The following is a 55,889-nucleotide window of genomic DNA, read 5'->3' on the forward strand; positions in this document are numbered from 1 at the left end:
ACAGCAAATGAAAGGACACGGCCATGGCTTCCAAAAACAGCTCCAGCATCAAGAACGAAGACACCTACGACGCCCTGCGCGACAAGGGCTACAGCAAGGAAAAGTCGGCGAGAATTGCCAATGCGCAGGCAAACGACCACCAGGCGCCGTCGCGCAAGGGTGGCAAGGCCGCACCTTATGAAGCCTGGACCAGGGATGCGCTTTATGAACGGGCGCAGGAGCTCGACATCAGCGGCAGGTCTTCAATGAACAAATCCGATCTGATCGAGGCCTTGCGCGGCTGACAGGCAGCCGTGAAGACGCCGCTGCAACAATTCATGTTGAGTTGTCTGGAACCAAATGAGCGCAAGGCCGTTTACAAGCCAGACCGCGCAATTTGGTTCAGCGCGGTGTCCAAGTGTCCGAATTCCGGGCTTGATCCCATTCACGCGATGCGTGTCTCCCGTCATCAGGGCTTCACGCAATTGAAAACAGGAGCGACAAGATGGCAACTGCGAAGACTGCCACGGCATCGACCGCCAATCCTGCCAATGACACCGTTAGCGCTCGTGAGATCGAGGAAAACATCGAACGCATTCGCGGCGATATTGCCTCTCTCGCCGGCTCCTTGAAGAAGTACGGCGCGGGCAAGACGGATGAATACAAGACCAGGGCCGCCGAAGCAGGGCAGGATCTGACCAAATTGTCCCAGGACGCCCTGAGCGATCTGTCTGCTGAGCTGCAGAATTACGAACGCGCCTTCGTTGCTGAAGTGCGCCGTCGTCCGCTGCAGTCGATCGGCATTGCTGCCGGTGTCGGCTTCCTGATTGCAGCGCTGGTGCGCCGCTGATGCTCCTGCGCGCCCTACCGCTGGCCTTCGGGGCTGTTTCGCGAGACTTCAATGGCATGGTTCACCGTGCCAAGCGCAATGCCGTTTTGGGCGGCATTGCGGCAGTCTGTTTCGCGACAGCCTATGTGGCCGGCGTGGTGGCAGCCGGCGCCTTTCTGGCGCCGGTGTTCGGCCCTGCGATGGCGGCTTTGCTGATTGCCGTCTTCATGGCCGTAACGGGACTGGTCTTCGTGGCGGTGCTCAGCTTCCTGAAGCACAAGGACCGAAGACGCAAGGCGCATAGTCAGGCCGCGCAGCGCCTGGGCCTGGCTGCTGCCATTTCCGTTCTGCCACAGCTCACAAAATCAAAAGGCCTGATGATCACCGCCGCTTTGGGCGGTCTGGCCTTTCTGGCAGCGCAGGCACGAGGTGACGAAGAGCGCGGCTAACCCATTGCCGCGCCTTCTTGCCGGCCACCGGAGCAAACAGTGATGACAGCGCAGCCAGACCGACCCGCAGTAACAGGACTTGTTCCCCCCGTAACAGTGGGCGAGGCTGTCAGATCGGACCCGGTTGTCCGCTACTCGGCGGCCATCCTGTGTGGCATCGTGGTGATTGCTTCCCTTGATCTTGCCCAAGTGTTTTTCGCACCGGTTTTCCTGTCGGTGGTTGTCGGCACGATCTTCGGACTTCCCATGGAAAGATTGTCTCGCGTGGGCGTGCCGAGCTGGCTCTCCGCAGGGGGGATGGTGCTCGTCTTTATTGCGCTGATCCTGACCGCCGGGGCGGCTTTCGTCGTGCCGCTGTCGGACTGGCTCGACAGGCTTCCGCTCATCTGGTCACGGCTGCAGGCGCAGCTGGTCAGCTGGCAGGGGTTCTTTTCCTCTGTCGCGAGCCTGCAGGAAGACCTTCGCAGTGCCATGGGCCAGAAGGGCGGCATGCAGGTGAGTGTCGACGACAATTCCGCTGTAGAAAGCGTTTTCTATTTCGCACCGGCCTTCATGGCCCAGGTGGTCCTGTTCCTGGCAAGTCTCTATTTCTTTCTGCTGACACGCCCGCATCTGCGCAGGGCGGCGCTCCAGTTGTCTCCCGACAGTGAAGGCAGGCGCTGCATCGTGACAGCGTTTCGGACGATCGAAGCGCGCCTTTCTACCTATCTCATCTCCATCAGCGTTATCAACGCGGGGCTCGGCGTGGCCGTGGCGCTGACCATGTGGCTGCTCGATGTTCCCTCGCCGCTGTTGTGGGGAATGCTGGCCGGCGTCTTGAACTACGTCGTCTATCTGGGGCCGGCGATCATGGTCCTGGTGATGAGCGGCATCGGACTTGCGACGGGATACACGGCGGTGGAGATCCTGACGCCGCCGCTGGCCTATCTGGTTCTCAACCTGATCGAAGCGCAGTTCGTCACACCAACCGTTCTCGGCCGGACGATGACGCTGAACCCCTTTGCGGTTTTCCTGGCAATTGCCTTCTGGATCTGGCTGTGGGGACCGATCGGCGGATTCATAGCCGTGCCGTTGCTGCTGGTTGTGGTCAGTGTGCTGGAGATCATCAACAACACAGCTCAGTCCGAAGAGCCCGGGCGTTCCGAACCTGAGCCCGAGGCCGGCGCATCTCACTGACAATTGCAATCCTGCGAACCCGCGGACATGACAAAGGCCACCCGTGCCGGCGTTCCAATGCCCGCGGGTTCAACGTTGTCGCGAGTTTCTTCTTTCAGGAGCGGATGGAAGGTGGCACCCAGGCTGCAATTGTCCGACGCCGTGGGTGAGGGTGGCACCTGTTCCAGGTTCCATCAGGTGATACGGACAATTTGTCAGTTGCCAAAATGCTTGCCGGGTGGGGCCCTTCCAGCGGGGTCGTGTGTCGTTCGCCACGGATCAAGGCAAAATAAAAGCCGCCTGAAAAAGGCGGCTTTTCAACGATTTTGCGTCATGAACTCTTTACTCGGTATTGAATGCCAGCATGCCGTGGGAAATCGGCCAGCCGGTACAGGTGGTTACGCGCGTGCCAGATACGCAGCGCATCGGGCGGCCATGCACGTCGGCAAGCTCAACCTTCAGGTCGCCTTTGGGAGCGGCCTTCTGTTCAACTTCTACCGGTGCGGGCATGTTGCTGTTGTGAGCGGTTTCCGCGTCGGCTTCGTTGGTGAAAAGGGGTTCTGCCACAATCAGGCTGGAAGCCAGAAGGGCGGCAACGGCGATTGCCGTAGGGGCGTTGGTCGGAATTCGTTTGCGATGCGTGAACATGGTGTCTACCTCCGCCTAGTAAACTCCCGAGTTAAGAAAAGGTTTCACGCCTCTTTTCGATAAAGGAGGAGGTTGAGATCGAAGTGGAAAATTAACTGCAGCGATAACTTATGTTAATGCGGAGCGATTGATTTCGTGTCATCGTGCGGACAGTCAACAAGTCTGACGATGAGAACCCTCGTGACAATGGAACCCACTATTGCCGTGCTGGCAACGCGCGGCGCTGCCTTGGTTGTCGAAGACAACCCGATCATCGCGCTCGATACGCAGATGATGCTGGAAGAGCTCGGGTTCTCGCCGGTACAGACGCTCGCAAATCTTGCGGAAGCGGCGGAAACACTGGCAGCTCAGCTGTTCAGCTTTGCCATTCTGGATGTGAAGATCGGCGACGATACCAGCCTGGCTTTCGCCAGCCAGCTGCTGGAAAAGGGGACGAAGTTCATCTTCGCCAGCGGTTACAGCGATCTCGACCCGCTGCCCGCGGCGTTCGAGGGGCAGGTGGTCCTGAGCAAGCCCTACACAAAAGCCCAGATCGGCGCCCTGATCTGACGCGCTCGTTATCGCTGGAAGATGCCTTTCAAGCAAACGTGAAGATGTCGGCCGCCGCTCAGATGAGCGGGCGGCACTCATCGGCCATGCTCTCGTATGAGGCAAGTTTTTCCAGAGCATCCCTGTCCAGGATCCGGATGCGGTCCTTGGCCCAGCTGATCAGCCCCTTTTCCTGAAGCTTGCGGAGCGTGCGGCTGGTGTGAACCGGTGTGATGCCAAGCGCATCAGACAGGTGGCTTTGGGAAAACGGTGCATCCAGCGCCTGATTGCTCGCATAGCCGATGGTTTCCGCGCGGTCGTATAGATGCAGGATGAGATAGGCGAGCCGTTCCAGGGCAGAACGTTGACCCAGGCTGATGATGTGCCCGTCCAGGATCTGTTCCTCGCGGGCTGCGATCCAGGTCATTGAAAAGGCGAGGCTCGGGTAGTCCTTGAAGATCGACCAGACCCTGTCGCGCTGAAAGACGCACAAGGTGGTGTCGGTAAGGGCAGTGACCGTGTGCTGCATCTCGTTCAGGACGGCAAGCTGAAGGCCGACAAGATCGCCCGGAAGGGCAAAGTTCAGTACCTGCCGTCGGCCGTCCGCCAAAGCCTTGTGACGAAACGCCCACCCATCCAGAATGGTGTAGAGATGCGGGCTCTTGTTCTCTTCCTGAACAATGGTCGCTCCGGCTTCGACCATCAGTTCACCGGTCTTGAAATCCGAAATGAAGTCCAGTTCCTTGTCTTCCAGCGAGCGGAATACGGATTTCCGTCTCAGGGGGCAGGTTTGGCAATTGGTTTGAAACGGGACTGTTTCGGTCATTCAAATGGCATCTCCATTGGCAATCCATCAAAACGCCTAGAACTGCTGCTGGTTCCCATTTGAGGCAGAAGGACAGGGGAAAGCAAGTCCGTCCGATGCCGGACGCGAATGCTTCGTGCAAAAGAAAGATCTGCAACGGCTGACAATTGATTGCGGAAATGCAAAAGCCGGGCGTTCCGGCGGGCTACATGCCGAAAGGGACGAAGCCGTACGGACCTTGCAACTGTCCGCACGGCGGGTCTTGTGACTGTCTAGGGCCGCAGGATGGTGTAGCCGTCTTCGTCCAGCTCCATCAGAGTGACGGCACCAGCGGGAACAACTTCGACACCTTCCAGAAACTCGATGTCCTTGCCTTCCTTCCTGGCCATGGCCTGGCGGGTGTTGTCGCAAGCCTCGAAGGCGACATTCGGCATGCTTTCCACGAAGGATTTCATGCGGTCCGAAACGGGAGACGTATCCGCCCGGAACATGTGCAGGCCCGCATTGAAGGCAACAATCTTGATATCGGCCTCCTCGCCGATTTCAGAGTAGTGGCGCGCCACATTGGACGCGACGTTCAAGACGGTGTTCATCTTCTGCGGATCATTGTCGCTGATCTGCAGGGCAAGTTTGTGAATGCCGTCGCCTGCCAATACGGCAGAGCCAAGCATCAGCAGGGCCGAAGTGGCCACTGCCAGTCTTGAAAACATTCCCATCGTTTCCTCCTCCTAACGCCGCAGGATATCCTGCGGCGGCCTTGCGCGGGCGGCCTTTCTTTCACGGGCCGCTGCCGCAAAACGATGTCAGTCGACGCCTCCCATGCCGGAGGCCTCGTCGTCGTCGACGGATCCCGGGGTCACGTCGAGAATACGGGCGCGCATGGTGATCTCGACCGCGCTGTCCTTGCAGTCGCTCATGCAGGGTTCGGCCTTGGCAGCATAATGCGGCTCTTCGGCGCGATCGTCAGCGATGAAGTTTTCCTCGTTGGGAAGACGGATCTCCAGGAAGTTGTCTTTCGACAATTCGAAGTCCTCGTCCTCGACGATGTCGTTCAGGTAAAGGAGATAGGCCGTCAACGCGTAAACGTCGTCATCCGACAGGGAACGGGCGTTGCCGTAGGGCATGGCGCGGCGGACATAGTCGTAGACCGTGGACAGATACGGCCAGTAGGAGCCGATGGTCTTTTCCGGGCGTTCCTCGGTCAGGGTGTCCTGGCCACCGGCCAGAACCGGCCAGCGGCCGACACCTTCGCCGAAGTCACCATGACAGACGGCGCAGTTGTCCGTGAACAGCACTTCGCCATCGGCCACCGTACCGGAGCCCTCCGGCAAGCCGCTGCCGTCTGGGCGAACGTCGATGTCCCACGCGGCGACCTCGTCGTCCGTCGCCACACGGCCAAGACCGAAGATGCCACCTTCACGGACTTCGGACACTGGTACGGCTGGAGCCTCCGCTGCCGTGTCGGCGTTGGCGGTTTCTGTTTCAGTGGCCAAAGGTTCTGCGGCGCCCTGCTGGTCGGCGGGAGCAGCAGCACTGGAGAAGGTGGCCAGATAGGCAATCACGTTGTCCAGGTCTTCCTGCTTCTTCAGACCGGCAAAGGCCATCTTGGTGCCTTTGACCATGTCCTTGGGCTTGGTCAGATAGGTCGTCAGTGTTGCCTCGTCCCAGACGAGCCCGCCACCACCGGCCTCGATCATCGCCTTGGAATACTTGTAGTCCTCAAGCGATCCTGCGGTACGGCCGAAAATCTCGTTCAGTTCCGGACCGACCTTGTTCTTTGCGCCTTCCCCGACCGCGTGGCAGGCAGTGCATTTCTTGAAGACCTTCTCGCCTTTTCCTGCATCTCCCGCCTGGGCCGTCGCGGCAAGCAGGGGCAGGGTGGCGAGCACGGTTCCTAGGCTGAGGGCTTTAAGAAACTTCGACATTTTCCACCATTCCGTCTGCTTTGACATACCAGGTCTGGATGCCGTTGTTGTGGTAGATCGAGTTTTCGCCGCGGGCGGCACGCAGCTCGTTCTTGGTCGGCTGGAAGAAGCCGTGCTCGTCCATCGCGCGGGACTGGATCAGCATGTCCGAGCCGTCCCAGTCGATGTCCAGGTAGAAGCGATGCATGGCTTTCGACAGGCTCGGGCCGTCGAGGCGGGCGGTTTTCCAGTTCCGGCCGCCATCAAGCGACACATCCACCCGCTTGATCCGTCCGTTGCCGGACCAGGCGACACCGGAGATGACCATCGGTCCCTTGCCGTGGCTGATCGGGGCCTGCGGGCTCGGTGAGGTGATGACGGACTTGGGATCCATCACCCAGGTGAAGCGGCGGGCCTTGCCGTTCTCAAGAAGGTCCGTGTATTTGGATGTTTCCTCGCGCTGGTGCCAGGGTTCGTCGCCGACTTCGATCCGGCGTAGCCATTTCACCCACATGTTGCCTTCCCAGCCGGGCACGACCAGACGCAGCGGATAACCCTGTTCGGGACGCAGAGCCTCGCCGTTCATCTTGAAGGCGACCAGGCAGTCGTCGAGGGCCTTTTCCATCGGGATGGACCGGGTCATGGCCGAGGCATCGGCGCCTTCCGGCATCACCCATTTGGCATTGGTCTTCAGGCCTGCCTCTTCCAGGATCAGTTTCAGCGGCACGCCGGTGTACATCACGCAGTGAACCATGCCGTGGGTGTACTGACAGCCGTTGAGCTGGGAGCCACGCCACTCCATGCCGGAGTTGGCGGCACATTCCAGGAAGTAGACCCGGTTCTCACGCGGGAAGCGCTTCAGGTCTTCCATGGTGAAGACGAGGGGGCTGTCGACCAGACCGTTGATCATCAACCGATGATCTGCAGGATTGATGTCGGCAATGCCGCCGTGGTGGCGCTCGAAACACAGGCCGTTGGGCGTGATGATGCCGTCCAGCTCGTGCAGCGGTGTGAAGTTCACCGAACTCTCGGTGGAGGCCGTCAGCCACTCCACGTCGCGGCGGACCACATTGGCCTCGTATTCCGACGGCGTGCCATAAGGGCGCGCCTGCACACCGTCACCGAGGTATCGGTTCCAGTCCTGTATCTCGGTTATCAATGGATCGCCGGCCGCGCGCGCGGCACCAGCCGTGCCTGCAACGGCGCCTGCGGCGAAGCCTGCTTTCAAGAGGGAGCGCCTGGAAAGACCCGGCGTCTTGGAGTTGGTTTTGTCAGTCATGATCGTGTCCTCAGGATCTCTGAAGAAAAGGCGTCATCCTGCCAGCTTGACGGACTGGTTGTCCGGCAGGCTGACCACGGGATTGCTTGTGAGATAGGCTTCAACGACTTCGGAGATGGGCGGGCCTTCCGTGCCCTCGTTGACCGAAGCCCAGCCGGCAACGACATATTCCCTGGCGGGGTCGATAGCTTCGCCGGTGGCGAGCAGGGTCATGCCCGAGATGCGCTCGCCGATTTCCTTGCCGGGATCGATGGTGTAGCCCATGCCGCCAACGCGGACCATGTCACCACCCTGCTGGTAGTAGGGGTCCTTGTTGAAGAGGTTGTCGCCGACATCCTCCAGAATGTCCTTCAGCATCTGGCCCGTCATCGATGAACGGTAAGCGGCCGGATAGGTCATGGCGCAGGCGTTATGGACATCCTCGAAGGTAATGTCCTGGCCCGGCAGAAGCGATGTCCCCCAGCGGAAGCCGGGTGAGAGGGCAATTTCGGCGTCGCGTTCGGTCAGGAGTGCCTGGCAGATCAGATCGTCGAAGGTGCCGTTGAAGTTGCCGCGCCGATACAGGAGGTTCTCGGTCTTGCCGAGAACGCGGGCGAGGTCCGCTTCGTAAGGCGCGCGAACCTCATCGATGAGCGCAGCCATGTCCGCATCTGGCGTGATGACGTCGGAGAAGATCGGGATCAGGCGATAGGCATACCCGGCCAGCTTGCCGTCCTGAACGTCGAGATCGACCCGGGAGACAAACTTGCCGTTGGAGCCGGAGGCGATCACCAGCGTGTTGTTGACGATGACCGGTTCCGGCAGGGCGTCGTGCGTGTGGCCCGTCAGGATGACATCGATGCCGTCAACGCGCGAGGCGAGCTTCCGGTCGACGTCAAAGCCGTTGTGCGACAGCAGCACAACAATTTCAGCGCCCTCGTCACGAGCCTCGGTCACATGTTTGGCAATGTCTTCCTCGCGGATGCCGAAGGACCAGCCGGGGATCATCCAGCGCGGGTTGGCAATCGGCGTATACGGGAAAGCCTGACCGATGACGGCGACCTTGGACCCGCCACGTTCGAACATCTTCCAGGCCTCGAAGGCGGGCTCGTCCCATTCGTTGTCGTAGATGTTGGAGCCGAGGAAGGCGAAGGGCAGGCTGTCGATGACTTCCTGCACCCGGTCGGTGCCATAGGTGAATTCCCAGTGGCCGGTCATGGCGTCCGGATCCAGCGAGTTCATGATCGTGATCATGTCTTCGCCCTCGGTCACATTCGATGTGTAGCTGCCCTGCCAGGTGTCGCCGCCATCCAGCAGGAGAACGTTGTCGGCACCGCGTTCGGCGCGAATGCGCTTGATCACGGTCGCGACCCGGTCCATGCCGCCCATCTTGCCATAGCTCCTGGCAAGGGAGACGAAGTCTTCCGAGGTCAGCGCATAGGCATCCGGCGACCCGGCCTCGATGTTGTAGAGCTTCAGGAAATCGGCACCGGTCACGTGTGGAGGTTTGCCGTTGACGTCGCCGATGCCCAGGTTGATGGATGGTTCGCGAAAGTAGATCGGCTTCAGCTGGGCGTGGATGTCGGTGATATGCACCAGCGTGAGCTTGCCTTTCGGGTCCATCCCCAGGAGCTGGTCTTCCGTCAGGGCTTGCTGGGCCATCAGCCGCGACCACGATCCTGCCATGCCCGATCCGAGCAAGGCACTTGTCGCGGTTGCCGCCATCAGGAACTCACGTCTTGAGAACATCCTCAGTTACTCCAAACCAACGGCCGATGTCCGGCCGGTTGCACAGTTTTCCCGTTGAGGCACGGCGACGCCGTGCACCCCGGTTATCCCACGTTCGGGACATTGATGTTTTCAGCCCTCTGTTTCCGCCTGCTGGCCGGGCGGGAATTCGCCGGCGACAGGAAAGAAACCGGCGCGGTGGCTGCGACCGCGCCGGAGTTTAAACGGTCAGCCTACTGGCGAACCGCCGGGGTTTCGATGCCGAGCCCCGAGCCACGCCAGGTCACATAGACCTCCAGAGCCATCAGCTCATCGGAGAAGGCGGCCGGGAAGGCTGCCCGCGTATCGCGGATACATCCGCGGAAGCGGTTGTGCAGGGAGACAAGGTCCGCCTGCTTCAGACGATAGGTCGGGAACCCGTTGACGCTGCCCTGGCTGAGGTGGTCAGCCCGGATGTAGTTGCCGTTGTAGTTCTCGTGGCAGGTGGCACAGGACAGGTTCAGCTGACCCGTGCGGGTGTAGTAGAGCTCCTTGCCCTTGTCCCACCAGGTCTGCATTTCGCCTTCGCTCAGATCGACTTTCATCGGCATGCCAAGCGACTGGTGCTTGATGTAGGTCGTCAGAGCCTTCTGATCGGCCGCGTCGAACTTGTAGGGCTCTGCCTGCATGTTCTGTTCACGGCACTGGTTGATCTGAAGCTCGATGTTGAACGGCTTGCCGGCGTCCTCATTCCACTTGGGATAGCTGGCGCCGAGACCCTTGAGGAACTCGTCGGAATCCTCGTGGCAGGAGGCGCAGGACTTGCCAGCAGCACCGTCCACGGTGTTCCAGATTTCCTCGCCGCGCTCCACATAGAGCATACCCGGGTTCTGGAAGCTGTCGGCCTCCAGATCACGCGTTTCTTCCGTGCGGTAGTGCCAGCCCGAGATCAGTTCGTCGAACGGGTGCCCTTCCGGCGCCGGTACGCGGGTCATGATCTCCACTTCCCCGTCGATAACGAGCTTTTCGTCAACCGGCCCCCCGGCCAGGCTTGCGCTTGTGCCGACCATCGTTACTGCGAACATGGTGGCTATGCGTTTCGTTCTATTGGCCAAATCGTCTCCTCCCGATTTGAGCGATCCCTGGAACATCCTGCCTTCAACCGACTGCAGATACGATGTCCCGACACTCTCGATGCACCCTGTCCCGGGCTTTTCAGTCCATGCGGACGTCACAGCCGCGGATGCAGGGCCGCCGCCTATTCAACAGTGATCTTGTTCTCGGATTCGTAGACGCTGCCGTCGTCATCGACCCAGGTGAACTTGAACGTGCCGGTTTCATTCACCTTGGCGCTGAACTCCATGTAGGGGTTCGCCGAGACGGCCGGGTCCATGTCACAGGAAAACACCACCTGTCCGTTGAACTCGCAGGTGAACTTGTTGATGATCTGGCGCGGAACGAGGTTGCCCTCCTTGTCCTTGCGCTGACCGGATTCCATCGGGTGGCTGATAAGCGTCTTGATGGTGATGACTTCGCCCGCAGCTGCCTTCTTGGGCACTTTCACGCGCGGTTTCGGATCTGCCATGATTTGGTTCCTTCGTATCCCTGATCTGCTTGCCGGGCGGCGGTTCGGCTAAAGGCCGGTGCCGGTCCTGCGGACAAGCCGCTTGCGCTGTTGCGGATTAGCCGCCGCAGCCGCCGATGGTGACTTTCACTTCCTTGCGGTCGATGAAGGTGGAGCCATCGTTCATCTTGGCGACCGCGATGACGTTCTGCGTCTTGGCGAGCCGGATGCGGGTCTTGGCTTCGGCAACACCGCTCATGGCAGTGAAGTGGAACGTCGCAACAGCCGGGTTGGGGTTGCCGTCGGCCAGGATCAGGACAGATTCAACGAAGCTGTCTGCCGTCATCGGGCTGTCGACGGATACGCCGACCGGCACCGTGTTGCCGTTCTCGGCAATTTCCGGCGTGTCGAGGGAAACTGTTCCCTCCTTGGGATCTGCTCCGCCGGTGAAGGCCTTGATGGCCTCTTCGGTCTGGTCGGTTGCGGCGAAGGAAACCCGCGATCCGGCGGCCACGAATGCAGCGGCTCCGATCGTGAGACCAAACACCTGGCGTCTTGTAAAGCTCATCTCTTGCTCCTTGAAACCCGAGATCAATTCTCTTTCAGCGTCATGAGATAGGCGACGACGTCCTCTACCTCTTGCGCTGACAGGATGGTTTTGCCGGCGAATTCCTCGTCGACGTTGATGCCCACCTTCAGGGTGTAGAAACCGGGCATGATGGTCTGTTCGCCGAAGACGTCCTTGCTGTTGACCACGATGGCGCGCAGTTGCGCCTCGCTCCAGCGGTCGGCGGCACCGTCGAGGACGGGGCCGACTTCGCCGTGGAACAGCTGGTCGCTGAGATCGGCATTGGCATGGCAAGCCAGGCAGTTGCCCTTCTTGCGGTCGGCGAAGGCTTCGCGTCCGGCCTGCGGGTCTCCCTGAACGCCCGTCAGGGATTCGGACAGTTCCATATCGACGATGGGAACGCTGTCCGGAGCAACCGTTCCGGCGGTCGCTGCGGAAGCGGCCAGGACGGCTAGGCCGGCAAAGGCCGCCGGCAGGCTGAAATGTGTCGCGCCCTTGAACATTGTGTCGGCTTTCCTCCTCAGTGCGGAACGGCCGGCTGTGGTGCCGTTTGCGTTCCTTCGGCAGGTCCGATTCCCCAGCCTGCCTGTCCTCCTCATATTAAAAGATATGATTTTTTGCATATGTTATGCAATAGGCCTTTTGCCGTATCCGGCATAAACCTGTTTTATCCGCTCTTCCTATTCCGCGTCGAGGCGGCCTTTTTCGCGCAACTCGTTGATTATGCGGGCATGATACTTCTGGAAATGCTCGTCGCCTTCGTAGCCTTTTTCCTGAACCCAGCGAAACATGTTCAGGAAGGTCCACTTGCCGAAGGCGCCAGGCATCGTCGCAACGGCCACTTCCGACACGGTTCCCTCGCTCGGAACCTCTTCCGGCAGGAACACGATTGTGGGTGTGAAGACATAGCCCCATTTGCGCGCGGCGGTCTTTTCGGTCAGTTCTTCGCCGTCCAGGTCGATCACTTCCTCGTCGCCGAACATGTTGTATTGCACGACCATGAAGTTCTCTTTGATGTAGTCGGTCACTTCCGGGTCGGAGAGGATCTTTTCGTGCATCTGGCGGCAATAGATGCAGCCACGTTGTTCAAAGATGATTGCAAGGCGCTTGCCTTCTCCTGCCGCGGTTTCAATGTCTTCGCCTATGTCGCGGAAGGTTACGGTGAACCAGGGCTGCTTGTGCAGGCCATCGTCGCCGAGCGTTGCGGCGAGCGCCGTTGTGGTCAGGGCCGCCAAGAGCTCGACTGCCAGCACCAATTGTTTCCAGATACGCATGTCATTGTCCTCCCTGGACCGGAAATGGCCGGTCAGCCGATTTGTGAGAAAACCGGGAAAGTTTCGAGTAGCCAGAAGGCGATTGCCGACATTTGCCCGGTGATGAACAGCAGGCCGGTGAGCACCAGGAGGCCGCCCATGATCTTTTCCACCGTGCCCATGTGTTTGCGGAAACGGCCGGCCAGTTTCAGGAACCGGCTGGCAAATGCTGCCGCCAGGATGAAAGGCAGACCGATGCCGAGTGCATAGACCGCAAGCAGTCCGGCGCCGTGCCAGGTGGTGTCCGACGATCCGGCAACGAACAGGATTGCCGCCAGAACCGGGCCGACGCACGGTGTCCAGCCGAACGCGAACGCCAGGCCCATGACGAAGGCTCCAACCAGACCCGCGGGCTTGCGTTCCACATGAATGCGGGCTTCGCGGAACAGGAGCCCGATGCGAAAGACACCGAGAAAATGCAGGCCCATGACGATGATGATCGCGCCTGCAACATAAGACAGGATATCGTAGTAGCGGGCGATCGACTGGCCGATGACGCTGGCCGTTGCACCGAGGGCGACAAAGACGAGCGAAAAGCCGAGCACGAAGGCGATCGCCGCCAGAATCACCCGGCGACCCGTTTCGGCCGTGGCCGTGTCGCCCTTCAGTTCATCGACGCTGACACCGGCCAGGTAACACAGGTAGGGCGGCACAATCGGCAAGACACAAGGCGAAATGAATGAAAGCAGACCTGCCAGAAAGGCAGCGCCCAGAGAAACATCGAGCATTCATTTCCTCCCAGAGAAACTCGATCTTCGGTTGCTTTAAAATATTCAAAAGTTCCTATATATTGCAATGGAAGAAATGTGGAGACTGCAAAATGTCCGTCGCGACACGTGCGATGATCCTTGCCGGAGTGTTGGTTTCCGGCCTGTTTCAGGCGTTGCCCGCCTGGAGTGCCGAGCTGGTCATGCTTGTGCAGCCGGGGTGTGTCTGGTGCAAACGCTGGAACGAGGAAATCGGCATCGCCTATCCGAAGACGTCGGAAGGCCGGCAAGCGCCGTTGCGCCGCGTCGATATTACCGACGCCTGGCCGCAGGACCTGGCCGGCATACCGAAAGAGCGGATGACGCCAACCTTCATTCTGGTGGCCGACGGCGTTGAAATCGACCGTCTGCGCGGCTATCCGGGAGAGCACTTCTTCTGGCCGCTGCTGACCGATATGTTGGGAAAGCTTCCGGACACGAGCAAGTGATGCTGTTGATCCGGTGCTGAAGTTGAGGCATGAATCTGAAAAGCGGTTTTGTGCGCTGCAATGGCAATGCTGAAAAGGGTGTGGGTTCCGGATGATACTGCCGGCCTTTGACAAGAACCTGGATGCGAAGGACCTCGACCTGCTGATGGAGCAGGCGCGGAAGGCGAGCGATCTGCTCAAGGCCCTTTCGCACGAAGTACGCCTTGTCATCCTGTGTCTGCTGTCTGAAGGCGAAAAGTCGGTTTCCGAGCTCGAAGAGATCCTGACAATGCCGCAGGCCGCGGTTTCCCAGCAGCTTGCACGGCTTCGCCTGGAAGGCCTTGTGCAGTCGCGGCGCGACGGGCGGATGATCTACTACAGCCTCATGAACGATGAGGTGAGTTCGATCATTTCGAGCCTTTACGAGCTGTTCTGCAAGGACGTGCGTGCACCTGAAAAATAATCGCAGGTAACGCAACATACGGGCGTGCGATGCAGCAACGAGATCGATTGCTGCAAATTTCGCTGCCTGCTACGGTTTGAAAAATCGCCGAAAGAGCGAGTACGGGAAACGCGGCCGGAATAACCGGCGGAGGGTAGGACGCGCATGGTCAATCTCGATCCGGCGGTGCTGACACCGCTTCTCGGTGTGCTCGCGGGGTGCGTGCTGGGGTTCGTTGCCAGGTCAAACCACTTCTGCACGCTGTCGGCCTTGGAAAGGCACTGGTACGCGGGCGACAGCAGCGCGCTCAGGACCTGGGTGCTTGCTTCCGTATCCGCACTGATCGGCACACAGCTGCTCGTCGCCTTCGGCATGGCCGACACGGCTGCCTCCTTTTACCTGTCACCGGAATTTGCCTGGACGGGCGCCATTCTCGGCGGCTTCATGTTCGGCATCGGCATGGCGCTTGTCGGCACCTGCGGCTTCGGCGCGGTTCTGCGTCTGGGAGGCGGAAGTCTGCGGGCGCTCGTGGTGCTGACCGTCATCGGCCTGTCGGCACTGGCAGCCCAAAGGGGCATCGTCGGCATCGTGCGGGTGCCGATCGTCGATGATCTTGCCGTTTCCTTCACCGCAAGCGGCAGCCAGTCCATGGGCGACATTGTCTCGACCCTGGTGGGCATGAAGCTGCAGGGTGTGGTTGCCATCGTGCTCGCTTTGGCCGGTCTGTTCTGGATCTTCAAATCGGCGTCCTATCGCCGGCAATGGAGCAAGATCGGAACCGGTGTTGTCATCGGCAGCGTGATCGCCTTCGGCTGGTGGGCGACAACCTTCCTTGCGGGACGCTCCTTCGATCCGATCCAGATCGAGGCCGGATCCTTCGTGGTACCGGTCGGCGACACCATCATGCAGCTGATCACCTATACGGGGACCTTGCCGGACTATGGTGTCGGTCTGATTGCCGGTACACTGGTCGGCGCCGTGGTCGCGGCCATGTGGAAACGGGATATCCGCTGGGAAGCGTGCGACGATGCACGCGAACTCGGCCGCCATCTTCTGGGTGGCACCCTGATGGGGGTCGGCGGCGTGTTTTCCATGGGCTGCACGGTGGGGCAGGGCATTACCGGCTTTTCCACGCTGGCGATTTCCGCGCCCATCGTGATGGTATCCATGGCACTCGGTGCGCGGGTCGGGCTTGCCTGGCTTGTGGAAGGCAACGTCCTTGCCGCCTTCCAGCGCAACCAGGGCAGTGCCCATCACTCGGCGGCGGAGTGATACAGGCACCTTTCATCCAGCAGTTCAGGCTGCGACGAAACTGTAGGCATCGCCGGTGCGTTCCACGTGTCCTCCACCGGGGTGGGGGAAGTGGTAACCGATGACGCGGGAGCCATCTTGCGCCAGTCGGTCGAGCAGCGCCTTGCGGGTGGCAATGCCCATTTCGCGGTCCTGATCGGAGCCGGACGCCCAGCCGGGTTTTTCGAAAGAAATCACTGTGTTGGAAATCGCGTCGCCCACCACCAGCAGGCTCTCGGATCCGCCGTGCAGCATGTAGGACATGTGCCCCGGAGTGTGACCCGCCGTGTCGACCGCCTCAACGCCTGGAAGCACTTCCTGGCCCGGCTTGATCATGTTCACCCGGTCTTCGATCACGTCGAAACGTGCCTGTGCCCCGACCACGAAACTCTTGCGCTCCTCCGGCGTCTTGGCCAGCGTATCGTCGGCGCGCCAGTAGTCCCATTCGGCCTGTGGCATCCAGATCTGCGCTTCCGGGTAAAGCGGATCGTCGAAATCGTCCAGGATGCCCCAAAGATGGTCAGGGTGGGCGTGGGTGAAGACAATGTCGGTGATGTCCGACGGATCGATACCGGCTTCCGCCAGGTGGTCCGGCAACTCACCTGCCGTCGACTGGAAATTGGCACCTGATCCGACGTCGAAGAGGACTATGCGGTCGCCGGTGCGGAGCAATGTGATGTTGCAATCCGGCGTCAGAGTGTCCGTGGCAAGGCCATGGGGTTTCAGCAGCGCCGCGATCTCTTCTTCGCTTTGCTCTGGCAAAATGAAGTTCATCGGCAGGGTCAGATGACCGTCGGAAAAGACGGTGATGTCGTGTGCGCCGAGGGTCAGGTTCGCGGTTGCGAAGGCAGGCGTTATCCGGCTGGCAAAACCCGCGGTCGCAAACGCGAGGCCTCCGGCAAGAACGTTGCGTCTCGTCAGATCTTTCCGAAATTGCCCGGACATGGCATCCTCCACATATTCAAACTTTTGAATTTATCTATGTTTCATTGAGAGAGGTCAATGCCCGTTGAAGCGAAAGGGCACCAAGCTGGTGGCAATCGAGGACGCAGTGTGCCCGGGAGGGGCCCATGGACCTGACATTTCTTCTGGACGAAATTTCCGAGCCCTGGTTGCTGGCAATCGGCGGGCTGGTTGTCGGCGTCCTTTTTGGCGCCTTTGCCCAGCAAAGCCGCTTTTGCCTGCGCGCCGCCAGCCTGGAATTCTCGCGCGGTGCGCCGAAGGACCGGTTGCCTGTCTGGCTCCTGACCTTTTCCGCGGCGGTTCTGTGCACGCAAGTGCTGATCCTCCTGGGCGAAGTGCAGGCAAATGAAGCCCGCCAGTTGGCATCGCCGCAAAGCCTCTCCGGAGCTTTGCTGGGCGGGTTGATGTTCGGCACCGGCATGGTGCTGGCACGCGGATGCGCAAGCCGTCTGCTGGTGCTTTCGGCCACCGGCAATCTGCGGGCATTATTGTCCGGGCTTGTCTTTGCCGTCGTCGCCCAGGCGAGCCTGCGTGGCCTGTTGAAACCGGTGCGCGAATGGTTTGCAGGTCTTTGGACGACAGGGGATATCGGCGGCAACAATCTGACCGAGATGCTGGGGCTGAGCACATCCGTGACGCTTGGTTTCACGGCGCTCTGGCTGGTGGCGGGGCTTGTCTTTGCCTGGCGGTCGAGGGTGAAGGTCTGGCAACTGGTGGCGGCAGCGGGCGCGGGGCTGGCAATTCCCCTGGCCTGGTGGTTCACATCCGCCATGGCCCGGCAGGCTTTCGACCCCGTGCAGGTGGAAGGTGTAACCTTCACCGGACCGTCCGCCGATGCCCTGATGCTGGTTCTGTCACCACCGGGCGATCTGCTTGATTTCGATGTGGGCTTGGTGCCCGGCGTCTTTCTAGGCTCGTTCCTGGCGGCTTTCGTGACGCGGGAACTCGCCCTGCAGGGGTTCGAAGGCGGCAAGTCGATGGCGCGCTACCTCACCGGAGCAACGCTCATGGGGTTCGGCGGCATGCTTGCCGGCGGCTGTGCCGTCGGGGCCGGTATCACGGGAGCTTCCATCTTCGCGCTGACGGCGTGGATCACCCTGACCGCCATCTGGCTGTCTGCCGGTGTTGCCGACCGCCTGCTGACAAGCTATGACGCCCGGCAGCAGACAGTCGGTGGGTCTCCTGCAGCAGAACAGGTGAAAACCGCAGCCTGAAGGCAAAGCAGGAAGAGGCCTTGCCTGCCGGGAGCTGACGGGTTCAAGGCCCTTATCGGCCTATCATGGTTTCTTCTGTTGCCGGACGGGTGAACTGGTCGAATTCGGAAACGAAGCGGGCACTGATCCAGCCGCCGGTGGACAGTTGATACCAGACACCTTGCGGCCCCGAGACGATACGGCAATCGGAAATCTTGACCTTGTCGCCGATCTGCACCCGGCCAACGGCTTCCGCGTCGAGAGAAGGGTTCCGGCGAACGTTGACGTCCCGCGCGATGGTGCGCTCCCACGAATTCCAGTCCGTGAGAGCGGTCGGTGTTTCCTCGCCGATGTCATAGTCGATGACATCGCTCGTCCAGTAGGCGTATTCGGTCGTCAGCGTGCCGCCGTGGCAACTGGCTGCGTCGGCAAGCAGCGCGTTGGTCACTTTCGGCAGGGTATCGTCGAAGGGCCCCGGCATTGCGCACCATGTGGGGGCGTCATACCCGCCCTTCGCACAGGGTAGCGAACCGGAGGTGATGCGCATGCCGACGGTGCCGTCTTCGGAAAGTTCTACGGTGCAATAAGCAACGCCGTTATGGCTGGCGGCGATACGGCGTGACCCCAACTCTTGGATCAGATCTTCCAGCTTGGTTTCCTGCGGGTTCGGGCCAGATCCGTCAATTGCGCCGAATTCATATTCGACTTCAGATTTCCTGATTGAATTGTCGGCCTGGAAAAGCTGGGTGCACATGGCGCCAACCGTGTCCATGTAAAGGGCACTCTTGTTGATCGGGTCGGCAATCGTGCCGGCAGAAACCGGCGTCAGGCCCATCGCGTAGGACCGAATGCCGCCAGCCAGATAAAAGAAGCTGTCGGCAGTACGGTGGGACAGGGCTTCCTGCAGCAGAATTGACGGGGCAATGCCGCCCTTGATCAGCTTGACGTAGGTCTGCGTCACTTCATAGGCCAGGTTCATGGCTTCCTTGACCGCAACAAGCTGGTTGGCCTTTTCGTCCGGCAGGAATGCCATGTGGTACCCGAGTGCCGCGCCAGCTTCCAGAAAGCGGATATCGCCACCATAAACAGCGTTGCGCGGGGTAGCTGCCAGGGTGAAGGCGAGAGCGCAGGCGGACAGGCACTCGTTACCGTTGAGAACGAAGACACCGTTGAGATCCGGGTCCTGCGAGCCGACGTTGTATTGCAGATACTGGCCGATGCGGATGCCTTCCAGAAAGCTGCCGCCGGGGCTGTCGAAGACGATGTATTTGCCCCAGGTGCCGTCGAGAGCAGCCTTCAGCTTTTCCAGATCGCCTTTTTCGATGACGCCGGAAATCAGGAATATCGTTCCCTGCAGTTCATTGACGACGCTGCCGGCAGACCCTTTGCCCGGATACAACGGTTTCAGTTGTGCCAATCGCGGTGCGAGATCGGGACGCTGTGTAATCTCGGCGGCAGAAAGCTGCGAAACCGAGAAAACCAGCGAAAGACAGAAAACGATGGATTTGAGCAACATGGGTACCGTCGACTGCTGAGTGAAGCGGGCGCCGGCCGCCTCGATGATTTTGACCAAACGAGGTCCGGGAAAGTGCTCGTTTGCGATGCCTGAAAGTGAAGTTGGAGGCCTGCATGTGCCAGCCTCCAAGGGATTACTGCCGGATTTCATAATCCTGATAACCGGCCGCCCAACGGGCGCTGCGATTGGCGTTGTCCGCGGTCCAGACCTTGTTGAGGCGGCCGGAAAGTTCCTTCATGAAATCGATCTTGTCACCGATCGGCTCGAATTCACCGTTGGCAGCAAGAAGGTTTTCCAGATCCACCGGATCCTCGGTCACGATCGCCAGCAGCTTGCCCTTGCCCGCCGGTGCCTCTGCCTCGAAGCTGAATCCGTAGGACGGGTCGGGAACCGTGAGCGCGGAGTTGGCACGGATGCGACCGGTCTTGCCGGCGGAGCGATCCTCATCGGTCGGGAACAGAAGCACCAGATCGTCTTCGACGGTCAGGTCGAAAAGGGTCAGGTAGCCATCGACCGCGCTGGTGAGCTGGAATTGCACCTCGTCACCGATCTGGTGTACGGAGCCGGGCAGGATGGAGACCTTGATTTCCTGAGAGGATTGTTCCGGAAGCACGTCGGAAACATCGTCGGCGGTATTTCCGGTTACCGTCTGGACGGGGCCTTCGGCCGAAGCCGGTTGCAGAATGAAGGCTTCGTTGCGCGGTGACATGTTCGGCGTGAACTGCAGATCACGGCAATCCTCCACGCGCTGGCACCATTGCTCGGTGCGCGGACGCAGATAGTTCAGAAGTTCCGCGGTGGTGACACGGCCATTGCCGTTGAGGTCGGCCTCGCGCGTGCGCAGACCCCGGATCAGGTTCTGGGTAAAGATGCCCGAGCCGTTGGTTTCCCAGGCAAGCTGGTGTGGCAGGGCAGCGGACAGGGTCAGATGCACATTGGTTTCGCGTGCCAGAGGCTCTTCGTCACGCACCACCGGCAGGGACCTGGAAACGCCCGAAAACGGCAGGTAACGCGCTTTCGCATCAAGACCCTTGGAAACAAGATCCGGCACGACATCGCGGTTGACCGTACCTGAATGACAGGAATCGGCGATCAGGATCACTTCGCGGCCCTTCAGCGTGGACAGCGCGGAAGCGATCTCGTCGTCGGTGAGCATATCCTCGGCCCTTGCACCCCTGCGGCCGTAATCGGTCGGGACGAAGGTTTCATCGAGGCCGTCCTCTTCGTCGCCGTTGCGATCGGGAACCTGGGAGCCGTGACCGGAATAATAAATGATGACGCGGTCACCCGGCTTCGTTTCACTGGCGAGCCAACCGGTGATGGAACCCAGAATGTTGTTCTTGGCCGCGCCTTCTTCCACCAGGATGCGGACATCGGAGGATGCAAAACCCCAGTCGCCCTTGAGGAAATCCGCCATCTGGCGCACGTCGTTCGCAGGGCCTGAAAGCTGCGCGTCCGGTTCCAGATAAGGGTAGACGCCGGCGCCGATCAGCAATGCCTTTTGCGCGGCGTGAACCGTGCCGGCGGACAGGCACAGGCACATGGTTGCCGCGAAGGCCTTGAGGTATCCTGTTTTCACTGAAGGTCTCCCTTTGCGCGCGTATAAAGCCCGACCCAGTCCAGACCGAAGGACTGGCCGTCGAGCGTGTGGCCGATTTCCTTGGCCAGGGCGGCGAGATCGTTGTTTTGTTGTGCGTCCTGAACCGCATCCACGAGATCGGGCATGGGGGACGGTGTGGTGATGGCGATGAGATGGTCGGCGCCGAAAGGCGGGATCACCGCGGAGCGGAAGCTGTCAGCCCGGCCAGGCCGGAGCTTGCCTGCAGCCAGACCGCGCTTGCCTCTGCGAACGGGGCCGACCAGTTGAACTGCCCCGTTTGAAGCGAGGTTGAACAGGACCACATTTTCGTTGCCGGACGAGCGGATCGAGAATGTCACCTGCTCACCTTCGACATAGGTCCGGCTGCCGTCGGAAAGGTCCAGTTCCGGACCTTCAGTTTCGGCAAAGCCGATCAGGAAGGCAAGGAAGCGCCATTTGTCGACGGTTGCCTGCAGGTCCTCGGTGGAAGGCGGGGCGGGAAACGAGGCAATCACGTCACCGGTCTTGTAGACCAGTGAAGAGCCGTCGCCGTCGTAAATCAGATCGGCCTCCGCCTTGCTGTCGACCTTGCGGATGCCTGACAGGGCGGGAATTGTCTCGCCGGGTGGGGTGTAGAGCGTCAGTTCCGGCAATCCGGCGCTCGGGGCAGGCGTGCCGGCAGCATCATGCAGCAGGATTTCCAGGTCTCTGGATCCGGCATTGACCTCCGGCCGTTGCCGCCGTTCGGTATGGCGCTTGACCGAGCTGTTTACGTAACGCTTCAGCTCGGCCGTGTTCAAAACGCTGTCGCTGTCACCGTCCGCTTCACCCTCAAGAGCGCGGGAAAAGGCATAGGAGAGCGCACCGCGCAGCTCTTCGCCGATCCGCACTTCCTGGGTGACCTTGTTGCGGTCCTGGGCATAAAGCCAGATGACATTTTGAAGTGCATCTTCCTCAACTTCGCCAAGTTGCCTGACCCGCTCGGCGACCCGGTCCGAGGATTTGTCGACCCGAACATCAGCAACGCGCACATTTACTTCGGCGCGGAAATCGGCTGCCCGGGCCATATCGCCTGCAAAACAGCTGTCGGCGACGAAGACGACGGTTGCTTCCCTTTCTTCGGCCAGCAGATGGCCGACCTCGTTGTCGATGATGCGCTCGTTGACACCCGGGCCGGTTTCGTCGAAGCCCGCCAGCAGGAACATGTTGTCGAGTTCTTCGTGCCCGGGAAGGATCGCTTCCTGCCGGGCACCGTGACCTGCATAATGAAACACCAGCGTATCCCCCGGGCCGGCAAGTTCCGTCAGCTCCCGCCACGATGCAAAGACGTTGTCCCGCGTGGCGTCGGCATCGGTCAGCAGGATGACCTTGCTGGCCTCCAGCTTTTCCAGTGTTCCGGCAACATCTCTGGCGTCATTGACGGCGCCCTTGAGGTCGGTGATGTGCTGATAGTCGTCAATGCCGATGACGAGGCCGTAGAGATTGCCTGCAAATGCGGGAAGCGGCGCGGCAAGGCCTGCTGCAAGCACGAGGGCAGGGGCAAATCCCGGCACCCGCTTTTTCAGGAAAGCCGCGGAGGCCGGCAGAATGGATCTGGTCATGCGGGCCGGCCTATTTCTGGACGAATTCAACACGTCGGTGCGCCTGATTGCGCACGTCCTCGGTGTAGAGGGATGGATCGTCGAACTGGAACGGCTGGCTTTCACCCATGCCAAGCACCTCGATGGAGCCGGAGTATCCGGCTGCCAGCAAGGCGCTACGTACGGCCTCGGCACGCTTCATGGACAGTTGCATGTTGTAGGCATCAGAGCCGACCGGATCGGTATGGCCGACGACCTGGATGTCCGGGGAGCCCTGCTTTTCCAGGGCCTCCTGCACGTCTTCAAAGCTGGTCCGACCGGCTTTGGTCATGACATCCTGATCATAGACGAACTGGATCGGAACCAGCGTCTTCTTGCGTTTGTAGCCGCGCGTGGAAAAGCTGTATTGCGAGATCGACTGTCCACTGCGGGTGACCGGGATCTTGATGTCTGCCGGTTCCTCTGAAATCTGGGCCACGACCACTGCCAGTTCATCCAGGCGGTCGCGCAGCCGGGCGATCATGGCATGTGCCGGTTCCGCAGGGGTCAGCTCGGTGTCGTCCACCAGGCCAAGGGCTTCCTGATAAGCGCGGAACGCGGGCAGGGTTTGCTGCTGCTTGCGCAGAATTTCTCCGAGCAGATAGGAAATACGCCAGTGGCTGCCGAATTCCTGAATGTCGGCCAGGTCCTGTTTCAGGGTTTCAAGGTTGCCGGTATAGCCTTCAAGATCCTGAAACGGCGCGATGACGTCGAGCCGGGCATCGATGATTTCCTTGCCGAAGCCTTCCACCACCATGCCGTCGCAATCGCTGTCATTGAAGGCCTGGTCGTAGATCCTGACGCGGTCTTCGTGACCGGCGCTCAGCGGCATCGCAAGCCAGTCCTTCTGAATGCTCTCGCATGAAACGAGTTGGGCGGATGCGTCAGTGGTCAGGAGGGGCAGGGCGATGACGGCGGAGACGGCAAGGCCTGCCAGATGCATAAGGCGGGCGGGTAAAACAGTTCGGGTAAGCGACATGCTGGAAAGTCTCTCCAACTCTTGCATGATAAATTATAAAATAGGTCGGTCTGGCGGGTGTTTGCAGCGAAAGGTTGAGGGGCGGTTGTTTCCAGGCTCGCAGACGTTGCAACTGACGCACCGGTGTAAAATCCCGGTTGCTTCTCCGTTCCTTATTGCGTTTCAATCTGTTCGCAAGACAACATCACGCAGGGTCGCTTGAGTCAATTGTCAGGGCGTCATGAGGTATTTCAAATTGATGATTTCTAAGTATGAGGTTGCAGTCGTGCCGGGCGGTCAAATGTCGAGATGTGTCAGGCTTCTGACGGGGTTCTGCTGTCTTTTTCTGATGGCCGCCGGTCTGGCGCAGGCAGACGAAAACCGCTTTGCGCTCGTTATCGGTAATTCGTCCTACGAGAAGATCGGCCGGCTCGGAAACCCGGGACGGGATGCGGATCTTGTCGCCAAGTCGCTGGAAGCGGTCGGATTCGAAGTTTCGGTTCATTTCGACCTTGATGAGGACGGTCTTGGCAAGGTCCTGGACGATCTTGCCGATCGTGCTCCGGACCTGGATGTGGCGGTGCTCTATTTCGCAGGCCATGGCATTCAGAAGGATGGTGAGAATTTTCTGATCCCTGTCGATGCGCAACTGAAATCTGCGACCTCGATCGAACGGGAAACGGTCAGCCTGCGTTCGTTCATGGAGGTGATGGAAGAGGTGCCGATCAGTCTCCTGTTCCTTGATGCCTGCCGCAACAACCCCTTTGCCGAACATCTGTTGTCGCAGTCCTCCTCCGACGGGCGGTCCGCCGGGATCACCCGCGGGCTTGCCCCCATCCGCACGGTTGGTGACATGCTGGTCACTTTCGCCACCTTGCCGAATTCCGTTGCAAAGGATGGTGCCGGACAGAACTCGCCTTTTGCCAAGGCGCTGGCCCGCCACGTCGCCACACCGGATGCGGAAGTCTCCGTCTTGATGAAGCGGGTGACGCGTGACGTGATGGCAGAAACCGACGGCGAGCAGCGGCCGCAGCAGCTGTCTCAGATGCAGACGGAATTCTATTTCAAGCGCACAAACGCAGCCGCTCCGGAGACAGATGATCAGCAGACCCTGCTGGCGGTCTATCCCGGTTCGGTCAGTGCCGGCGAGGAAGTCTCGGTTCTGGCGGATGTGCCGCAGCAGTGCGCACCGGATTTCTTTAACATAACACCGTCAAACCGGGTGACGCCGATCCCGACTTCGTACTTCAAGACGGTTGAACTCGGCGGCGGCAAGATCCGGTACGAAATCTCGCCCGGCTCGCGCTATGGGCTGGTCGTGGAAGAAGCGGACGAGAAGGGGGCGAACCGCATCGGCTTCTTCTGTTCAATGGGACCGGCTCTTTCCGATCAGCAGAAAAAGGAAGTGCTCAGGCGCATCAACGGACAGCTCGCGCAAAACGAGATGTCCGGGACCATCGGGTCCGACCCGGAACGGGTCGCCTATCATTTTGCCGAGTTCAAGATCAACTGACGCAGGAGAAGAGGCGGGTCGCTTTCAACGAAGATGCGCCCGCGCTCTGAGACCGAAAGGCCTGTGCATCCCAGCCCGCGCTTCGATTGGCCGGGAGGACGTCGGGGAGGCGACTGTGTAGGCAGGTCCTCTTGTGAGGATCAGTTGACCGGCAGCAGGACCAGCTGGACGCGGCGGTTCTGTTCGCCGTAGGGATCGCTCTGGTCCTTCAGCCTGGAGGCGCCCATTCCGCTTGCCAGAACACGCTGCTCTGAAAGCCCACCCCAGGCTGCAACGAAACCTGCTACCGTCTGGGCGCGTTGCTGCGAGAGGGCAAGATTGTACTGTGCGCTGCCCTTTGCATCCGTATGGCCAAGCAGCAGGAAGCGATAGTTCTTGAACTTGTCCTGGCTCAGAATGCGCGAGAGTTCGGTAATCTTCGCGGCCTGGTCCGGACGCAGCGATGCCGAGTTGTAGTCGAACAGGATTTCCATGTCGATCGTCGGCAGTGGAGCCGATGACGCAGTTTCCGAAGAGCCGCCGACTGGTGGCGGGGTGGAGGCAGCACCTTCTCGATCGACAAGCTTGAGGTTCACTACATCGTCCATCGACAGGGCGGTGTTTGACTTGAATTCCGAGTTGCTGCAGGCGGCCTGATCAAGCAGGCATTTTTCCATGTCGGTCTCCGCCGGGGCACTGGCGTCACGCGAGGCGGAAGTTGCAGGTTTGGTGTCGCCGCCAAGATCGAAATCCTCAAGTGTGATAGTGCTTTGCGCCGCGGCAGGCAGAGCCAGGGAAATAAAAATCAAAAGAAATGCAAAAGGCTTCATGGCAATATCCCGAACCGTTACGTGGTCGTTTCACGGATTGATCCGTTTCTACCATACGGCTGGCAAAAAATGAAAGTGGCCACTGCGTCAGTTGGATATTTGACGCTGTCCCATCATCCCTGCCACATTTGCGGCCTTACAAAATCAAATTGCAGACAATTGGATTGAATGAGGGGCTGATCATGTTGCGAAACGCTGTAGCGGCGGTGGCGGGAAAAGGCGTTGCCCGAAGCGTAATACAGACGCTTGCGTCGGTGACTGTATGTATTCCTGCCTTTTCGGCGGCCCATGCCGCGGAAATGCGTCTTCTCGACAGCAATCCTGCAGCTGCTGCCGGCTACCAGCTTCTGGACCTTGGGACGGTGAGCGCAGAAGCCGTCGGTCACGCCAAGGGCCTTGAAGACGGTTTCACATCGAAGAGCGCTGTCAAGGACGGGTCGCTGCCTTATTTCGAAAACGGCATCGCAGGCGATGGCGCGCATACCTATGAGACACTGCATATCGTGCCGGCCTGGGGTGGGCTGAAGACGGGCAAGGTCATATCCATCGAGGGACAGATCCAGAAGGGGGACCTCGATCACCTGAAGGCTCTTGTGGAACGCAGCGGCTTTTCGGACTGCCTGAGGCCCGGCTACTGCCCCTATAACAACGTGATTTCGCTCAACAGTCCGGGCGGCAACCTGCGCGAGGCGCTGGAAATCGGCAAATACATCGCGGAGCAGAACTTCATCACGCTGCTGCCGGAAAATGCCGTCTGCGAGTCCGCCTGTTCCCTGGTCTTTCTGGCGGGTTATACGCGATACGAGGGGTTCTTCTTTCCTCGCCGTTTTGCTCATGAAACCGCCCGTCTCGGCATTCATCAGCCTTATATCCAGCTTCCTGAGGGCAACTACAGCGCGGAGCAGGTCGGGCAGGTTGTTCAGCTGATCAATCGGGGCGTCAACGAGGTTACGGACTATTTCCTCAGCACAGGTATCGGCATCGGCTTCATGCGCAACATGTACGGCACGAAGCCCGGGTCCATGTATCACTTGTCCCTGGCGGAAATGGCTGCTGAAGGGATCTTCGTCGTTGGACGTCCGCAGGATCTGTCAAATCTCAGCCGCAGCCAGATGCTGTCCTATTGTTCCAGCCTGTATCAAGGACGCTTCAACACCGTTTCGCCGGACCTGCTGGCCAATCTGCAATCGAACGAACGCACTTTCCTGACCTATGTCACCGGGCAGAATTTTGTCTGTCTGGGCGTGAAGAGCCCGAATGGCGACAGCTGGCGGTCCTACGTCTGCGATGGCAGTTCGAAATGTCTGCTCGGCGACTTCGGGCAAGTGGCGCTGTTCGAACTGGAAGCCAACGGCAAGCTTTCGGGCTTTCGCGACCGGGATGCGTCGGCCCTGATGAACATTGCCGCAGGGATCGACAATACCGAGGTTGGTCTGGCGCTGAAGGAGTACAATCACCGGGTGGCGCTGCTCTATTTTGTCGAGCTGTTCGCTGAAAACATGGGAACGTTTGAGACATCCTTCAAACGCATTCCGGCAAGCCTTGCCTTTGCCGAGGTCCCTCCGGAGTTCTGCGGTCAGGTCGATGAATATGATGCCGGTCTTGTGCGGCTGGTGCAGGCCGGTCTCAACAACAGCGGCATCGACGTGGGCACTCCGGACGGGTCGCTCGGCCCGAACACGCGCAAGGCAATCGGGCGGGCCAACAAGGATCTGCTGAACCGCTCCGAAACCGTTATCGATCCGTCTCTTCTGAAGGCGCTGGGCGTGCCCGAAGACGAAGTCCGCGGGCACGTCCTTTGTAACGGCTAGGCCTGGAAAGCGCGGCGAGCCGTCAAACCTGCGATAACGCCGCGCAGTTCCGCCAGTCCGCGCATTCGCCCGATCAGGGGATAGCCCGGGTGCGCTCCGCGGTCGGCATCGCTCAGCAGCTCGTGGCCATGATCTGGCCGGAAGACGATTTCGGCATCTTTACGGCCCTCGCGTCGCCGTCCTGCTTCTTCGCCAAGAAGAACGCCGAGCAATGCAGGCATGTCGGTGTCGCCGCCAAGATGTGCTGCTTCCTCGAACGAGCCATCCGGATCTTTCGCGACATTGCGCAGATGGGCGAAATGGATCTTGCCGGCAAAGCGTTCCGCAATTGCAGGGACATCGTTCTTCGGGTTGGCGCCAAGTGAGCCCGAGCACAGCGTCAGGCCATTGGAAGGGCTGTCCACCGCCGACAGGATCCAGGCGATGTCATCCGCATCCGAGACGATCCGCGGAAGACCGAGCAGGTCCCGGGGCGGGTCATCGGGATGCACCGCCAGTTTCAGGCCAAGCTCTTCGGCCGCCGGGATCACTTCCTCCAGGAAACGTTTGTGGTTTTGTCTGAGAGCCGTCCGGTCGAGTCCCTGATAGGGCACCAGAGCCTCACGCAGGCCGTTGGGGTCGTAACGATCATAGGCCCCGGGCAGACCCGCCATGATGGCCTGGGTCAAGCGGTCGAGGTCCGGCTGTTTTGCGGCATCGAACCAGCGTTTTGCCTCGACCAGAACCTGTTCGCAATAATCGTCTTCCGCCTTGGGTCGCTTGACCATGTAGATTTCGAAGGCCGCCATCCTGGCAGCGGAAAACCGCAGGCAGGTACCGCCACGTGCCACGGGCGCGGCGAGGTCTGTCCGGGTCCAGTCGAGCAACGGCATGAAGTTGTAGCAGATGACCTTTATGCCTTCAGCGGCCAGGTTTGCCATCGATTGCCGGTAGTTGGCGAAGAGTTCCGAAAGATCGCCTTCCCCGCGCTTGATGGCTTCGTGAACCGGCAGGCTTTCCACCACGGTCCAGTTGAAACCGGCAGCGTGGAGCCGGGTCCTGGTGTTCGCGATTGTTTCGCGAGGCCAGATCTGGCCGTAGGGAATTTCATGCAGTGCCGTGACGATGCTGACAGCACCGGTCTGGGCGATTTCAGAAAGCGAGATGCGGTCATAGCCGCCATACCAGCGCCAACCTTCGATCATGACAGGGTTCCGATTGATTTGCCGACACCGTCAGCCTTCAAGGCAGCATAGGCGGCGGTGACGGGCGCCAGAATGGCAGCGGCGAGGTCGGGTTCGAAGACTTCGGTGACACCCAGAAGTGCTGCCACCTTGCCGGCGTCGCCATCGCTTTTTCCGACAAGAGACTTGAGGCGATCGCTTAGCGGATCGCGCACGTCAATCGGCTGGCCTTCAAGATCGGTGCCGCCGACATAGATCATCCAGGCGGCAATCGCGAGGCAAAGGCCCGGGCAGTTTCGACCGTTCGTCAGGTTGTCGCGCACGGTGCCGAGAATGCGCTGAGGCAGTTTCTGGCTGCCGTCCATGGCGATCTGCCAGGTGCGGTGCCGGATGCCGGGATTTGCATAGCGTTCGAAAAGCGCATCCGCGTAGGCTTCCAGATCAACACCCGGCGGAGCCTCGAAGGACGGAATGATTTCCTGGCGCCACAGGTTTTTCACGAACCGGGCAAACAGCGGATCTGTAACGGTTTCGGCAATCGTCTCGTGCCCGGCGAGATAGCCGAGGTAAGCCAGCGAGGAATGCGTGCCGTTGAGCATACGCAACTTCATGTGCTCGAACGCGGTGACGTTCTCAACAAGCTCGACACCTACGGCACCGAGGTCCGGCCTGGCATCGGCGCCGTAAGCCGGGACGAAATCATCTTCCACCACCCACTGCCGGAACGGCTCATGAAGCACAGGGGCTGCATCGTAGCGGCCGGTCTTGCGGGCCAGGGCGTCGATATCCTCTGGTTTTGTGGCAGGCACGATGCGGTCGACCATGGTTGCCGGGAAACGGCCTTCGGTTTCAATCCACGCGGCCAGTTCCGGATCGAGCTTCCCTGCAAGATCCAGCACAATCCGGCGGACCAGGCGGCCATTGTCCGGCAGGTTGTCACAGGTGAGCACTGTGAAGGGCGGCAGGCCTGCGGCCTTCCGCCTTGCCAGCGCCCGCACGAGGTAACCCGGAGCGGAGACAGGCAGCGCGGCTTTCAGGTCGTGTGTGATGTCCGGGTGATCGGCATTCAGTCTGCCGGTTGCCGGGTCGTGGCAATAACCCTTTTCCGTCACGGTCAGGGTGACAATCCTGACGTCCGGGTCCGCCATCGCGGCCAGCACGGCTTCCGGGTTTTCCCGTGCGACCAGCACATCCCGGATGATCTCTACCTGGCGAAGGGTTTCGCCTTCCGGGCCAAGTTCCTGCGCTGTGTAGACAAAGTCCTGCGGAGTCAGCTGGTCATGCATGCGCGGGCTTTGCAGGCTGACGCCGATAATGCCCCAGTTGTTCTCGCCGGTGCCGCCTGCAGCCTTCATGGCTTCTTCTATGTAGATCGCTCCAAAGGCCCGGAAAAATGCTCCGAGCCCCAGATGAACGATGCCGGCTTTTGCCGCCGGTGTTGTTCTGGAAAGGCGCGGCAAGTCAGCGTGCAAGCCAGCCTCCATCCACATTGAGGACAGCGCCGTGAATGTATTTTGCAGCCGGTGAAGCGAGAAAGACCGCGGCTTCTCCAATGTCGCTGGCTTCACCCCAGCGGCCGGCCGGAATGCGTTCCAGGATCTGCCGGCTGCGCTCCGGGTCGTCGCGCAGGGCTTCGGTGTTGTTGGTGGCGATGTAACCCGGCGCAATGGCGTTGACATTGATGCCCCGCGCCGCCCATTCGTTCGCCAGCAGTTTGGTGATGCCGGCAACACCGTGTTTGGCCGCGGTGTAGGACGCGACCTTGATACCGCCCTGGAAGGACAGCAGCGAGGCAATGTTGACGATTGCCCCGGTCCGGCCGGCGTTGAAGGCGGCATTGCCGAAAGCCTGGCAGGTGAAGAAGACGGACTTGAGGTTGACGTCCATCACGTCGTCCCAGTCGGCTTCGCTGAAGCTGTCCGCCGTGCCGCGGCGGATGATGCCCGCATTGTTGACCAGGATGTCGATCTGTTCCGCCTCGAACAGGGGCATCGCAGCCATCGGGTCGGACAGATCGAGGTGCACATGGCGGCCCCTGGTTATCTGGGCCAGCGTTTCGTCGCAATCGCGCCGGGCCGCGCACAGAACTTCGGCGCCTGCCTTGCTCATGGCGATGGCAATGGCCTGGCCGATGCCGGTGTTGGCGCCTGTCACCAGGGCGCGTTTGCCTTCCAGGGAAAACGGGCTCATCGCAGGTCTCCCATGGCGACCATGTCCATGTCGGTGAAGTCGACATTATCGCCTGCCATGGCCCAGCAGAACGTGTAGGCTCCCGTGCCGGCGCCGCAATGGATAGACCAGGGCGGAGAGACCACGGCGTCCTCGTTGGCCATCACCAGGTGCCGGGTCTCGTCCGGCTTGCCCATGAAGTGGAACACACGCTGGTCCGGGCCAAGCTCGAAATAGAGATAGGCTTCCATGCGCCGGTCATGGACATGGGCCGGCATGGTGTTCCAGACCGAGCCGGGCGCAAACTGGGTGTAGCCCATCAGCAGCTGGCAGCTTTCGGCGACTTCCGGATGCAGGAATTGCAGGATGACGCGCTCGTTGGAGGTTTCCGCGGAGCCGAGTTCCACCCGGCGCGCATCCTTGACAGTGATCAGTCTGCTTGGGCAGGCCCGGTGTGCGGGCGCCGACAGGATGTAGAAGCGGCCCGGGCCGGAGAAGGTGACGGGTCCGGAGCCCATGCCGATGTAGAGCACATCTCCCTTGCCGACCTGATAGGTCTCCCCACCCGCCTTCACGGTGCCGGCTTCCCCGATATTGAGAATGCCGAGTTCGCGGCGGTCGAGAAGGGACGGGGTGCCGGCTTCCTTCACTTCATCCAGAACGAGTTCGCCAGTTCCGGGGACGGCGCCGCCCAGGATCAGCCGGTCGTAATGGGTGTAGATCAGGTTGATCTTGCCATCCTGGAAAAGGCCGGCGGCGTGGAAATGTTTGCGAAGACCCGTGGTGTCGAGCGTCTTGGCGGTGTCCGGGTCGATGGCGTAGCGGGTTTCAACGGTCAGCATGGCAAAGTCCTTGGGTGCAGGCGGTGTTCAAAGAAAGTCGTCGCGGCGCGGCGTGAAGGTGTCGACCAGTGTTCCCGGTTCCAGGCACACGCAACCGTGCAGGGCGTTGGAGGGGATGACGAAGCTGTCGCCGGGACTGACGTCGAAGGTCTCGCCGTCGATGGTGAAGCGGAAACGGCCGCTTTCGACATAGGTCGACTGTACGTGTGGATGATTGTGCAGCTTGCCTTCGGCGCCTTCCTGCTGGAAGCGGAAGGCGACGACCATCAGGTCGGGACTGTCGGACAACACCTGCCGGCGGATGCCCGGGTCGGCGGTCACTTCGGGAAAGGTTTTCACGAACATTGGTTTTGCCTCAATGGAACAGGGATGGCAGCCACAGCGACAGGGACGGGATGTAGGTCACCAGGAGCAATGTGAAGATGGCGGCACCGTAGAATGGCCAGATCGTCCTGATCGCATCCCAGACCGATATCCGGCCAACGGCGCAGCCGACAAAGAGCACTGTGCCGACCGGGGGCGTGCACAGGCCGATACCGAGGTTGAGGACCAGGATGACACCGAAATGGACCGGGTCGACCCCGAAAGCGGTGGCAACCGGCAGGAAGATCGGCGTGGTGATGACGATCAGCGGCGACATGTCCATGAAGGTGCCGAGGAAGAGCAGCACGATGTTGATCATCAGCAGGATGATCAGCGGGTTCTCGGAAATGCCCTTCATGAATGCCACCAGTTCCGCGGGGATGCGCAGGAAGGCCAGCAGCCAGCCGAAAGAAGCCGCACAGCCGATGACCAGCAGAACCATGGCGGTGGTGCGCACCGCGGCTTTCGTTGCGGCGACGAATTCCGGCCAGTGCATGGTGCGGTAGGCAAGCGTGGTCACCAGTAGCGCGTAGACGGCCGCGATGCAGGAGCTTTCGGAAGCCGTAAATACACCGGAGCGCACGCCGCCGAAGATGATGCCGATCAACAGCAGACCCGGAATGGCGTTGATGAACATTGCACCAAGAGCCGACAGGCCGGGAAAGCGTTCCGTCGGATAACCGGCGCGGCGGGCAACGAACCAGGCAGTGACCATCAGGGAAACTGCAAGCAGGAGGCCCGGCAGGATGCCCGCGGTGAACAGGTCGGCGATGGAAAGGCGCCCGCCAGCCGAGATCGAATAGATGATCATGTTGTGCGAGGGCGGCAGCATCAGTGCAATGATCGAGGAAACCACGGTGACATTGACACCATATTCGACCGAATAGCCCTTTTCCTTCATCTGCGGGATCATCAGGCCGCCGATGGCGGTTGCATCCGCCGCGGCGGAGCCGGAGATGCCGCCGAAGAGCACGGAGGCGGTGATGTTTACCTGACCGAGACCGCCGCGCATATGCCCGACCACGGCCCCGGCGAGCGCCACCAGCCTTCGGGCAATGTCGCCGCGCACCATCAGTTCGCCGGCAAAAATGAAGAAGGGGATCGCCATCAGCGCGAAAACGGAGACACCCGAGTTCAGGCGCTGGAAGACGACGACGGGCGGCAGGCCCATGTAGAGCACGGTGGCGAGCGACGCTGCGCCCAGGCAGAAGGCAACGGGTGTGCCGATCAGGAGCAGAACCGTGAATGTGCCGAAGAGGATAACGGGTTCCATATCAAGCAGCCTCTTCGATGGGATCTTCGCCGAAGCGTGCGGTCGGCAGACCGGCTGCGCGACGCATCAGGCGTTCGATGGAAAAGAGAAAAACCAGGCAACCGCCGCCAACGAGCGGCAGGAAATCAACCGCGCCTGAAACGCCGAGCGACGGCAGTTTTACGTCCCAGGCCGACAGCGCCAGTTCCGCGCCGTACCAGGCCATACCCGCACCAAAGGCGGCAACCACGGCATCGGAGATGCTGTAAAGCACCAGTTTGGCTCCCTGCGGCAGAAAGTAGAGCAGCACGTCGAAGCTGAGATGGTAACCTTCACGGATGCCGACGGCGGCACCCAGGAAGATGAACCAGCCCATCAGGATGACGGAAGCAGGTTCCGACCAGACGAGGCTGTCGTTCATGACGTAGCGCATGAAGACCTGCGCCGTGATGAACACGGTCATGAGAATGAGGCCGCCTCCGGCAAGCCAGAGCGCTGCCGTGGAGACATGGCGCAACATCTGCGCGGTGAACTTGAGATGAGGCTGCACGTCGAGATCCTGAAGCAGGGAACCGGGTCAAGGCGGATCCTGAAAAACGGCCAGCAGCCAGCCGGGCCGTTCCGCGGTCGATGGACCGCGAAACAGCTTTGCCGGCTGCGGGCTTGCGAAGATCAGTCGGTCGCGCGGATGCGGGCGACGAGATCCTTCAGCTTTTCGGAGGTCACGTGCTTCTCGTAGACGCTGTCCATGGCTGCCATGAACGGCTCCTTGTCGATTTCCGTGACGACTTCGACACCGGCAGCGCGGACCTTTTCTTCAGACGCCTTTTCGCGGGCCTGCCACTGTTCGCGCATGAAGGGGACCGAGTCCTTTGCAGCCTGGCGGACGGCTGCCTGGTCTTCCGGAGACAGATTGTCCCAGGACTTCTTCGACATCACCAGCACTTCCGGCACGATCAGGTGTTCGTCCAGAGTGTAGTAGCCGGCAACTTCGAAGTGACCGGAAGATTCGTAGGACGGCCAGTTGTTTTCCGCACCGTCGATAACGCCGGTCTGGATGGACGAATAGACTTCGCCATAGGGCATCGGCGTCGCGTTGGCACCGAGCGCCGACATCATGTCGACGAAGATGTCGGACTGCATGACGCGAACCTTCATGCCTTCAAGATCTTCAATCGATTTGATCGGTTTGACCTTGTTGTAGAAGCTGCGCGACCCGCCGTCGTAAAAGGCAAGGCCGACATAGCCGTGCGGTTCGAACGCCGCCAGGATCTCGTCACCAATCGGACCGTCCATCACTGTGTGCATGTGATCGACGCCCTTGAAGATGTAAGGCAGCGAGACAACCTTGGTTTCCTCGACCAGGTTGTTGAACGGGCCCATGGAGACGCGGTTCAGGTCGATGACGCCGAATTTGGTCTGTTCGATGGTGTCCTTTTCCTCGCCAAGCTGCGCGGAATGGAACACTTCGACACAGATGCGGCCATCAGTGCGCTCTTCCAGCAGCTTGCCCATCTGCTTGACGGCCTCCACCGTCGGATAGCCGTCCGGATGGGTGTCGGACGATTTCAGTGTCACTTCGCATGCAAGCGATGCGGATGTGAGCGCGGCGGTGGCCAGAAGCGATGCCGCAAGGGTCTTCAATACTTTCATAGTCTCCTCCCGAAATTGGCTCGTCAGAGCCGATAGGCCTGCTTGGCAAGCCTGTAAGTGAGGTCGTGAGCGACCTCATATGCCTCGTCCTCGTCCAGCCTCCCGGATGTCACGAGCGATGCGAGGTAAGCGCAATCGACACGGCGGGCCACATCGTGGCGGGCCGGAATCGAGCAGAAGGCGCGGGTGTCGTCGTTGAAACCGACTGTGTTGTAGAAACCCGCGGTTTCCGTTGTCAGTTCCCGGTAGCGGCGCATGCCTTCCGGGCTGTCGTAGAACCACCAGGCCGGACCGAGCTTGAGCGTCGGATAGACGCCGGCAAGCGGGGCCAGTTCACGAGAATAGGCCGTTTCGTCCAGCGTGAAGAGAATGATCGAAAGGTTCTTTTCCAGACCGACCGCGTCCAGCAGCGGCTTGAGCGCCTTGACGTAGCTGGTCTGGGTTGGGATGTCGAAACCCTTGTCCCGGCCATGGGCTGCCATGATGCCGGTCGAATGATTGCGGTAGCTGCCCGGATGAATCTGCAGAACCAGCCCGTCCTCGAGGCTCATTCGTGCCATTTCCGTCAGCATATGGCCGCGGAATGCGTCGGCTTCCTCTGGTGAGCAATTGCCCTTCAGGGCCTTCTGGAACAGGGCTTCAGCATCCGCAGCCGGCAGGTTCTCGGTGCGCGCGGTGGCGTGACCATGATCGGACGACGTTGCACCGAAGGACTTGAAATAGGCCCGGCGCACCCGGTGGGCATTGAGATAGCCCTGCCAGCTTGTGGTGTCTTCACCGGCGAGCTCGCCGAATTTTTCGACGTTGGTGCCAAATCCCTCGAACTCCGGGTCGACAACCGCATCGGGGCGATAAGCCGTGACAACTCGCCCTTTCCAGCCGCTGTCCCGGATCTGTCGGTGCCATTTCAGGTCGTCCAGCGGTGATTCCGTGGTTGCGATCACCTCGATGTTGAAGCGCTCGAACAGCGCACGCGGCCGGAATTCCGGGCGGCTCAGGCAATCGGCAATGTGGTCATAGGCTTCATCCGCGGTTTGGGCGGAGATCCGTTTGGTCCAGCCGAAGACTTCCTGGAAGGAATGCTCCAGCCACATGCGTGAAGGTGTGGCCCGAAAAAGATGGAAGTTTTCGGCAAAGGTGCGCCAGATCTTGCGGCTGTCGGTCTCGCTCAAGCCGCCGTCGATGCGCGGTACACCCAGTTGGCTGAGGTCGATCCCTTGCGAGAACAGCATGCGGAAGACGTAGTGATCGGGAACGATGAACAGTTGCGCCGGATCGGGGAAAGCTTCGTTTTCGGCATACCAGCGCGGATCCGTGTGCCCGTGCGGGCTGACGATCGGCAGATCCTTGACGGTGGCATAAAGCTCCGTCGCGATCTTGCGCGAGGTCGCATCGGCGGGAAACAGGCGGTGCGGGTCAAGGCCCTGTTCCGAAATATCCGGTGCATCCGCTCTTTCCAGTGACATTCGTTTCTCCCGTGGCGCCTTTGGGCAGGCTGATGTTGCTACTAGTAAACTGATATGCTAGTTGAGTAGACGAGTCAACGGAGACAACGCTGATGTCAGAAAGTAGCGCCCTGAAGGTGCTCGAGCCGATCAAGATCCCGACCGTCGCAGATACGGTGTTCGAGGAATTGCACCAGCAGATCCTGTCACTGGACCTGGCGCCGGGCACGCGCATGTCGGAAGCGGAAGTGGCCAAGGCCTTCGGCGTGTCTCGCCAACCCGTGCGCGATGCCTTCTACCGGCTGTCGCAGCTCGGGTTCCTTTTGATCCGGCCCCAACGGGCAACGGTTATCTCCAAGATCTCGGAAGTTGCGGTGCTGAAGGCCAAGTTCGTGCGGACGGCGCTGGAAGTTGCCTGCATGCGAGCCGCCATCGAAGTCATCACGGACGCACAGATCGACGATCTGGAGGAGCTGCTTGCACAGCAGCAGGCGGCGGTGGATGCGAATGAACGTCAGTTGTTTCACACGCTTGACGATACGTTTCACCGGAGGATCTGTGAAATCTCGGGCCACGACTATGTCTGGGCGCTGATCCGCGAGCAGAAAGCGCATATGGACCGGGTGCGGTTCCTGTCGCTGGCGTCCGGCGCGCAAGTCGCACTGGACGACCATTTCCGTATCATGTCGGCCATTCGCAGGCGGGACGGCAAACTGGCCGAATCCATGCTGACCGAACACCTGGGCCGGATTGCCACCATTCTCGGCCGCATCCGCGCCGAGAACCTGAACCATTTCGAGGAATGAGTATGCCGATGCGGTTTCTCGCCATCGGCGAATGCATGGTCGAGTTTTCACCGACACCGTCAGGAACCTACGCCGTCGGCTTTGCCGGCGATACGTTCAACACGGCCTGGTACGCGCGCCAGCTGACGGACACCGAAAAGCTGGATGTCGGGTACCTGAGTGCTGTCGGCGATGACGCACTTTCCGGACAACTGACGGACTTTATCGAAGCTGCAGGAATCAGGCCCTTGATGGCCAGGGTGCCAGGTGCTGCGCCGGGCATGTACATGATCTTCCTGAGCGAAGGCGAACGAAGCTTTCAGTACTGGCGCTCGCAGTCCGCGGCCCGGCATCTTGCCGACGATCTCACAGCACTGGAGACAGCCGGGGAAGGGGACCTGCTCTATTTTTCCGGTATCACAGTGGCCATTCTTGCCGAAGCAGCCCGGGACCGGCTGCTAGCCGCCCTGCAAGCAGCTGCCGGGCGCGGCGCGGAAATCGTCTTCGACCCGAACCTGCGGCCGCGCCTGTGGCCGGCCAGTGACGAAATGTGCCGCTGGACGATGAAGGCGGCCAGTGTCGCCGGCATCGTGCTGCCGTCGTTTGAAGATGAAGCCAGCCATTTCAAGGATACCGACGAAGCGGCGACCGCGGCGCGCTATCTCGCCAATGGGGCGCGGCTGGTCGTGGTCAAGAACGGGGCGGGGCCGATCCTTGTGCGCGGGGCCGATGGCGACAGTTTTCAGTATCAGCCGGAACCGGCAAGCACGGTCGTCGACACGACGGCAGCAGGCGACAGTTTCAATGCGGCGTTCCTGGTCGAATACATGGAACGGGCAAGAACGCGTGAGGCTGTTCGTGCGGGCTGTGCCCTTGCCGCGCATGTGATCGGCAGCCGTGGAGCGCTGGTGCCTGTCACAAGAATGGACCTGATTGTCTGCCGCAACAGGTTGAGCGCCTGATTGTTTGTGTAACCTAACGGCAGAAAAGCCCCAATTTTAATCAACTGTTTACCATAAATATGTTGCTTTCGCTCCTGGATCGCGTGATGTGTCTTTAGAATTTTCTGATCCGGTCAGAACCGTATTATTGCAAGTTTGACGGTTCGAGCACGCCGCTGAAAGGACGCGAATATGGCTTCCACGATGAGCCGACGCACATTTGTTGCTGCAATACCCCTGCTGCTGGCAGCCTGCCAGAGCCAGCAGAGTTCAACCGTGCAGGCGGGATTGACCCCGCTGGCCGACGGGACACCGGATTATGCGACGGCCTATGCCGCCAGAACCGATGGCGGGTTTTCGATACCGGCGATCCAGTATCAGAAGTTCGACCCGAAATATCTGCGCCAGGTGGTGTTCTATCCGAGCAAGTATCCATCCGGCACAATCGTTGTCGATCCCGGTAGCAAGTATCTCTACCTGATCCAGCCCGGTGGTCGTGCCATCCGCTATGGCATCGGTGTCGGTCGCGCCGGCTTTGCCTGGAACGGTGAAGCGGAAATCCGCTTCAAGCGCGAGTGGCCGAAATGGTTTCCGCCGGACGAGATGATCGAACGGGATCCGAAACTTGCAAAATATCGCGACGGGCAGGACGGTGGTCCGAGCAATCCGATCGGCGCGCGGGGGCTTTATCTGTGGCAGGGCAACAAGGATACGCTCTACCGCATCCATAGCACCAACCAGCCCTCCAGCATCGGTACCAATGCTTCCAGCGGCTGTATCCGCATGTGGCATCAGGACATCATCGATCTCTACAACCGCGTCAATGTCGGCGCCAAGGTGGTTGTGCTGGGCTAGGTTTTCGGCACCGTCCACTACGGCCTCATGTTTGAAGAGCCGCCAGGTCCCCTCAGATGGACTGGCGGCTCTTTTTCGTTCACGCGGCCCATCCTTCGAGACAGCGCTTCGCGCTTCCTCAGGATGAGGAGGGTGGTTGGGAGGCTCTTCGGTGAAGGGGCTCCCGGGGGTGGAAAGTCCGACATGGTGACCTGTCTGACGTAGTTACCGGGGTTCTGGCAGGCAGGCGTCTCGGATCCGGTCAGTCAAGGACAGCTCATACTACCGCCCCAAGGCCTCATCCTGAGGAGGGCCTTCAGGCCCGTCTCGAAGGATGGGCACCTTGTTCAAGAGACTGCATCGAGCCTCTGGCCTTTAGCCTTCGACCGACCCAAGTAACTCCTTTGCCTGCCGGGCTGCACCGCGGATGGCCGCGGCATAGAGGGTGACGTCGATCGAGGTGGCGACGAAGGTTGCGCCGAGCTCCAGACAGGTGCGGGCGAAATCCAGATTGGTGGTCAGGATACCCGGTGCCTTCCCGGCAGCCTTGATGCGTTTCATGGCGTCGAGGATCGCGGCAACGACTTCAGGATGCATCGGGTCACCGAGGTGGCCCATATCGGCGGCCAGATCCGAGGGCCCGATGAAGACACCATCAACGCCGTCGACCGACAGGATGCCGTCGAGGTCTGCCAGGCCGGCGCGGTTTTCCACCTGAACCAGCAGGCAGATCTCACCGTCGGCAGTCGTCAGATAGTCGGGAATGGCGGAAAAGCCGGACGCGCGGGCAAGCGCGGATCCAACGCCGCGCACACCTACCGGCGGATAACGTACGGCACTGACGAGCTCTTCTGCCTGCGCCTTGCTTTCCACCATCGGGACCAGCAGCGATTGCGCACCGGCATCCAGGAACTGCTTGATCATCCAGGTCTCGCCGATGGGTACCCGCACGACCGGCTTGCTGGTGGAGGCCTCGACCACTTTCAGCTGCGCCATCATGGATCTGAGGTCGTTGGGCGCGTGTTCGCAATCGATCAACAGCCAGTCGAAGCCGGCACTCGCGGTAATCTCCGCCGTGTAGGCATCGGCAAGCCCTACCCAGCAGCCCATCTGCGGCTGACCGGAATTCAAGGCGGCTTTGAAGGCGTTTTGAGGCGCTGGCATGGTTTTCCCTATTAGGCGAAGGAGCAGGATACAGACCCGAACGGGCCGAAGTCGGCGTGGACCTTCGAACCGGACGGGCATTCGACCGGCCGGATGAAGGATCCGGACAGAATAATCTGTCCGGCTTCGATTGTCTGTCCGTAATCGGCCATGCGCCGTGCCAGCCAAACGACGCTCTCGACCGGATCGTTGAGGACGCCCGCACCAAGACCGGTCTCCTCTACTTCACCGTTCCTGGTGACGATGGCGCCGGCCCAACGCAGGTCGAATGCGCCGGGATCATGCTTTTCGTTGCCCAGAACCAGGCCGGCATTGGCGGCGTTATCGGCAATGGTGTCGAAGATCTTGCGAGCCTGTCCCGTCTCCGGATCGACGCGCTGGATGCGTGTATCGAGAATCTCCAGGCTCGGGCACACGTGATCCGTTGCCGCAAGTACATCCTGGCGCGTGACGTTGGCGCCACCGAGAGAGGCCTTCATGACAAAGGCAATTTCCGCTTCGATGCGCGGCTGGATGAACCGACCCCTGGGGACAGTGGCTCCGGTTTCAAACAGCATGTCGTCGAAGAGGACACCACTGTCCGGAATGTCGATCTTGAGCGCGTCCTGCATGGCTTTCGACGTCAGGCCGATCTTCCAGCCGATGGTCTTGCGGCCTTCGGCAAGCTTCGCCCGGGCAAGTTCTTTCTGGATTGCATAGGCCCCGTCCATGTCGAGGTTCGGATGGCGCAGGGTGAGAAGACCGATCTGCTCGAGCGTCTTTTCCGCGTTCAGGAGATCATTTGCGGCTTTGGAGATGTCTGCTTCGTTCAGGCTCATTTTTCGTCCTCCACCCCGTTCCGCAAGATGCCGATGCCATCGACCTCGATCTCGACCACGTCACCGGGTTTAAGATAGCGGGGAGGGTCGAACCGGGCGCCGGCACCTGTCGGCGTGCCGGTGACGATGATGTCGCCGGGCTGAAGTGTCATGAAAGTCGAGATGTAGGCGATTTCCTCACGGATCGGGAATGTCATGCGCTTCAGGTAATCGTCCTGGCGCAGCTCTCCGTTGACGCGGGTCTGAATGCGGGCCTCATCCAGTTGCTCCGCCTTTTCGAAAGGCACGAGCCAGGGGCCGATAGAACCGGAGTGGTCCCAGTTCTTGCCCTGGGTGACGTTGAATTTCGCGTGCCGAACCCAGTCGCGGATGGTGCCTTCGTTGCACAGGGTCAGGGCGCAGATATGGTCGTAGGCATCTTCCGCCTTGATGCGTCGGCCGGTCTTGCCGATGACGATGGCTACTTCACCCTCGTAATCGAGCGTGTGGTTTTCGGGCGGCCGGATCAGCGGCCGGTCGTGGCCGGTGAACCCGCTGGCAAACCGCGGGAACAAGGACATGTATTTCGGTTGGGTGCTGCCGTCCTTGTACTCCGCATTGCGGTCGGGAAAGTTGACGCCAACACACAGGATCCGCGGCGCGTTCGGCAGCACCATTTCATATGCGAACTCGGAATGCGTAACTGGCTTGTCCTTTGCGGCAGTGACGAGATCCTGCAGACCGCCAGCGCGAATGGCGTCGTAAAGCGTCGGCCACTGCGGAAAGTCCGGCGACAGGGCGATCATGCCGGTATCAGTGACGGCACCGTAAAATTCCTGTCCGTCGGCGCTGTAGGTTGCGAGCCGGGTCATGCGGTCTCCATGTTTCTGGCAATTTCGGTAATGACATCGAAGGCAAAGGCGACGTCTTCCTGTGTGCAGTCGAACTGCCCGACCTGGAAACGGACGACCTTGGCACCGTCCAGCAGGGTCTGGGTCAGGTAGATCCGGCCATCGTCGTTGATGGTATCGACGAGGCGCTGGTTGAGCGTGTCGAGGTCCCTTGCACTTTCAGGGGCAAAGCGAAAACTGAACAGGGAAAGGACGGGCTCGGAGGTGATTTCAAAATCCGGTTCTGCGCGCAATCGCTCGGCCAGAGCAGCCGACCAGTCGACATGGTTGCGCAGACGCCCTCGCAGGCCTTCCAAACCGTAGGAGCGCATCAGGAACCAGAGCTTCAAGGCCCGGAAACGGCGGCCGAGCGGAACGGACCATTCGGAATAGTTGACGATCCCGTCGTGGCCGTGGGATTTCAGATATTCCGGCCGGATCGCCAAAGTGCGCACAAGGTCTTCCGGATCGCGGACGAAATGGGCGGAACAATCGAACTGGGCACCAAGCCATTTGTGCGGATTGAAGACCATGGAATCGACGCCGTCGACGCCTTCCCAGAGCTCGCGGTACTCGGGGACGATCATCGCCGCGCCTGCCCAGGCCGCATCAAGATGCACATAGAGGCCGAAGTCTTTCGCGACCGTGACGACCGCGCCAACATCATCCGACGCGCCAACGCCGGTGCCACCGGTGCAGGCGATGATGCCGGCTGGCCGGAAACCTGCCGCAAGATCGGCTTCGATGGCCGCACGCAGCGCGTCCGGATCCATGGAGCGATGTGGGCCCAGAACGGGGATACGCACCAGATTGTCCTGGCCGATGCCGGAGATCCAGATTGCCCTGTCGATGGAGGTGTGAACCTCATTGGAGGAATAGACCCGCAGGCGCGGTTGCCCGCTGAGGCCGGCCTTGTTGCCATCCCACGAAAGGGCGCGCTCGCGCATGGTCAGGACGGCGGCGAGAGTTGCGGTGGAGGCGCTGTCCTGGATCACTCCGGTAAAGGACCCGGGCAGACCGATGGCCTGGCGCAGCCAGTCCATCATCCTGGTTTCCATCTCGGTTGCCGCCGGAGAGGTCTGCCATAGCATGCACTGCGCCGCCATGGCGGTAACGAGATATTCCGCCAGCATTGACGGTGGAGACGCATTGGCGGGGAAATAGGCAAAGAAGCGCGGGTGCTGCCAATGGGTCATGCCCGGCAGAACGATCTTCTCGAAGTCCGCGAAGATCTTCTCCATCTCCTCGGCAAGTTCGGGAGGTGCCTCGGGGAGGGCGTTGAGGATTTCGCCCGGCTTCACCTGGGCGCGGACAGGCCGCTGCCGCAGGGTCTGGTGATAGTCTGCGGCCCAGTCGGCCACCCTCCGGCCCCAGCCGGCAAAGTCAGTCCAGTTCATCGCATTCTTCCAACCATTGTCTGTTTCACCTATGGCGCAACAATCGGTTGTGCGGCAAGGCTGGGGGCTTGAACTTCGGTTCCTTCGAACAGGGATCCTTCCTCGAACCAGCTCTTGGGAGCCGGCGCGCCCCAAAGGGTCTGCCGCTGCGGATCCTTCAGGTCCCACCTGATCGGTTCCAGATCCGGATCGACCGTCTGGTAATCCGAACAGTAGATCTCGATCCGGTGGCCGTCCGGATCTCGAATGTAGAGAAAGAAGGCGTTGGAAATGCCGTGTCGGCCCGGGCCGCGCTCGATATTGGAAACCCAGCCAGTGGTTGCCATCAGGTCGAGCAGGTCGATGATATTGAGCGGGGTCGGCACCCAGAACGCGGTGTGGTGGAGGCGCGGGCCCTTGCCGTTGGTGAAGGCAATGTCGTGGACGCCGCCCTTGCGGTGGGTCCAGGCGGCCCACAGACGGCCGGTTGCCTCGTCTTCCGTGTATTCGGTCACCCGGAAACCAAGCTCGTTGTAGAAGGCAACGGAAGCATCGACGTCCGGCGAGAAGCAGTTGAAGTGGTCGATGCGGAGCGGCTTCACACCCTTGTAGAGCGCGTATTTCTGATGGATCGGCGGCAGGCGGTCCATCTTGGCGTAGAACTCCAGCGGAATGCCGTGCGGATCGCGGGTCCGGAATGTGCGCGACTGATAGGGCCGCTCGACCCAGTCCACCGGCAACCCCTTGCCCTTGAAGAAGTGCGCGGCCTTGTCGAGGTTTTCCTCGTCGAACACCTTGAAGCCGAGATCACGGGCAGCGGCATCTGCCGATTTGCGCAGGACAAGGCAATGGTGGCCGCGTTCTTCCATGGCGCGCAGATAGATCGCCTCATCGGATTCGTCCGTGACCTGAAGCCCGAGCGTGTCGACATAGAAGGCCCGGCTCTTGGCCAGATCCGTGACGCCCAGTTCCACATGGCTGAGCCGGATGATGTTGAAGGGCGGATAGAGATTGGGGGCCGGAATGGGCATGGAAGGCTCCTGCGATAAACCTATTGGACCGGGAAGATGACGTTGGTCTGTCCGGTGCCGGAACTGGGGAAATAGTCGGTCACGACCTCGCATTCGGCGGTGTAGCTGTCCCAGCCGAGCACGCCGTAGAGCATGGCGGTGTCGTGCATGGAGCCTTCGCCGCAGCAATGGTCGGCATATTCCGGCAGCATCTTCAGGAAGGTGGCATGATCGCCCCTCCGCCACATGTCGAGGACATGCAGATCGACCTGCCGGTTGAACTCGGACGAGATGGTGAAAGTGCCGTTGTTGGCGGCGTAGTCCTTGTTGGCCCAGATCTTGTGAGACAGGGATCCCGAGGCAAGCAGCAGCACCTTCTCGTCACTGGCTTCGACTGCCGCCCGGATCGCTTCGCCGACGATACGGCTCTCGTCATGGCCGTGCACCGTGCACCAGGCGGCGACCGAGACGACCTTCATGTCGTGTTCCCGGCTCATGAACCGCATCGGCACCAGCGTGCCGTATTCAAGTTCCAGGCTGTCGAGATGATGGGCGAGCGTGAAAGCGCCGCGCTCGGTTGCCTCTCTTGCGATGGCGTCGCCCATCGCCGGGTTGCCCTCGTAGGCGTAAGGCAGGTTCTGGATGAAATGCGGAAATTCGTTCGAGGTGAACAGGCCTTCGAACCGATTGTTGGCATTGATGTGAAAGCCTGCGTTGATCACCCAATGCGTGTCGCAGACGATCGCCGTCGTCGCGCCGAGCGCTTTTGCCCGGCGCGCGATTTCGTAATGACCGTTGATAGCCGGCTGACGCTTGCCCTCCACAGGTCCGGGCTGTTCCGACATCAGCATGGTCGGCACATGCGTGACCTTGGCCGCGAGAACGATTTCTCCCATAGTCTCCTCCCGTTACTGCGATCTTATGTCGTTCACATTCCTCACGCACCAAGGCGCGGGATGGCGTGCTGGCCGGTCGCAAAGCCGATGTGTTTCTGCTCCATGTAGAATTCGAACGACCAGTCGCCGCCGTCGCGGCCGATGCCGCTGGCCTTGACGCCGCCGAAGGGGGTGGGCAGGTGGCGGACGTTTTCCGAGTTCACCCAGATCATGCCCGCTTCCAGACTGTTGGTGAACCTCAGCGCCCGCGTCAGGTCGTTGGTCCAGACGTAGCCGGTCAGGCCGTAGGGAATGTCATTGGCGATCTGAAGTGCTTCTTCTTCCGAACTGAAGCGGATGGAGGTCAGGACCGGGCCGAAGATTTCTTCCTGGGCGATTTTCATCGAGTTGTTCGCGCCGGTGAAGAGGGTTGGGCGCACGAAGCAGCCTTCCGTCCCGACGCGGCTGCCGCCAGCGGCTATCGTTGCGCCGTCCTGGCGGGCGGTTTCGAAGTAGCCGGTCACCTTGTCGAAATGGGTCTTGTGGATCAGCGGACCGATTTCGGTCTTTGGGTCGAGGGGATGACCGACCTTGATGTTGTTCACCCGATCGATGAGCCTTGCCTCGAATTCCTCGGCAATCGTGTCCTGCACCAGAAGGCGCGAGGACGAGGTGCAGCGCTCTCCGTTGAGCGAATAGATCATGAAGATTGCCGCATCCAGCGCCCGGTCGAGATCGGCATCGTCGAAAACGATCACGGGGTTCTTGCCGCCGAGCTCGAAATGCACCCGCTTCAGGGTTTCCGCCCCCTGTCGCATGATCATGGACCCGGTGCGGCTCTCGCCGACGAAGGCGATGGCCTTGATGTCAGGATGTTCTGTCAGGGCCTTGCCGGCTTCTTCGCCGAGGCCGTTGACAAGGTTCCAGACACCTTTCGGCAGGCCGGCTTCTTCTGCTATTTCCATCAGGATGCGTGCAGTGACTGGAGAAAACTCCGCCGGCTTGTGGACCACGGTGCAGCCTGCTGCGAGCGCCGGCGCAATCTTCCAGGTCGACAGCATGAAAGGCGTGTTCCAGGGCGTGATCACACCGACCGGTCCGATCGGAAGACGCGTCGTGACGTTCATGAGGGTCGGTGATGGCAGGGCCTGACCGTCGCGGGCACCTGGCGCCTTGTCAGCGAAGAAGCGGAAGTTCTCGGCGCCGCGCAGGGCGGCCTTCGACATGAAACGCAGAGCCTGACCGGTATCCCAGCATTCGCAAAAGGCGATTTCTTCGGAGCGGGCGACAATGCCGTCGGCAATCTTGTGAAGGATTTTCTTGCGCTCCGTCGCGGCCAAATCGCGCCATGCCGGAAAGGCCTCCTTGGCGGCCCTGGCCGCAGCATCGATATCGGCAGCATCCCCTCTGGCAACCTTGCAGATCAGGCTGTCGTCCACCGGGGAGGTGGTTTCGAATGTCGCGCCGGAGGCTGCGGGGCAGGCCTTGCCGCCGATCTGGTTCAGCACGCCGGTCTCCCGGAACCTTGCGAGGTAGGTCTCAAGTTTTTCGATGTTGTTCTGAAGGTCAGACATGGGTCAGACAGTCCCCAAATGGTCGCGAATGGTGCCCGTCTTGGGCGAAAGGTCCGGGTCGATGTCGCGCATCTCAAGCGATAGCGCGAGCGAACTGGTGGCCAGGACCGGTTCCAGAAAAGCCTTTGCGGCCTTGAACAGACGCTCCGCTGCGTCGCGCTTGACGTCGTCCGGCCGTCCGGCGCGAAGGCGTACGGAAATGTCGATGAAGGCATGTTTCGGGTCGCCGTCGGCGATTGCATAGTGGTCGCACCGGATGGCCCGCACCCGCAGACCGGGCATGGGAAGGGCATCGATGGTCGCGGCTTGCGCACGCAGATGCTCGCACAGGGCCTTTATGTCGGCCCGCTGTTCCAGATTGGCGGAATATTCCAGCGATATGTGCGGCATGGGATTTCCTTAACAGTGCAATAGTTGCTATGTTAAATATATGAGATCGAAACTGTCAAACTTTTTGTGTCTAATAATCTGCCAATTCGCTATGGACCTTGCATGATCGACGACACTGAACCCGCTGACGGCCCGGCGCTGCCGTCCACAAGACGCTCCATCCCGATTGCGCTGATCCGGGCGCGCGAGAAGGTGATGGGCCCGATCCGCGAGATGCTCTCCGACTGCGGCATCACCGAACAGCAGTGGCGCATCCTGCGGGTGCTGGAAGAATTCGGTCCACAGGATGCCTCGACCCTGGCAGAGCGGGCCTGTCTGCTGCTCCCCAGCCAGACCAGGATCGTTCAGACGCTTCTGGAAAAGGGGTTGGTGACCCGTCAGGCGGACGAGAAGGATCGGCGCAAGCAAACGGTGGCGATTACGCCGGCCGGACAGGCAATCATCGAGGATAAGCTCGATGACGCCAAGGCAATCGCGGCGCGTATAGAAGAGGTCATCGGCAAGGAGAAACTGGCACAGCTGCTCGACATTCTGGAGGATTTCCAGAAGCTGTAAGAGGTCTGGGACTAAGTCTGGGGCAGGGCCGGATTTCGGATTGAGGCCGGTTTTCGCGCTGAAGGCCCGGCACCGGATGCCGGCTATGGGCCGGAAACGGCCCGGGCTCCCTTCTGCTTGCGTAGCTGGAAAGGAGCCCGGGCTTCTGGTCTCGTGCGGGAAGAGACCAGTTGTTTTAGTTGTAGCGGTACATCTTCTTTTCGGAGAACCACTTGCCCTGGCGGGTTTCGGTCGTGGATCCCGCCTTGTCGGCTTCCGCGAAGAGCTTGTGCGCCTCTTTCGACCGGCCCGTGTGATACAGCGCCCAGGCCCGAAGCAGTTTTGCCTTGCGGCTTTCGCGTCCGCTCATTGCGTTTCTTTCAAGGTACGGCAGAGCGCCTGCATAATCTCCCGTGCTGATCTCCTGTTCGGCAGAGCGCAGGTAGGAAGACCCGGAGGAGCGCGATCCGCCAGAGGAGCGGCTGCGTTCTTCGGAAGCGGACGCAAGCTGTGCGCCGCCGAGGGTCTTGATCGCCGGGAATTTGGTTGACCATTGCGCGATCAACTGTCGTTCGCGGGCTTTCTGCTTCTTGCGCTGAGCAACCACGATCTGGCCGACGGCCGCGGATTCGTTCGGCTGGAACTCCATCGACTTGGCAAACCAGATTTCAGCTTCATCGAGTTCAAGCATGTTGTAGAAGTGCCAGCCGAACACCTGGGCGGCAATCGGCGATTGCGCATCCTGGACGACGTTCGCAAATCTCGACAGGCGCTTGAAATCCATCTCGGTGCCGTAGCCTTCCAGAAGCTGGATCGAAACGACTTCCAGATATGCCTTGAGGATGAGCGGATCCTTGCGCCGGTTCTTGTAGGCAAGTTCCTCGGCTTCCTCGTATTCGCCATCTTCCTTCATGGAGACGACCATGCCTTCGATGGCCTTTGGCGAGGGGCGAAGCTTGTAGGCTGTCTGGAACCATTTGGTGGCGGTCTTGAATTCTTCGCGGGAATAGTAATACCAGCCAAGAAGTTCGGCATCGTTCGGGTTCTGGAGTTTTGCAGCCGAATTGGCGAGTGCGTCCAGATCCGATTTGTCGACCAGCATGGCGGGATCGGTGGCGCCTTCGCCAACTTCACCACGCAACAGGTCCAGGTAGATTTCGTTGAATTCCGAGCGACCGTCCAATCCGGTTCTGCCGTAGGCGACAAGCTGCTCCACCGCGTTGCGCGGCAGCACTTCGGCAGCCTTTTGCACGGTGGCCTTGCGTTCGTCCTCATTGGCGCAGTTGGCAAGGATGTACTTGTAGGCTTCGAGCGCCTTGACGTCCTGACCGGTCTCGTTGAGAGCCCTGGCTGTCCGCCAGATAATGTCGATTTCCTGGCAGGTCAGAAGATCGGAGTTCTTCACCGCGATCTTGATGACCTCCTGGGCGTTGCCCAGTTCGGACGCCTGGATGAGGGTCTTTCGCGCTTCGGCATTGATGATTTGTCGGCGCAATTCGGCTGAAGGCTCATAGCCCGGGTAGAGATTTATGTATTCCCGGATCTTGGCGTAGAGCTCCTGGGTCCGGCCGGTGGCGAAGAGATCCCAGAGCGGTTGTTCGTTCACCTCGATCCGGTTGCGGTCGTAGATGTTTTCCGGCGGTTGCCAGTCCGGATGAAGAGATTTCAGCCGCTTGATTTCCGCAGACACACGGCCGATCTCGCCATTTTGTGCGTAGTAGCGCAGGGCCGTTTCATCGACCTTTGCAGCCGCGGGGGCTGCGGGGGCGGCGGACTGTGCCGCCCCTGGCTGGGTGACCGAAAGCGCGAAAGGCGAAACATTGGCCTGCTGCACCGGCAAAACACCGGTTTCAGGTTCCTGCAGGACAAACGGAGAGCCGCCGGGCAGCTGTTGTTGCGGCGCGGCTTCCCACGGAGCGGACTGCGCCAGGGAACCGTTGGTCGCAAACGCCAGCGCGAAGGAGGCAATTACCATTCTGGTGAAAGACATTGCGGATACCTCTCTGCAATTGCGAGAATCGTGAAGATCTGAAGTGTTGTGGAGTAATAGTCGTCTGTGCCGATCTGCAGCAGTTCGGACGGGAATGGCTCGGCCTTGTCCATACATCTGGTCAGGGCAGCAATTGCGCGAAAACCGATACCACCCATGACACTCTTCGGCTCGCCCGTGACGATCTGCGTAACCGATGGGCCGCGGGGATCGGCAAAGCCGCGTAGCGTTGAAAAATCCGCCGCCTTTTTCACGCGCAGGGCATTTCTGGACAGCGCGAGATAGAGCGGAACCCGGATGGCATTGTAGCCGAATTCAGGTGTGAACTTTTCGGAAGGCACTAGCTTGAGACCGCCGATATCGACCCAATCCGGTGGCAGGTAGCTTGGAGCCCTCTGGGAAAGGTCCAGGACGTCCTCTCCGACAACCGCAACTTCGCCCCAGTTCGCGGACGTATCGAACTCGGCGATGGTTTCCAGGGCCGGATAGACCCAGTAGGACGGGTTGACCGTGACGGTCTGATGATCGCCGGAGACGAACCCTTCACTGCCGGGAACAAGAACCGGTCCGAGGGCGGTTTGCTGAAGGAGCGTTGCGGCGATATCCGCCAGAACGACCTTTGCCGAGGCAAGGTCTTCAGGGTCTCCCCAGCTCTTGTAGGCCTCGATCAGCGCCCAGGCGATCAGCAGGTCCCCGTCCGTCGCGTTGTTGGTGTCGGCGACATTGGGACCTTCCGGCGTGTGCAGCACCTTCCAGGCAAACAGATGATCCTTGCGCACCTGCAGGATCTCGTAGGTGTAGTTGCGGATCAGCTTGAAGGTCTCGCGGTCATCCACCGCGACGGCCAGAACCATGCCGTAACCCTGGCCTTCGCTGTGACTGATGCCTTCATTGGCATCGTCGATGACGGCTCCTTCCGGGGTCATGTGGCGGCTCGTATAGTCCCGCCACGCCGACCCCAGCCAGAGCGACACGGCTTCCTTGCTGCGCGCGCTGGCGCCGAACACCGGTTCGGCGTGAGCGGGAGCAAGCGACAGGAAAAGTGCCATGCCGGTTGTCATGCAAAGCCTCAGCATGTCAGCGTCCGGACCGTTTGAGGGAGACGTAGTAGCTGAAGCCGAGGATCAGGCAGAACGCCAGCATGAACACGACGAAGTCGAGCATGTTGTGCGAGACCAATCCTGCCACGACGAGTCGGCTGTTCCTGAATTCGGACGGGTTTGCCAGCGAGGCAAAGTAGTTCGGATCGGACAGGCGTTCGGATGCAAACCTGTTGGTGGTCGCGTTATAGAGCGACGTGTCGCCGGTGAGCCAGGCAAGCCTGCCTTCGCGCAGCATCGTTTCCGTGCTGGCCTTGATGTCGTCACTCGTCAGTCCGGTCACGACAGTCCAGGTGTCCTGCTTGACCGGGGCTCCCATGAAGGCAACCCAGCTTTCCTTGGATGTCAGCGTCTTGGTGCGCTGCGCGATCAGGATGCTGTTGCCCTGCAGCGCGAAGCTGCGGTCGGACGGAACTTCGGAATTGAGCTTGAAGCCGACGCTGCGCCAGGCGGATCCGGCGTATCGCTGGATGCTTGCCATCAGGCTGGTGTCGTTTTCGTCAACAGACTTCAGCCCGAAAAAGCGGCCCACCTGACTGCGCGAGCCTTGCGTTCTTTCCGGGTCGAGCGTGTCCAGATAGGCTTCCTTGGCCATGCCCGACAGGCGATTGACCGGGGCAACAATCAGCCCCGGCTGATTGCCGACCGAGGCGGAGGCCGTCGTGATGGCGATCGGCCGGACCTGCTGTGTGATTGCTGCCGTTGCCACGGCAAGCTGAGCAGCGGCTTCCAGGCTTTTCGGGTCGTCGGCAAGCACCTGAATAGTAGTTGGCCGGTTTTCTGCAGGGTTTTTCGGCAGAAGGTCGGAAGGAGACAGGCTCGGTGTCACGCGCATTCTGGCAAGTGCATCGAACTCGATCGTCGAAGTGTCCGCATCAAGCGACAACCGGTCGCCATTGAGGCCGGTCGCGACATCGCAGGTGGCATCATCTTCTGTCAGGGAAGACACTTCGATGCGCAGGTCGTTGAAGCCGGGCGAGAAGCCGCCAAGCGGGATATCGAGTGGATTGCGGGAAGAAATGCCGTCACGCGTCAGTTCCGCAGACGCAAGTGCGGCACCATTGGCGAAGACCTGCAGCCGGTTGGCATTGGACAGGTTTGCCAGCGCATCGATGTTCAGGCTGAGCTTGGCCTTGCCATAGTCTCCGACGAAGTAGTCGTCCGGAAGGCGGATCGAGAAGTCCTGCCGGAGAAGCCGGCCGTCGAAGCGTTTGCTGCTGACGCCGATCTTTGCCAGGGAAACCGTTTCGCCGGGTTCGATCTCGTAACCGAACTTGTTTTCGAATGCGGCAATACCCCGGCGGCTTCCCAGCATCGGCTTGGCCTGCAGGGCCTGTTTGAAGGCCTCGATGGACTTGTCCAGAGCCGGGCGGTTCTCTGCCGCGAGAAACAGGGAAACCCTGCCCGTATCCGGCCGGTGGACGATAGCAAGGCCGGGGATTTCCGAGCCCATGTCGCCAACGGCAAAGCCTGCGTGCGAAAGCTCGGCCCGAGTGCCGACTATGATATCCAGGCCGGCATCGTTGCCCGGCTCGTTCCTGATCTGAATGTCCGGGTTATGGTATTTCCCGAAAGCGGCGACAGTCTGTGCAACTGCCAGGGCCCGGTCCAGATTTCCGGCGCTCGCCGTGCCCAGTTGCAGCAGGCGCATGTTGGTGGCGCCGCTCTTGTCGTTCGGGACCGCGCGCAGCAGTTCAAGGCTGGCCGACACCTTCGGTGAGTTGTCCGGGCCCGGATCGAACACGATACCCGTGTTTGCCGGGTTCAGCACCGTCCACAGTTCATAGGTGGCGGGGATCGTGCAGTCCACGCGGTGCTTGTGTTTCGCGATAAACCGGATTTCGTTGAACCCCTCGACCATCAGTCCGGGAGGGAGATCGAAGCTGCGCATGGAGCTTTGAGCGCCTGCGTTGAGTTCAATGTCGCCAACGGGCTGACCGTTGACCATGATGCTCATGCTGGAATGTTCCGGGGCGGTCGAGACCGCGGTCAGGTAGTCCACCTGAAGCTTGCGATAGAGAAGGACCTCGTCCCGGGGAGCGTAGACGGCCAGCCGGATTTCTGCCTGTTCGCCTTCCATCCGGAGCTGGTCGGCGGTTGCCGTCAGGCGGCGGATTGTGCTGCGGTCTTCAGTCTTGGTGTCGAGCACCGATACGTCGAGCTGCTGGGCAACTGCCGAAACAGGCAGAGCAATCAAGGTTGAGGCGACAAGCGCTGCCTTGAGGCAGGTCGCGGCTTTGAGGTGATACAGAGTTTTCATTGCTTCAATCCTCATTCTGCAGGTGCGAGGACGGATTCGGGCAGGTCCTGCTCGACAGGTGCCGGCTTGCGTTTCAGGCCGGACCGCAGGGCTGTCATGAGGCCGAGGACCGGGACGCGAATGCCGTAGTAAAGTGCCCATCTGGTCAGGCGTATCATGCCCGCGACGACCGAGGATCCCGTCAGCTTCCTGTTGTGCAGGGCTCTCGGTATTGTCAGGTCGGCAAACATCACGTCGCTGGAAACGATCGCTCGCGTTGCGACGGTGTCGAGATAGGCGGCGCCGATCAGAATTCCCTTCGAGCCGGCCCGCTGGGAGGCGACACGAATGTTGATGCCTGTGTCGGCAAGCGCGGCGTCAGGTTCTGGCGTCGCATCGGCGGACCGGTCCAGAGATTGACGGGGATGGAATGTCAGGTGGCCGTTGTCGCCGAGCACGTTCCCCCAAGCTGGTGCTCTTTCAAGCTGAAGGAGCAGGCCGTTGGTGTTGGATTCCACCAGATTGACGGGGATGGTCTCGTCACGAAGGCGGAGCGTCGCCTTGCGATGGACCCGGATACGCGGTGCGGTTCTGACTTCCTTCCGTTCCAGGATGGCGCCAAGGGCTGCACCGGCAATGACCAGGTTGAAGACATGCCAGATGCCGACAACACCAAGCAGGGCAGTCTGGCCGGTGTCGTTCTGCAGCCGCCAGGCCAGCACGCCGGTCGTGAGGAGCATGACCGCGAAGACGATGATGTAGGGCCATGCGATGACCGACAGCTGTTCTTCTTCCAGTGTTTCACCCTTGGTCGTGACGTTGAACTTCGGCGCACGCGGGTTCATCAGCACGGAGAAGATCGCCGGGAACAGGTAGATTGACTGGATGTACTCGTAGAGTTCGGAGATCCAGGGCCACCTGAGCTTGCCATAAAGGCCGGACTGGATCGTCACCACCGCAAGGATGTAGGTCATCGTGTAGGCCAGGAATTCCTGCGGCGAGGCGATGTAGATCTTCATGTTGAAGAGGATGAACATCAGCGGCGCCAGCAGGAACACCAGCCGCGGGAACGGGAACAGCCAGAACATGGCGCTGGACATGTAGGCGACGCGCTGCATGAAGCTCAGGCCCGGCTTGAACATCGGGTTCTTGAGCATCAGGATCTGCAGCATGCCCCGGCACCAGCGGGACCGCTGGCCGATGAACGAGGCGAGAGTGTCAGGCTGCAGGCCGGCGATCATCGGACGATCGACATAGGCGCTCTTCCAGCCGCGCGAATGCAGCTCGAGAGCGGTTTCGCAGTCTTCCGTGATCGAGACGCCCGAGAAACCGCCGACTTCATTGAGGGCTGCACGCCGCAGGACGGCGCCGGAGCCGCAGAAGAAGGTGGCGTCCCATTTGTCGAGGCCCTTCTGGATCATGCCGTAGAACATGTCGTTCTCCGAGGGCATGATGTTGTAGGTGCGCAGATTGCGCTCGATCGGATCCGGATTGAGGAAGAAGTGCGGTGTCTGAACCAGGAACAGTTCGGGGTCCTTGAAGTAGGCGACGGTTTCGCGCAGGAACTCCCGTGACGGTGCGTGATCGGCGTCGAAGACCACCACGAGATCACCTTCCGACCGCGACAGGCCGTAGTTGAGGTTGCCGGCCTTGGCATGTTCGTTGCGCTCACGAGCAAGATATGTCGCACCGAGATCTTCGCAGATCCGCTTGAATTCCTGGCTGCGCTCATAGGCGGCAAGGGCAGCCTTCTGGTCCGTGGAATTCAGCTTCTGAAGCGTTGCGCCATCGTCCAGAAGGAACACACGGAACTTGTCCTTCGGATAGTCCATGTTCTTGGCGGCGGCGATGGTGCAGGCGACGAGGCCCGGATCCTCGTTGTAGCTGGGAATGAACACGTCGACGGTCGGAGCATCGGCGTCTGAGTTCTGCACCTTGCGGGGACGCTCATAACGGTCGGAGACGATGAGCGCCGACAGGAAGAACATCAAGATGCAGAAGAGCTCTGCAACAAGCAGCAGGACGCCGGGAACGAAATCGTAAAAGTTCTCGATCGGCGGAACCGTCTGTGTCACGCGCCAGTAGACGTAACGGCCGACGAGCACCCCTCCGAGGGTCAGAAACGTGACGCGTCCCAGAGTGCCCGGCAAGACCTTCGTGAATTGCATGGCAACCAGAACGAAGAGGCCGAGAAAGAGTTGAACTTCAACCGAAAGCGGCAGCGTGACGATGAAAAATGTAGCGATGGTCGCTATCGTCGCGAATACGTATAAAAGTAAGTTCAGCATAGCCTAAGTTCCTGTACTTTGTACGTTATTGGTCTGGTGCTATTTGAATTGCTTTCGTCACCGAGTTAACGAGCTCTATTTGTGAGCTTGTTGCGGTTCTTTGCTGTGCCATCGCAAGGTGATTTCTTGCGGTGTTGTAGCTGATCCCGATTTCCTCGGCGGCTTGTCTTACGGTTTTGCCGTCTATTATTTTCTTGATGATGCGCGCCTGCTGATGCGTGACCCCGGTCGCGGCTTTGATCGTCTCGGCGCTTACCTCGCTGGAGGTGGTGTCCGCGGTGATCAGGACCTTCTTGCGGAAATAGGATCTGACGGGATCCCGGGTTTCCTCGTCGGACACCTGGGACGGGATGGCCTCCACGAAGTAGCGGGGGCCACCGGCAATGCTCATGACGCGTGCCTGTTCCTGCCGAGTTGATCCGGTGTTTGCCGGGGCGTCGACCGGCAAGTCGCGAGAGGTGCGGGCAAAGAACGGTGCCAGGCTTAGCGGTGTCTGGATCCTGCCGTCGATGAGGCGAAGATCGCCGCCTTTCTGCAGGACCTTTTCCATCGCCGGGTTTTTGACAAGGACTGAGCCATTGCCGAAGAACACAAGCGCTGGCGACTTGATGTGTTTGATCCAGTATTGCGCGCTTGTCAGT

The 55,889-nt window shown here is 60.4% G+C and carries 55 protein-coding genes (1 of these 55 only partly in view); 15 read left to right on the forward strand and 40 right to left on the reverse strand.

Annotated features, from left to right (window positions below; genetic code table 11):
• Positions 1–23: 23 nt before the first annotated feature.
• The 4 genes from FIU93_RS11935 (at position 24) to FIU93_RS11950 (ending at position 2,433) form a co-directional block, all read left to right on the forward strand.
• Positions 24–284: a Rho termination factor N-terminal domain-containing protein gene (locus FIU93_RS11935; RefSeq protein WP_152505678.1), complete on the forward strand. Its 261-nt coding sequence runs from the start codon at positions 24–26 to the stop codon at positions 282–284.
• Positions 285–484: 200 nt separating this feature from the next.
• Positions 485–829, forward strand: coding sequence for a DUF883 family protein (locus FIU93_RS11940; RefSeq protein WP_152505679.1), 345 nt, complete (start codon positions 485–487; stop codon positions 827–829).
• Positions 829–1,257, forward strand: coding sequence for a hypothetical protein (locus FIU93_RS11945; protein WP_023003219.1), 429 nt, complete (start codon positions 829–831; stop codon positions 1,255–1,257). The genes FIU93_RS11940 and FIU93_RS11945 overlap by 1 nt, the downstream gene beginning before the upstream one ends.
• 42 nt (positions 1,258–1,299) lie before the next feature.
• A complete protein-coding gene (locus FIU93_RS11950) occupies positions 1,300–2,433 on the forward strand; it encodes an AI-2E family transporter (RefSeq protein WP_152505680.1) in 1,134 nt (377 codons plus the stop codon).
• A 321-nt stretch (positions 2,434–2,754) separates the two neighbouring features.
• Here the strand turns inward: FIU93_RS11950 and FIU93_RS11955 are convergent, their stop codons facing one another.
• Entirely contained in the window at positions 2,755–3,060 is a 306-nt protein-coding gene (locus tag FIU93_RS11955; RefSeq protein WP_152505681.1) for a hypothetical protein, read from the reverse strand.
• A 186-nt stretch (positions 3,061–3,246) separates the two neighbouring features.
• Between FIU93_RS11955 and FIU93_RS11960 the strand changes: the two genes are divergently transcribed.
• Positions 3,247–3,609 (forward strand): response regulator, encoded by a 363-nt coding sequence (locus FIU93_RS11960; protein ID WP_055656766.1) that lies wholly within the window; start codon positions 3,247–3,249, stop codon positions 3,607–3,609.
• Between the two features lie 58 nt (positions 3,610–3,667).
• Here the strand turns inward: FIU93_RS11960 and FIU93_RS11965 are convergent, their stop codons facing one another.
• The 11 genes from FIU93_RS11965 to FIU93_RS12015 all read right to left on the reverse strand — a co-directional run bounded on the left by FIU93_RS11965 (position 3,668) and on the right by FIU93_RS12015 (position 13,435).
• Entirely contained in the window at positions 3,668–4,414 is a 747-nt protein-coding gene (locus FIU93_RS11965) for a Crp/Fnr family transcriptional regulator (RefSeq protein ID WP_152505682.1), read from the reverse strand.
• Positions 4,415–4,665: 251 nt separating this feature from the next.
• On the reverse strand, positions 4,666–5,109 hold the full coding sequence (locus FIU93_RS11970) for a DsrE family protein (RefSeq protein WP_286145741.1): 444 nt from the start codon (positions 5,107–5,109) through the stop codon (positions 4,666–4,668).
• Between the two features lie 87 nt (positions 5,110–5,196).
• Positions 5,197–6,318 carry a c-type cytochrome gene (locus FIU93_RS11975; RefSeq protein WP_152505683.1) on the reverse strand — a complete coding sequence of 374 codons (1,122 nt, stop codon included), beginning with the start codon at positions 6,316–6,318 and terminating at the stop codon, positions 5,197–5,199.
• On the reverse strand, positions 6,302–7,576 hold the full coding sequence (gene soxC, locus FIU93_RS11980) for a sulfite dehydrogenase (RefSeq protein ID WP_152505684.1): 1,275 nt from the start codon (positions 7,574–7,576) through the stop codon (positions 6,302–6,304). Before soxC ends, FIU93_RS11975 begins: the two co-directional genes overlap by 17 nt.
• Before the next feature lie 33 nt (positions 7,577–7,609).
• Positions 7,610–9,304, reverse strand: a complete 1,695-nt coding sequence (gene soxB / locus FIU93_RS11985) for a thiosulfohydrolase SoxB (RefSeq protein WP_152505685.1) — start codon at positions 9,302–9,304, stop codon at positions 7,610–7,612.
• 212 nt (positions 9,305–9,516) lie between these two features.
• Complete coding sequence (gene soxA, locus FIU93_RS11990) at positions 9,517–10,347, reverse strand: sulfur oxidation c-type cytochrome SoxA (protein ID WP_152507576.1); 831 nt, start codon at positions 10,345–10,347, stop codon at positions 9,517–9,519.
• 173 nt (positions 10,348–10,520) lie between these two features.
• Positions 10,521–10,847 carry a thiosulfate oxidation carrier complex protein SoxZ gene (gene soxZ, locus FIU93_RS11995; protein ID WP_023003230.1) on the reverse strand — a complete coding sequence of 109 codons (327 nt, stop codon included), beginning with the start codon at positions 10,845–10,847 and terminating at the stop codon, positions 10,521–10,523.
• A 97-nt stretch (positions 10,848–10,944) separates the two neighbouring features.
• Complete coding sequence (gene soxY, locus FIU93_RS12000; RefSeq protein ID WP_023014500.1) at positions 10,945–11,394, reverse strand: thiosulfate oxidation carrier protein SoxY; 450 nt, start codon at positions 11,392–11,394, stop codon at positions 10,945–10,947.
• A 23-nt stretch (positions 11,395–11,417) separates the two neighbouring features.
• A complete protein-coding gene (soxX, locus tag FIU93_RS12005) occupies positions 11,418–11,897 on the reverse strand; it encodes a sulfur oxidation c-type cytochrome SoxX (protein ID WP_152505686.1) in 480 nt (159 codons plus the stop codon).
• 177 nt (positions 11,898–12,074) lie between these two features.
• A complete protein-coding gene (locus FIU93_RS12010) occupies positions 12,075–12,668 on the reverse strand; it encodes a thioredoxin family protein (RefSeq protein ID WP_023003233.1) in 594 nt (197 codons plus the stop codon).
• Positions 12,669–12,700: 32 nt separating this feature from the next.
• Positions 12,701–13,435, reverse strand: coding sequence for a cytochrome c biogenesis protein CcdA (locus FIU93_RS12015; RefSeq protein WP_023003234.1), 735 nt, complete (start codon positions 13,433–13,435; stop codon positions 12,701–12,703).
• A gap of 92 nt (positions 13,436–13,527) precedes the next feature.
• Here FIU93_RS12015 and FIU93_RS12020 point away from each other — a divergent pair, with 92 nt between their 5' ends.
• From FIU93_RS12020 to FIU93_RS12030, 3 genes are all read left to right on the forward strand, one after another.
• The gene (locus FIU93_RS12020) at positions 13,528–13,902 is read left to right on the forward strand and encodes a transcriptional regulator (protein ID WP_152505687.1); all 375 of its coding nucleotides are present in this window, start codon (positions 13,528–13,530) and stop codon (positions 13,900–13,902) included.
• A 91-nt stretch (positions 13,903–13,993) separates the two neighbouring features.
• Positions 13,994–14,344, forward strand: a complete 351-nt coding sequence (locus FIU93_RS12025; RefSeq protein ID WP_023003236.1) for a metalloregulator ArsR/SmtB family transcription factor — start codon at positions 13,994–13,996, stop codon at positions 14,342–14,344.
• Positions 14,345–14,488: 144 nt separating this feature from the next.
• On the forward strand, positions 14,489–15,595 hold the full coding sequence (locus tag FIU93_RS12030) for a YeeE/YedE family protein (protein ID WP_077291947.1): 1,107 nt from the start codon (positions 14,489–14,491) through the stop codon (positions 15,593–15,595).
• Between the two features lie 24 nt (positions 15,596–15,619).
• Here the strand turns inward: FIU93_RS12030 and FIU93_RS12035 are convergent, their stop codons facing one another.
• Positions 15,620–16,558 carry an MBL fold metallo-hydrolase gene (locus FIU93_RS12035; protein ID WP_152505688.1) on the reverse strand — a complete coding sequence of 313 codons (939 nt, stop codon included), beginning with the start codon at positions 16,556–16,558 and terminating at the stop codon, positions 15,620–15,622.
• A gap of 125 nt (positions 16,559–16,683) precedes the next feature.
• Here FIU93_RS12035 and FIU93_RS12040 point away from each other — a divergent pair, with 125 nt between their 5' ends.
• Positions 16,684–17,790 carry a YeeE/YedE family protein gene (locus FIU93_RS12040; protein WP_152505689.1) on the forward strand — a complete coding sequence of 369 codons (1,107 nt, stop codon included), beginning with the start codon at positions 16,684–16,686 and terminating at the stop codon, positions 17,788–17,790.
• A gap of 52 nt (positions 17,791–17,842) precedes the next feature.
• Here FIU93_RS12040 and FIU93_RS12045 read toward each other — a convergent pair whose 3' ends face one another.
• From FIU93_RS12045 to FIU93_RS12060, 4 genes are all read right to left on the reverse strand, one after another.
• On the reverse strand, positions 17,843–19,342 hold the full coding sequence (locus FIU93_RS12045) for an SH3 domain-containing protein (RefSeq protein WP_173017303.1): 1,500 nt from the start codon (positions 19,340–19,342) through the stop codon (positions 17,843–17,845).
• Between the two features lie 76 nt (positions 19,343–19,418).
• Positions 19,419–20,864, reverse strand: coding sequence for a caspase family protein (locus FIU93_RS12050; protein WP_152505691.1), 1,446 nt, complete (start codon positions 20,862–20,864; stop codon positions 19,419–19,421).
• A complete protein-coding gene (locus tag FIU93_RS12055; RefSeq protein WP_152505692.1) occupies positions 20,861–22,465 on the reverse strand; it encodes a caspase family protein in 1,605 nt (534 codons plus the stop codon). Before FIU93_RS12055 ends, FIU93_RS12050 begins: the two co-directional genes overlap by 4 nt.
• A gap of 10 nt (positions 22,466–22,475) precedes the next feature.
• A complete protein-coding gene (locus tag FIU93_RS12060; RefSeq protein ID WP_173017304.1) occupies positions 22,476–23,462 on the reverse strand; it encodes an OmpA family protein in 987 nt (328 codons plus the stop codon).
• 280 nt (positions 23,463–23,742) lie between these two features.
• Here FIU93_RS12060 and FIU93_RS12065 point away from each other — a divergent pair, with 280 nt between their 5' ends.
• On the forward strand, positions 23,743–24,954 hold the full coding sequence (locus FIU93_RS12065; protein ID WP_173017305.1) for a caspase family protein: 1,212 nt from the start codon (positions 23,743–23,745) through the stop codon (positions 24,952–24,954).
• Between the two features lie 140 nt (positions 24,955–25,094).
• On the opposite strand, the gene FIU93_RS12070 is transcribed toward FIU93_RS12065, so the two are convergent.
• Entirely contained in the window at positions 25,095–25,763 is a 669-nt protein-coding gene (locus FIU93_RS12070; RefSeq protein ID WP_055656098.1) for an OmpA family protein, read from the reverse strand.
• 182 nt (positions 25,764–25,945) lie between these two features.
• Between FIU93_RS12070 and FIU93_RS12075 the strand changes: the two genes are divergently transcribed.
• Positions 25,946–27,574, forward strand: a complete 1,629-nt coding sequence (locus FIU93_RS12075; protein ID WP_152505695.1) for a hypothetical protein — start codon at positions 25,946–25,948, stop codon at positions 27,572–27,574.
• On the opposite strand, the gene uxuA is transcribed toward FIU93_RS12075, so the two are convergent.
• From uxuA to uxaC, 9 genes are all read right to left on the reverse strand, one after another.
• Positions 27,571–28,758: a mannonate dehydratase gene (gene uxuA, locus FIU93_RS12080; protein ID WP_152505696.1), complete on the reverse strand. Its 1,188-nt coding sequence runs from the start codon at positions 28,756–28,758 to the stop codon at positions 27,571–27,573. The genes FIU93_RS12075 and uxuA overlap by 4 nt on opposite strands.
• Complete coding sequence (locus FIU93_RS12085; protein ID WP_286202424.1) at positions 28,755–30,209, reverse strand: mannitol dehydrogenase family protein; 1,455 nt, start codon at positions 30,207–30,209, stop codon at positions 28,755–28,757. Before FIU93_RS12085 ends, uxuA begins: the two co-directional genes overlap by 4 nt.
• The gene (gene kduD, locus FIU93_RS12090) at positions 30,199–30,927 is read right to left on the reverse strand and encodes a 2-dehydro-3-deoxy-D-gluconate 5-dehydrogenase KduD (RefSeq protein WP_055656093.1); all 729 of its coding nucleotides are present in this window, start codon (positions 30,925–30,927) and stop codon (positions 30,199–30,201) included. The genes FIU93_RS12085 and kduD overlap by 11 nt, the downstream gene beginning before the upstream one ends.
• Positions 30,924–31,748, reverse strand: a complete 825-nt coding sequence (gene kduI / locus FIU93_RS12095; protein ID WP_055656091.1) for a 5-dehydro-4-deoxy-D-glucuronate isomerase — start codon at positions 31,746–31,748, stop codon at positions 30,924–30,926. The genes kduD and kduI overlap by 4 nt, the downstream gene beginning before the upstream one ends.
• Before the next feature lie 27 nt (positions 31,749–31,775).
• Complete coding sequence (locus FIU93_RS12100) at positions 31,776–32,093, reverse strand: cupin domain-containing protein (RefSeq protein WP_062487450.1); 318 nt, start codon at positions 32,091–32,093, stop codon at positions 31,776–31,778.
• A gap of 10 nt (positions 32,094–32,103) precedes the next feature.
• Positions 32,104–33,384, reverse strand: coding sequence for a TRAP transporter large permease (locus FIU93_RS12105; RefSeq protein ID WP_055656087.1), 1,281 nt, complete (start codon positions 33,382–33,384; stop codon positions 32,104–32,106).
• 1 nt (position 33,385) lies between these two features.
• A complete protein-coding gene (locus FIU93_RS12110) occupies positions 33,386–33,883 on the reverse strand; it encodes a TRAP transporter small permease (protein WP_088665314.1) in 498 nt (165 codons plus the stop codon).
• A gap of 152 nt (positions 33,884–34,035) precedes the next feature.
• The gene (locus FIU93_RS12115) at positions 34,036–35,016 is read right to left on the reverse strand and encodes a TRAP transporter substrate-binding protein (RefSeq protein WP_152505697.1); all 981 of its coding nucleotides are present in this window, start codon (positions 35,014–35,016) and stop codon (positions 34,036–34,038) included.
• Positions 35,017–35,039: 23 nt separating this feature from the next.
• Complete coding sequence (gene uxaC, locus FIU93_RS12120) at positions 35,040–36,482, reverse strand: glucuronate isomerase (RefSeq protein ID WP_152505698.1); 1,443 nt, start codon at positions 36,480–36,482, stop codon at positions 35,040–35,042.
• Between the two features lie 92 nt (positions 36,483–36,574).
• Here uxaC and FIU93_RS12125 point away from each other — a divergent pair, with 92 nt between their 5' ends.
• The 3 genes from FIU93_RS12125 (at position 36,575) to FIU93_RS12135 (ending at position 39,042) form a co-directional block, all read left to right on the forward strand.
• Entirely contained in the window at positions 36,575–37,267 is a 693-nt protein-coding gene (locus FIU93_RS12125) for a GntR family transcriptional regulator (RefSeq protein WP_152505699.1), read from the forward strand.
• Between the two features lie 2 nt (positions 37,268–37,269).
• Positions 37,270–38,208, forward strand: coding sequence for a sugar kinase (locus FIU93_RS12130; protein WP_209010349.1), 939 nt, complete (start codon positions 37,270–37,272; stop codon positions 38,206–38,208).
• A 171-nt stretch (positions 38,209–38,379) separates the two neighbouring features.
• Positions 38,380–39,042, forward strand: a complete 663-nt coding sequence (locus tag FIU93_RS12135; protein ID WP_077291960.1) for a L,D-transpeptidase — start codon at positions 38,380–38,382, stop codon at positions 39,040–39,042.
• A gap of 354 nt (positions 39,043–39,396) precedes the next feature.
• Here the strand turns inward: FIU93_RS12135 and hpaI are convergent, their stop codons facing one another.
• The 8 genes from hpaI to FIU93_RS12175 are packed head-to-tail and all read right to left on the reverse strand — an operon-like array spanning position 39,397 to position 47,097.
• Positions 39,397–40,185, reverse strand: coding sequence for a 4-hydroxy-2-oxoheptanedioate aldolase (gene hpaI, locus FIU93_RS12140; RefSeq protein ID WP_055656075.1), 789 nt, complete (start codon positions 40,183–40,185; stop codon positions 39,397–39,399).
• 11 nt (positions 40,186–40,196) lie between these two features.
• The gene (gene hpaH, locus FIU93_RS12145) at positions 40,197–41,003 is read right to left on the reverse strand and encodes a 2-oxo-hept-4-ene-1,7-dioate hydratase (RefSeq protein WP_209010350.1); all 807 of its coding nucleotides are present in this window, start codon (positions 41,001–41,003) and stop codon (positions 40,197–40,199) included.
• The gene (locus FIU93_RS12150) at positions 41,000–41,854 is read right to left on the reverse strand and encodes a fumarylacetoacetate hydrolase family protein (protein ID WP_152505701.1); all 855 of its coding nucleotides are present in this window, start codon (positions 41,852–41,854) and stop codon (positions 41,000–41,002) included. Before FIU93_RS12150 ends, hpaH begins: the two co-directional genes overlap by 4 nt.
• On the reverse strand, positions 41,851–43,269 hold the full coding sequence (locus tag FIU93_RS12155; RefSeq protein ID WP_152505702.1) for a pyridoxal-dependent decarboxylase: 1,419 nt from the start codon (positions 43,267–43,269) through the stop codon (positions 41,851–41,853). Before FIU93_RS12155 ends, FIU93_RS12150 begins: the two co-directional genes overlap by 4 nt.
• Before the next feature lie 29 nt (positions 43,270–43,298).
• Positions 43,299–44,279 (reverse strand): 3,4-dihydroxyphenylacetate 2,3-dioxygenase, encoded by a 981-nt coding sequence (hpaD, locus tag FIU93_RS12160; RefSeq protein ID WP_023003263.1) that lies wholly within the window; start codon positions 44,277–44,279, stop codon positions 43,299–43,301.
• Positions 44,280–44,299: 20 nt separating this feature from the next.
• Complete coding sequence (hpaD, locus tag FIU93_RS12165) at positions 44,300–45,154, reverse strand: 3,4-dihydroxyphenylacetate 2,3-dioxygenase (RefSeq protein ID WP_152505703.1); 855 nt, start codon at positions 45,152–45,154, stop codon at positions 44,300–44,302.
• Positions 45,155–45,195: 41 nt separating this feature from the next.
• Positions 45,196–46,707 (reverse strand): 5-carboxymethyl-2-hydroxymuconate semialdehyde dehydrogenase, encoded by a 1,512-nt coding sequence (gene hpaE, locus FIU93_RS12170; RefSeq protein ID WP_152505704.1) that lies wholly within the window; start codon positions 46,705–46,707, stop codon positions 45,196–45,198.
• A 3-nt stretch (positions 46,708–46,710) separates the two neighbouring features.
• Positions 46,711–47,097 (reverse strand): 5-carboxymethyl-2-hydroxymuconate Delta-isomerase, encoded by a 387-nt coding sequence (locus tag FIU93_RS12175; protein WP_023003266.1) that lies wholly within the window; start codon positions 47,095–47,097, stop codon positions 46,711–46,713.
• Positions 47,098–47,199: 102 nt separating this feature from the next.
• Between FIU93_RS12175 and hpaR the strand changes: the two genes are divergently transcribed.
• A complete protein-coding gene (gene hpaR, locus FIU93_RS12180) occupies positions 47,200–47,652 on the forward strand; it encodes a homoprotocatechuate degradation operon regulator HpaR (RefSeq protein WP_152505705.1) in 453 nt (150 codons plus the stop codon).
• Between the two features lie 175 nt (positions 47,653–47,827).
• On the opposite strand, the gene FIU93_RS12185 is transcribed toward hpaR, so the two are convergent.
• The 5 genes in view from FIU93_RS12185 to FIU93_RS12205 are tightly spaced (at most 25 nt apart) and all read right to left on the reverse strand, a layout consistent with a single transcriptional unit that may run on beyond the window.
• Positions 47,828–49,621: a hypothetical protein gene (locus FIU93_RS12185; RefSeq protein ID WP_152505706.1), complete on the reverse strand. Its 1,794-nt coding sequence runs from the start codon at positions 49,619–49,621 to the stop codon at positions 47,828–47,830.
• Positions 49,600–50,697, reverse strand: coding sequence for a glycosyl hydrolase family 8 (locus tag FIU93_RS12190; RefSeq protein ID WP_152505707.1), 1,098 nt, complete (start codon positions 50,695–50,697; stop codon positions 49,600–49,602). The genes FIU93_RS12185 and FIU93_RS12190 overlap by 22 nt, the downstream gene beginning before the upstream one ends.
• Position 50,698: 1 nt before the next feature.
• Positions 50,699–52,981, reverse strand: a complete 2,283-nt coding sequence (locus FIU93_RS12195; protein WP_173017306.1) for a cellulose biosynthesis cyclic di-GMP-binding regulatory protein BcsB — start codon at positions 52,979–52,981, stop codon at positions 50,699–50,701.
• A gap of 11 nt (positions 52,982–52,992) precedes the next feature.
• Complete coding sequence (gene bcsA, locus FIU93_RS12200) at positions 52,993–55,248, reverse strand: UDP-forming cellulose synthase catalytic subunit (protein ID WP_152505709.1); 2,256 nt, start codon at positions 55,246–55,248, stop codon at positions 52,993–52,995.
• Between the two features lie 25 nt (positions 55,249–55,273).
• Positions 55,274–55,889, reverse strand: partial view of a LuxR C-terminal-related transcriptional regulator gene (locus tag FIU93_RS12205; protein ID WP_152505710.1) — the 3' portion only. It continues 527 nt past the right edge of the window; 616 of the gene's 1,143 nt are visible here — the last part of the coding sequence; the start codon falls outside the window, past its right edge; it ends in the stop codon at positions 55,274–55,276.

Source organism: Labrenzia sp. THAF35, assembly GCF_009363595.1.
Taxonomy (GTDB): Bacteria; Pseudomonadota; Alphaproteobacteria; order Rhizobiales; family Stappiaceae; genus Roseibium; species Roseibium algicola.

Coding starts and splice junctions, on each gene's coding strand:
- FIU93_RS11935 (WP_152505678.1), top strand. CDS start 24: ATGGCTTCCAAAAACAGCTCCAGCATCAAGAACGAAGACACCTACGAC.
- FIU93_RS11940 (WP_152505679.1), top strand. CDS start 485: ATGGCAACTGCGAAGACTGCCACGGCATCGACCGCCAATCCTGCCAAT.
- FIU93_RS11945 (WP_023003219.1), top strand. CDS start 829: ATGCTCCTGCGCGCCCTACCGCTGGCCTTCGGGGCTGTTTCGCGAGAC.
- FIU93_RS11950 (WP_152505680.1), top strand. CDS start 1,300: ATGACAGCGCAGCCAGACCGACCCGCAGTAACAGGACTTGTTCCCCCC.
- FIU93_RS11955 (WP_152505681.1), bottom strand. CDS start 3,060: ATGTTCACGCATCGCAAACGAATTCCGACCAACGCCCCTACGGCAATC.
- FIU93_RS11960 (WP_055656766.1), top strand. CDS start 3,247: ATGGAACCCACTATTGCCGTGCTGGCAACGCGCGGCGCTGCCTTGGTT.
- FIU93_RS11965 (WP_152505682.1), bottom strand. CDS start 4,414: ATGACCGAAACAGTCCCGTTTCAAACCAATTGCCAAACCTGCCCCCTG.
- FIU93_RS11970 (WP_286145741.1), bottom strand. CDS start 5,109: ATGGGAATGTTTTCAAGACTGGCAGTGGCCACTTCGGCCCTGCTGATG.
- FIU93_RS11975 (WP_152505683.1), bottom strand. CDS start 6,318: ATGTCGAAGTTTCTTAAAGCCCTCAGCCTAGGAACCGTGCTCGCCACC.
- soxC (WP_152505684.1), bottom strand. CDS start 7,576: ATGACTGACAAAACCAACTCCAAGACGCCGGGTCTTTCCAGGCGCTCC.
- soxB (WP_152505685.1), bottom strand. CDS start 9,304: ATGTTCTCAAGACGTGAGTTCCTGATGGCGGCAACCGCGACAAGTGCC.
- soxA (WP_152507576.1), bottom strand. CDS start 10,347: ATGTTCGCAGTAACGATGGTCGGCACAAGCGCAAGCCTGGCCGGGGGG.
- soxZ (WP_023003230.1), bottom strand. CDS start 10,847: ATGGCAGATCCGAAACCGCGCGTGAAAGTGCCCAAGAAGGCAGCTGCG.
- soxY (WP_023014500.1), bottom strand. CDS start 11,394: ATGAGCTTTACAAGACGCCAGGTGTTTGGTCTCACGATCGGAGCCGCT.
- soxX (WP_152505686.1), bottom strand. CDS start 11,897: ATGTTCAAGGGCGCGACACATTTCAGCCTGCCGGCGGCCTTTGCCGGC.
- FIU93_RS12010 (WP_023003233.1), bottom strand. CDS start 12,668: ATGCGTATCTGGAAACAATTGGTGCTGGCAGTCGAGCTCTTGGCGGCC.
- FIU93_RS12015 (WP_023003234.1), bottom strand. CDS start 13,435: ATGCTCGATGTTTCTCTGGGCGCTGCCTTTCTGGCAGGTCTGCTTTCA.
- FIU93_RS12020 (WP_152505687.1), top strand. CDS start 13,528: ATGTCCGTCGCGACACGTGCGATGATCCTTGCCGGAGTGTTGGTTTCC.
- FIU93_RS12025 (WP_023003236.1), top strand. CDS start 13,994: ATGATACTGCCGGCCTTTGACAAGAACCTGGATGCGAAGGACCTCGAC.
- FIU93_RS12030 (WP_077291947.1), top strand. CDS start 14,489: ATGGTCAATCTCGATCCGGCGGTGCTGACACCGCTTCTCGGTGTGCTC.
- FIU93_RS12035 (WP_152505688.1), bottom strand. CDS start 16,558: ATGTCCGGGCAATTTCGGAAAGATCTGACGAGACGCAACGTTCTTGCC.
- FIU93_RS12040 (WP_152505689.1), top strand. CDS start 16,684: ATGGACCTGACATTTCTTCTGGACGAAATTTCCGAGCCCTGGTTGCTG.
- FIU93_RS12055 (WP_152505692.1), bottom strand. CDS start 22,465: ATGACCAGATCCATTCTGCCGGCCTCCGCGGCTTTCCTGAAAAAGCGG.
- FIU93_RS12060 (WP_173017304.1), bottom strand. CDS start 23,462: ATGTCGCTTACCCGAACTGTTTTACCCGCCCGCCTTATGCATCTGGCA.
- FIU93_RS12065 (WP_173017305.1), top strand. CDS start 23,743: ATGTCGAGATGTGTCAGGCTTCTGACGGGGTTCTGCTGTCTTTTTCTG.
- FIU93_RS12070 (WP_055656098.1), bottom strand. CDS start 25,763: ATGAAGCCTTTTGCATTTCTTTTGATTTTTATTTCCCTGGCTCTGCCT.
- FIU93_RS12075 (WP_152505695.1), top strand. CDS start 25,946: ATGTTGCGAAACGCTGTAGCGGCGGTGGCGGGAAAAGGCGTTGCCCGA.
- uxuA (WP_152505696.1), bottom strand. CDS start 28,758: ATGATCGAAGGTTGGCGCTGGTATGGCGGCTATGACCGCATCTCGCTT.
- kduD (WP_055656093.1), bottom strand. CDS start 30,927: ATGAGCCCGTTTTCCCTGGAAGGCAAACGCGCCCTGGTGACAGGCGCC.
- kduI (WP_055656091.1), bottom strand. CDS start 31,748: ATGCTGACCGTTGAAACCCGCTACGCCATCGACCCGGACACCGCCAAG.
- FIU93_RS12100 (WP_062487450.1), bottom strand. CDS start 32,093: ATGTTCGTGAAAACCTTTCCCGAAGTGACCGCCGACCCGGGCATCCGC.
- FIU93_RS12105 (WP_055656087.1), bottom strand. CDS start 33,384: ATGGAACCCGTTATCCTCTTCGGCACATTCACGGTTCTGCTCCTGATC.
- FIU93_RS12110 (WP_088665314.1), bottom strand. CDS start 33,883: ATGTTGCGCCATGTCTCCACGGCAGCGCTCTGGCTTGCCGGAGGCGGC.
- FIU93_RS12115 (WP_152505697.1), bottom strand. CDS start 35,016: ATGAAAGTATTGAAGACCCTTGCGGCATCGCTTCTGGCCACCGCCGCG.
- uxaC (WP_152505698.1), bottom strand. CDS start 36,482: ATGTCACTGGAAAGAGCGGATGCACCGGATATTTCGGAACAGGGCCTT.
- FIU93_RS12125 (WP_152505699.1), top strand. CDS start 36,575: ATGTCAGAAAGTAGCGCCCTGAAGGTGCTCGAGCCGATCAAGATCCCG.
- FIU93_RS12130 (WP_209010349.1), top strand. CDS start 37,270: ATGCCGATGCGGTTTCTCGCCATCGGCGAATGCATGGTCGAGTTTTCA.
- FIU93_RS12135 (WP_077291960.1), top strand. CDS start 38,380: ATGGCTTCCACGATGAGCCGACGCACATTTGTTGCTGCAATACCCCTG.
- hpaI (WP_055656075.1), bottom strand. CDS start 40,185: ATGCCAGCGCCTCAAAACGCCTTCAAAGCCGCCTTGAATTCCGGTCAG.
- hpaH (WP_209010350.1), bottom strand. CDS start 41,003: ATGAGCCTGAACGAAGCAGACATCTCCAAAGCCGCAAATGATCTCCTG.
- FIU93_RS12150 (WP_152505701.1), bottom strand. CDS start 41,854: ATGACCCGGCTCGCAACCTACAGCGCCGACGGACAGGAATTTTACGGT.
- FIU93_RS12155 (WP_152505702.1), bottom strand. CDS start 43,269: ATGAACTGGACTGACTTTGCCGGCTGGGGCCGGAGGGTGGCCGACTGG.
- hpaD (WP_023003263.1), bottom strand. CDS start 44,279: ATGCCCATTCCGGCCCCCAATCTCTATCCGCCCTTCAACATCATCCGG.
- hpaD (WP_152505703.1), bottom strand. CDS start 45,154: ATGGGAGAAATCGTTCTCGCGGCCAAGGTCACGCATGTGCCGACCATG.
- hpaE (WP_152505704.1), bottom strand. CDS start 46,707: ATGTCTGACCTTCAGAACAACATCGAAAAACTTGAGACCTACCTCGCA.
- FIU93_RS12175 (WP_023003266.1), bottom strand. CDS start 47,097: ATGCCGCACATATCGCTGGAATATTCCGCCAATCTGGAACAGCGGGCC.
- hpaR (WP_152505705.1), top strand. CDS start 47,200: ATGATCGACGACACTGAACCCGCTGACGGCCCGGCGCTGCCGTCCACA.
- FIU93_RS12185 (WP_152505706.1), bottom strand. CDS start 49,621: ATGTCTTTCACCAGAATGGTAATTGCCTCCTTCGCGCTGGCGTTTGCG.
- FIU93_RS12190 (WP_152505707.1), bottom strand. CDS start 50,697: ATGCTGAGGCTTTGCATGACAACCGGCATGGCACTTTTCCTGTCGCTT.
- FIU93_RS12195 (WP_173017306.1), bottom strand. CDS start 52,981: ATGAAAACTCTGTATCACCTCAAAGCCGCGACCTGCCTCAAGGCAGCG.
- bcsA (WP_152505709.1), bottom strand. CDS start 55,248: ATGCTGAACTTACTTTTATACGTATTCGCGACGATAGCGACCATCGCT.